This window comes from Amycolatopsis sp. NBC_01286, from assembly GCF_035982555.1.
Classification (GTDB): domain Bacteria; phylum Actinomycetota; class Actinomycetes; order Mycobacteriales; family Pseudonocardiaceae; genus Amycolatopsis.
The window spans coordinates 2,316,264-2,373,934 of sequence record NZ_CP108428.1; the positions used below are offsets into that span (position 1 = coordinate 2,316,264).

Sequence of the window (57,671 nt, forward strand, 5' to 3'; positions counted from 1 at the left end):
TCGGCGTGACGAAGAAGGGCATGCAGCTCGAGATCACCACGTTCCGCGCGGACACCTACGACCGCGTCGGCCGCAACCCCGAGGTCACCTTCGGCGACACCATCGAGGGCGACCTCCTGCGCCGCGACTTCACGGTGAACGCGATGGCCATCGAGCTCGCGTCCAAGACGTTCATCGACCCGCACGACGGGCTGCACGCGCTGGCCGAGCGGGTGCTCGACACGCCCGCGACGCCGCAGGAGTCGTTCGCCGACGACCCGCTGCGGATGCTGCGGGCCGCGCGCTTCGCCGCCCAGCTCGGCTTCACCGCCGCGCCGCGGGTGATCGACGCGATGACGTCGATGGCCGAGGAGATCGACCGGATCACCGCCGAGCGGGTGCAGGCCGAGCTGGCGAAGCTGCTGCTGGCGGCCGACCCGCAGCCGGGCCTGGAGCTGCTGGTCGACACCGGGCTGGCCGAGCGGGTGCTGCCCGAGGTGCCCGGGATGCGGCTGGCGATCGACGAGCACCACCAGCACAAGGACGTCTACCAGCACTCGCTGACCGTGCTGGCCCAGGCGATCGACCTGGAGTCCTCGCACGAACCGACGTCGGAGCCCGACCTGATCCTGCGGCTGGCGGCGCTGCTGCACGACGTCGGCAAGCCGGCGACGCGGGAGTTTCAGGCCGGCGGCGGCGTGAGCTTCCACCACCACGAGGTGGTCGGCGCGCGGATGGCCCGCAAACGTTTGCGGGCGCTGAAGTTCTCCAAGGAGATCATCGACGACGTCTCCCAGCTCGTGTTCCTCCACCTGCGGTTCCACGGCTACGGCAAGGGCGAGTGGACGGACTCGGCGGTCCGCCGGTACGTCACCGACGCCGGCCCGCTGCTGAGCCGGCTGCACAAGCTCGTCCGCGCCGACTGCACCACGCGCAACCGCAAGAAGGCGGCCGCGCTGCAGGCAACCTACGACGACCTCGAGGCCCGGATCACCGCGCTCAAGGCCAAGGAGGACCTCGACCGCGTGCGGCCGGACCTCAACGGCGAGCAGATCATGGAGCTGCTCGGCCTCCGGCCGGGGCCGGACGTCGGCAAGGCGTGGAAGTTCCTCAAGGAGCTGCGGCTGGACCGCGGGCCGCTGGAGCACGACGACGCCGTGGCGGAGTTGAAGAAGTGGGCGAGTGCGGAGGGAATCGGCAACTCCTGACCAAACTTCGGTGAATTCCGTAGAACGCTGGACCTCGGCGCCACGGATTGGGGATACTCCGGACCTCGGCTCACCGATGTGACCAGGGAGTTGTCTGCGCGATGTCCACTGAAGCGCCCGACTCGCCGAAAGCGGTGGGCGGCGGGAGCTTCTTCGTGGCGCTCCTGCGGCAGGGTGCGCCGGCCATCGCGACGGCCACCAGCGAGCTGTCGGAGGAGATCGGCGACCCGACCCCGATCCACGCGCTGAAGCGGATCTCGAAGATGGCCGGCCCGATCGACCCGGCCCAGCGCGACGGCCTGCTGCTGCGCGCCACCCGGTACGTCGTGCTCATCCCGCTCGCCTACCGGCTGCTCGCCGTGCCGGGCCAGTTCGGCGTCCACGTGATCGAGCACGGGACGACCGGGTTGCTGCCGGTCGGTGTGTTCACGCTGCTCTCGGTCGTGCTGAACGTCGTCGGCTTCCGCTGGATGCTCCGCTCGGCGCCGTTCCACGGCCGCGACGCGGGCAAGCTGCTCGCCGTCGACATCGCGTTCACCGTGCTCTCGCCGCTGGTCCTCGCGCTGACCGTGCCGCGGGAGGCGTACTTCGACGCGCTCGCGGTCAGCAGCGTCCACCTCTTCGGCGAGGCCGGGCTGCTGACGCTCGCCCTCGGCGTCCCGGCCGGCCTGGTCTTCGCGCTGATCAGCTTCCCGCTGCGGATGCTGGCCAACTGGCTGAACACCGGCCAGTTCCACGTCGACGCCGCGTTCTCGACGTACTCCGCGCTGCTCGCGCTGATGTTCCTGGCCACCGCCGGGCTGGTGCTCACCGGGCTCGGCACCCGGCTGGCGCTGGCCTACGGCACCCGCAACGGCCGGCTCGCCGAGCGCGCCCAGCAGCACCGGATGCTGCACGACACCGTGCTGCAGACCCTCGAGGCGATGGCGCTGTCCGGCACCACGAACCCGCAGGAGCGGCTGGTCGAGATCCAGCGGCTCGCCCGGGCGCAGGCGATGGAGATCCGCCAGGAGATCGAGTCGGCGGCGTCGGAACGCGCCGAGGCCGGCGCGCGGCCGCTGGGTGAGAAGCTCGCCACGCTCGCCGCCGAGATGGCGCGTGACGGGCTGCGCGCCCAGCTCGTGGTGGCCGAGCTGGACGACGACACGCTGTCCGAGGTCCGGCAGATCGCCATCCGCGACGCCGTTCGCGAGGCCCTGCGGAACACGATGAAGCACTCCGGCACCGACCGCGTCGTCGTGCGCGTCGAGGCGCGCGACGGCGGGATCGCGGTCATCACCCGCGACCACGGCACCGGCTTCAGCCCGGCCGACCGCCCGGCGGGCTTCGGCATCAGCGAGTCGATCACCGCGCGGCTGGCCGAGGTCGGCGGGACGTCCCTGGTGGAATCCAGCCCCGGCGGGGGCACTCGGGTAACGCTCTGGGTCCCCTTCTGATATCTCCTTGGCATGACCTCGATCGAGCTGCTCGCCGACGCCCTCGCCGCCTACCGCGCCGGTGACCGCGAGCAGGCCACCGACCTCGCCGGCCAAGCCGGCCGCGACGGCTCCTCACTGGCCGACGAGCTGCGGACCTACCTCGCCGGCGACGGCTCCGCGCCGGTGTACGACGCGCCGAGCGCGTTCACGGCGTTCATCCGCGGCGGCGGCAACGTGGGCCTCTACCGGGCGCTGAGCGCCGAGCTCGCGGCCCGCTACGACGCCGGGAAGCCGGAGTCGCTGCTCGACCTCGGCTGCGGTGACGGCCTGGCCGTCGTGCCCGCGCTGGAGCAGGCGACGCACGTGCCGAGCCGGATCGACCTGGTCGAGCCGTCGGCCGCGCTGCTCGAAGGCGTCCACGAGCGGGTGCCGGCGGCCCAGTGCTGGCAGTCGACCGCGCAGGAGTTCCTGGCCCGCGACGACCTCGGCTGGGACTTCGTCCAGTCGACGTTCGCGCTGCAGTCCATCGAGCCGGAGCAGCGCGCGGAGGTGCTGCGCGCGATCCAGCTGCGCGCCGGGACGCTGGTGCTCGCCGAGTTCGACGTACCGGAGTTCACCGAAGGCTCGCCGGAGCACCTGCGCTCGCTCGTCGAGCGCTACGAGCGTGGCGTCGCGGAGTACGGCGAAGACGCTTCGCTCGTTGCGCAGGGTTTCCTGCTGCCGGTGCTGCTCGGCCTGGTCGCCGGGCCGGAGCGGACGAACTGGGAGCACCCGGCCGCGGCCTGGGTCGAGCAGCTGAAGACGGCGGGCTTCACCGACGTCGGCGTCGAACCGCTCGCCGACTACTGGTGGTCGCCCGCCGTCCTGATCACGGCTTCCTGATCACACCCGGCTCAGGGAGCCCGTCTCGAGGTGCTGGGCGATCGGCCGCGGCAGCAGGTACGCGACCGCACCGCCCGGCATCCCGCTCCACGGCGCGGTGACGCCGGTCAACACGCGGATGGACCGCAGCACCCGGTACTGCCGCTTCTCCCGCTCGCGCTCGAACGCCAGCGACGTCTCGACGAACCGCGTCGCGTCGGCGTGCAGCAGGTTGCCGGTCTCGTTGCCGAACCGGACGACCTGCGTGCCCGGCGGCAGGACGATCAGGCGCTTGCCGCGGTAGAAGTTCAACGGCGGTTCGCCGCGCATCGGCAGGATCGGCCAGTCGGCGGGCTGGTCGGACTCCTCCGCCGGGCGCGCCGGCAGCATCAGAAGCACGCCGAGCAGGAACCGGGCCGCGTCACCGAGGGAGGTGAACGCCACCGGCTCGTCGGCGGGCGGCCGGGAGACCTCCCAGCCGTTCTCGGCCCGGCGCAGCGTCCAGACGCCTTCGGCCGGCACCTCGTTCGCGCCGATCCGGTAGGTCGCGGCCGGTACGCCGTGCTCGGCGAGCCGCTGCTGGAGCAGCTCCAGCGTCTCCGCGCCCTTCAGGTTCCGCACCTGCTCGCCCTGGGCGACGCGGGTGAGCGCGCGGTCGTCGGGCAGGTCCGCGGCCGTCTGCGGCGGCCGCGGGTGCCCGGCGACCTCCGCCTCCGCCGTCGCCCGGACGAGCTCGCCGACGAACGGCGGGCGGAACCCGGCCGCCCGGACGTGCTCGACCAGCTCCGGCTCCGGCGGCACCCCGTACTTGCGCAGGTAGTGCGGCACGGCGGCGGGCCAGATCCAGGTGCCGTCGGTGTGGAATGCGTTCGGCACCTCCGGCTTCGCGCCCGGCACCCCGAAGATGTCCGGCAGCGGCGTGGGCCGGTGCAGCGCGACCGGCGCCCGGAACAGGTAGTCGAGCACCCCGCGGACCTGGTCCGGCGGCACCGGTGGCCGGTTGACGACCGGGCGTTCGCCCTCGGCGTGCGAGTCGGCCGCCCTGGCGAGCCGGAAGGTCAGGTCGAGCGGGAGCCCGGCACGCGCGGTGAGCCACGACGGCAGGTGCTTCGCCGACCGCGGGAACGTCGCCAGCTCCAGCTCGTAGGCCGCGGTCGACGGCCGGCCGCCGTCGTTCGGCGGGACCCGCCACTCGGGCTCGCGGTCGGCGTCGAAGTCGAAGTCGAACTGCGAGGCCGAGTCGAGCGTGAACGTTCCCTGGAACCACGTCCCCGACTCGGGCTGGTACATCGACGCGCGCAGCCGCGCGAAGAGCCCGCCGAGGCGCGGGACGGCGGGCAGCGAGACCGAAACCGGGCCGTCCTCGTCGCCGACCGCGCGCAGCTCGATCTCGGCGTAGTCGCCGACCTGCCGGAACTGCGCGCCGACACGCGCCCAGCCGCCCGGCACCGTGTGCAGCAGCGTCCGTCCGATGGCCCGCAGCAGCGCGTTCTGGTCGCCGTCGCCCGGCTTCGGGCGCGCGTCCGGCGCTTCGGTGAAGTCCTGCCGCGCCTGCCAGATCGACTGGACGCGCTTCGCCGGCACGGTCACCGAGAAGTCGGTCAAGCCCAGCTGGGCCGCGCGCGCGGCGTCGTCGCGGACCCAGCGCAGCGTCAGCTCGGGCCGCTCGCCCGGAGCGACCTCGAAGACCTCGTCGTCGTACTCGCAGAAGGTGCGCAGCGTGAACGTCGACGGCACCTCGCTCGCCGGCACCACCCGCGCCGGACGGCCGTCCTGCTCCTTGTCGAAGCCGTCGGGTGCTTCGTCGTCCGGCAGCACGGACAGCAGCACCGTGCCGTCCGTGGTGGAGCGTTGCGCGCGGAAGGTCCCCTCACCCCACGCGGCGTACAGGCCGTCCGGGCGTTCGGCGACCTCGACCCGGTAACGCACGTTTCGTCCTCCCCTGACCCCAGTGACACCGGAAACCTAGTCGAGCGGGTACCGAGCGAACCACCGGTCTTCGTCCGGCGCATCCGCGCCGAACTCGGTGAGCGCGTCGTCCGCCAGCTCGACGATGACATCGCGCAGCTCGAGCTGGTCGAGCCAGCTCCGCCGCAGTGCTTGCTCGCCGTACATCGCGCCGACGAGGTTGCCGCAGACCGAACCGGTCGAATCGCTGTCCCCGCTGTGGTTGACGGACGCGAGCAGCGCCGTGTCGGCGTCCGTCGTGGTCAGCGCGACGTAGACGGACATCGACAGCGCCGTCTCACCGACGTTGCCCTGCCCGAGCGACTCCACCTTCTCCGGCGTCGGCGGCCCCTGCTCCGCCAACGCCAGCGCGGCGTCCAGCGCCGCGCTCTGCTCTTCGTGCGCGGGGTACTTCACCAGCTCGGCCCGCGCGGTCGCGACGGCGTCGAGGAGTGCCCTTCCGTGCAGCAGTTCGTGCACGACGACCGCGAAGCAGCCCGACGACAAGTACCCGCTCGGGTGACCGTGGGTCAGCGCCGCGCTCTCCGCGCCGAGCCGGAACACCTCGGCGAGGTCGTCCGACCAGAGCGCGATCGGCGCCGCGCGCATCACCCCGCCGCAGCCCTTCGAGTTGTTCACCGGCCGGTCCACGGTGCCGCGGACGCCGGAGCGGCCGTACGCCTCCAGCTCGCCGAAGCACGTCAGCCCCGGCGCGCGGCGGCTGAACAGCTCCTGGTGGGTGACGAGCCAGCCGTCCGGCGCCTCGACGTCGGACCGCGGCCCGCGCGCCCGGTCCCACGCGACGCCCTGGGTGTGCAGCCAGCGCTGGTAGGCCAGCTGCAGCGAGTGCCCGACGTCGGCGGAGCCGGTGTGCCGCCGCTGGGCGTGCGCGCGGATGAGCGCTTCGAGCGTGAACAGCGTCATCTGCGTGTCGTCGGTGATCCGGCCGACGCCGCCGTACGCGGGGATGAAGTCGGTGATCCCGGCCGGCCCGGCGAGCTCGCGGATCCGGTCGATCGAGTCGAACTCCGTCTTCGCGCCGAGCGCGTCGCCGATCGCGCCGGCCAGCAGGCTGCCGCGCAGCCGTGAGCGCAAGTCCGGTCCGGCCGCGTCCGGCGGAGGCTTCGGGGTGAACCGGCCGCTCGGGTACCGGCGCTCCCACCGCGCGTGCTCGGCCGTCTCCGTCTGGAGGCCGTTGCGGTTGAAGTACCAGAAGACGTCGCTCGCGACGTCGTCGAGCAGCCCGAGGTCGGGCAGCGCCGCCACCCAGGCGGCGGGCAGGCCGGGCACGCCGAGCCGGGCGCCGACCATGGCGCCGGCCAGTGCCCCGGCGACCGGGCCGGACCGCGCGGCGAGCGTGATCGCCGCTTCCGGGTCGTAGCCGCGCTTGGCCGCGGCGAACAACGCGCGGCCCAGCACCGACCGGACGCTCCGGCCGTCACCGATGCTTTCCAGCTGCGTGACGTCGTCGGCGTCACGGTCTTCGCGCAGGGCCAGCGTCGACGTTGCCAGCTCGCCGCCCAGCTCCCCCAGCCGCAGGTGCACCGGCAGCGCGAACTCCTCCCGCGTGAGCAGCGCCTGGAACAGGGCCACCAGCAGCTCGACGCCTTCGGTGACCTCCGGCCCGGCCGCGCTGCCCGTCAGCTCGCGGGCGACGTCCTTCGCGTACTGCTCGCCGTCGACGTCCGCCAGCGCCACCGCGCCGGCCGGCGTCGCGGCCAGCGCCGTGGCCAGCAGCGCGGAGAACTCCGCGGGCGCGGGGCCCGCGTGCCGGGTCGCGACGGCCAGCCAGCCGACCGGGTCCGGCTCGGGCAGCGTCGCCGGCACCTCACCGGTGGGAACGGGCGGCAGGCCGCGCAGCACGGCGTCGGTGTGGAACAGCAGGTGCCGCGTCAGACCGCCCAGCTCCAGCCGGCCCGGGCCGGCACCGCCGCCGAGCGCGTCACCGATCGCGAACCCGACGTACGCGCCGACGATCCGGTGCCACGCGAAGCGCCCGGCGAGCGTGCCCGTGGCGAAGAACTTGCCGGACGTCCACGGCACCGGCCGCGGGCCGGCGTCCTCACCGACGTGCGCGATCAGCCCGTTCGCGCCCAGGTCGGCCGGCCACTGCGGGTCCTGGCCGGCTCGGCGCCGGACGCCGTTGCGGTGCTGCCAGGCGAACCCGCGCAGGTACCGGACGCACTCCGCCGGCGTCAGCTCGACGCGGTGGTCACGGGCCTGGTCGACGGCGTAACGCAGGTGGCGGGTCAGCAGGTCCGGCGGCTCGATGCCGAACTCCCCGGCCAGCGCGGCCAGCGCCTCGGCGACCTCCGGCCCGGCTTCGGGCGCCGGCTCGTCGAGCCACGGCCGGGGGGCGGTGTCGTGCCCGGCGTCCGCCAGCTCGGCCGCGGCCAGGCTGCGGACGAGCCCGGTGCCCGGGTCGAGCGTCAGGCCGGTCCCCGGCTGGTGCCGCAGCAGCTCGCGCACGACCACCCGCCACCGCTGGGGGTAGCGGCCGGGCACCTTCGCCGACGAGCTGAAGGCGATGACCTCGTGGCCCGAGGTGCCGGGCACCGGCCGCAGCAGCGGCTCGCCGTCCGGTGTCGGCACGAGGACTTCGGTGTCGAGCAGCGCCTGCGCGAACTCGGCGCGGCTGATCCAGTTCGCGCCCAGGTAGTTCAGCAGCTTCTCGGCGTCGGTCGTCGGCTTCGGGAAGCCACGCCAGACCGGCCCCGGGGTGTAACCCTCGTTGGCGCGGCGCGGGCCGGTCGGCTCCCCGAACAGCGTGTACTGCGCCCAGCCGCGGATCGCGCGCACGGGGATGCCGAGGCCGGGGAACGCCGCTTCGTCGAACTCCGGGTCGACGTCCGGGCGCCACTCGACGAAGCCGTCGTCGATCGCCGCGGCCGCGCCGGGACGCGCGACAGCTTCCTCTTCGCTCATTCTCCCCATCCTCGCGCTAATGCCGCGGGTACCGCTCGATCCACCGGTCGCCGAGCGCGCTCAGCGCCGAGTGCCGGTCGAAGTGCCAGTAGGCGTCCGAAGCCACGTTCTCGACCAGGTAGCGCAGCTCCAGCTGGTCGACCCACTTCTGCGGCAGCCCGGGGATGCCGGTCCGCGCGCCGAGCAGGGCGCCGGCGATCGCGCCGGTGAGCGCGCTGCGGCCGGAGTGGTTGACCGCGCGCAGCAGCGCCTGCTCCGGGTAGTTCTCGAAGCCGGACAACGCCGCGAAAGCGCGTCCGAGCACCGAGAGCGTGCCCTTGCCGTCGCCGATCAGCTCCGGCATCCGCAGGTCGGGCAGGCCGTGCTCGCCGAAGAACGGCACCGACTCGGCGACCATCTCCTTGATCTCGGTCCACTCCGGACCCTGCTGGAACTGGTTGTCCGGGTTGAGGATCTCCCGGCCGAGGTTCCAGATCGGGAAGCTGAACGCGTCCTTGGTCAGCGCCTGCTCGAACAGCCAGGTCAGGTAGGTCGCGGCGGCCAGGTCGGGCTCGCCGGGGTGGGTGACGCCGGCCATCGCGCGCACGGCCTGGCGCGCGCCGCCGCTGAACCCGCTGCCGGGACCGGCCATGGTGAGCGCGGCGGGCAACGCGGGGAGCAGCGCGGCCGGGCCGGACAGCGGCGTGCCCCCGGCCCCGGTGGCGAGCTGGTGGTAGGCGTTGAGCTCGGCGTCGTCGGCGTCGCGGCGGGCGTGCAGGTCGGTGACCTGCACGAGCCAGCCGTCCGGGTGATCCAGCGGCGCGCCCTGCGTCTTCAGCCAGCGCTGCAGCGCGCCGCGGGTGACGTCGGGGAGCAGCTGCTCGGCCTCGCGGGACTCCGGCTGCTCGCGGTGCGGGCTGCGGATCACGGCCTCGGTGTAGAACAGCAGCCGCTGCGTCAGCGAGCCGATCCGGCCCGGCTGGTCGAACGCCGGGAGCAGGTCGGAGACGCCCTCGATGCCGTACTTCGCGTGGATGTCGTGGAGCGGCATCCGGTCGACCGCGGCGCCGAGCGCCTCGCCGAGTGCGAAGCCGACGAACGCGCCGGTGACGCGCTGCCAGCCGTAGCGGAATCCGTCGAGGTCCCGTTCGAAGTACTTGCCGAACGTGTCCAGCCGCGGCACCGGGCGCCCGTCGTTGTCGTACGCCGGCGCCAGGCCGTTCGCGCGCAGGTCGTTGGGCTTGCTGCGCGGCGGCTCCGGCATGGTCATCCGCTTCAGCCACGACTCGCCGAGCACGGTCTTCGCGCACTCCTCGGCGGTGAGCTCGTAGCCGCGCTTGCGGGCCCGCTCGGCCGCGGCGAGCGGCGGCTTCACCGGCGTCGGCAGTGCCATCCGCGACGCGGTGTCGGCGGCGACGCGGATCAGATCCTCCTCGGCCTCCGGGCAGCGGCCGTGGACGTCGATGCGCGGCTCGTGCCGCGGGAACCGCTTGACGATCTGGGCGAGCTCGTTGCTGGAGACGTCTTCGATGGTCGTCGGGCCGCCGTTGATCACCAGGTTAGGCGGGTGCTCGAACTCGGCCAGCGTGGCGACGTCGACCCGCCACCAGCCGTGCTCGCGCGGGGGCAGGTGCCGCGTCGAGCTGAAGACCTTGAGCTCGTTGCGCTCCTCGGCGAAGTAGAACCGGTCCGTCTTGCCCGTCTCCAGGTCGAGCGGCACGAACACCTCGCACCGGATCAGCCCGATGAGCAGCAGCTCCCGCGTCAGCCAGCCGACGCTGGCGAACGACAGCAGCGTCTCGAGCGTGTTCTCCGGCTTCGGGTAGCCACGGCGGATCGGCCCGGCCTTGTACTCCGGGTTCTCGCGCTCTTCGCCGGTCTGGTTGCCGTCGGCGTCGACCTTCACCCAGCCGGCGACGGCCTGCAGCGGCACGCCCAGCTCGCCGAGCCCGGCCTTCACGTACTCGGGGTCGACGACCTCGCGCCAGTTCTCCTGCCCGGGGAACGCCACCGGGACCGAGAGCCCGCCGGGGTGCGGGTGCGCCTGGCGCAGCTCGCCGTCCGGCTCGCGCACCACCACCGACGGCGGCGGGAAGATCTCCTTGTCCGGCCGGCCCTCGTCGAGGAACGCGATCGTGTTGTAGGGCACCGACCAGCCTTCGGGGATGCGCAGCACCTTCTCGGTGTCCACCCGCAGCCCGGCGGGACCGGAGACGTCCGGGCCGTGCACCGCGCGCAGCCACTGGCCGACCTTGGCAATCGCTTCCGCCGCTTCCACCTACTCGATCCTCTCCAGGCTTCCGTCGGACTCGTGCTCGGCGATCGTCTTCGGCAGCACGTAGGCCACCGCGCCTCCCGGCAGGTTCGCCCACGGCACCGTGATGCCGGTGATCACGTGCACGGGGCGTCTCAGCCGGTAACTCCGCTGCACCCGTTCGCGTTCGAGTGGCAGCGACGTCGTGGCGAACCGTACCTCCCCGTGGTGAACGAGGTTGCCGGGTTCCTCGCCGAAGCGCAGCACGACCGTACCCGCCACCAGCCGGGTGATGCGCTTGTTGCGGAGCAGGGTGAGGGGAGGCTCACCCGGGGCCGGGTGCACCGGCCAGTCGGCCAGCTCCCGAGCCGTTTCCAACGGTGTTTCGTGGCCGGCAGTCATCCGGGCGGGGTGCAGCAGCAACGCGCCCAGGAGCTGCTGCGCGGCGTCCTCGAGCCGGCCGAAGTGCTTCGGCTCGCGGGGCGCGCCGTCGGCGTACGCCGCGACCTCCCAGCCGTCCGGCGTGTAGTTGAGGCACCACGTGCCGTCCGCGCGGTCGCCGACGCGGTACGCCTCGGGCCACACCCCGTGTTCCCCGAGCCGTTGCACCAGGACGGTCAGCAGCTCTTCGTCGTCCAGCGACGGGTCCGGCGTGGTCTCCAGCGCCGCGACGACGTCACCGCCGGTCGTCTTGCCGTCGGTGCGCCCCGGTTTCGGCCGCGGCTTCCCCAGCAGGTCCGCCTCGGCGGTCCGCCGGACCAGCGGCTCGACGTACGGCGGCTGGAAGTGGTGGCGCCGGATGTGCGCGACCAGGTCCGGTTCGGGCGGCAGGCCGAACTCGGCGAGCAGCCGCGGCACGGCCGCGGACCAGATCCAGGTGCCGTCGGAGTGGAAACCCTCGGTCACGACGGCTTCGCGCTCCAGGTACTGCAGCACGAGCGGCGCCTCGGTGTCGGTCAGCAGCGGCCGGTCGGTCTCCGGGCCGCCGACGTCCGCGATCCGGAAGACGACGCCCAGCGGTAGCTGCGCGCGGATCCGCCACCAGTCCGGGACGTGCTCGTCGGGCCGCGGGAACTCACCGAGCTCCTCGGGGAACGCCGTCGCCTCCGGCGGGTCCGTCCACACGGGCTCGTCGTCGAGCGCGAAGTCGAAGTCGAAGGTGCCGTCGGGCGCGAGCGTGAACCGCGCCTGCAGCCAGGTCCCGCGCTCCTCGGTGTACATCCCCTGCCGCAGCCGCCCGAAGAGGTCGGCCAGCCCGTCCGGCGTCGCGGCGTTGTGCCCCTCGACCTCGACGTGCTTCCCGACCTGCCGGAAGTCCACGACGGCCGGCCGTCCGGCGTCGGCCCGGTGCTCGCGCAGGAGCTTTCCCAGCTGCACCAGGAGGGCGCGCTGCTCATCGGGCGAAAGTCGTTGTTCCACGTGAATCATTGCCTCGGGTAACGCGGCTTGGCTTCGAACGTCGGCGCCTCACCGGCCGCACGACGGGTGGCTTCGTCTTCCCACATCTTGAAGGTCCGCTTGTAGATCGACTGGACCAGTGCGGACTCCTGCGGCTCCAACCGTCGGCTCTCCCGTTTCCTCGCCTGCTCGTAGAGCCCGCCCACCGTCTCGTAAAGCGCGAAGATCGGCCCGTCGCCGGTCAGGTGGAAGTCCCGTTCACGCTCGGTCTCCTGGACGAATCGTTCTTCCTTGAAGGGACCGTCGATGTTCGATTCGGTGGTCGACCAGATGACCTCGCGGATATGGCTGCTGTCCTGGACGAAGAAGCCGCTCTGCAGGTCGAGTAGGAAGCCGACCAGGCCGCCGTCGGGCGTGGCGTCGATCCGGTAGGTCCGGGAGTAGTACTTGTAGAACATCGGGGTCTGGAAGGCCATCAGCCGCTCTCCTCGGATGTCAGTCCCCGCCGGAACGCTTCTTCGAAACGGCCTCGGACCTGCTCGGTCAACGCCGCGTCGAGCGCCGCTTCTTCGGGCGACAGGATGCCGTCGCGCCCTTCCTTCCTGCTGAAGGTCTCGAAGTCACGACGCACCTCGTAGAGCGCGTGTTCGTACGACGCCACCTCGTCGATGTGCGTCAGGTGCAACCGCAGTTCGGCGACGTGCCCGTTCGGCAGCCGCACGTTGAGCTGCAGGTCCCGGTAGCCACTGCCCTTCGGCTCGGCCAGCCGGTCGGTGAAGTCGACGATCGTCAGCTCGGGGTCGTTGCGCACCGCGTCCAGCGCGCGGTACATGTCCGCCACCCGCTCGAACTGGATCTTCGCACCGACGAGGTCGTGCAGCTTCCCGCCGTTCCAACCGTGCTTCTCGATCTTGGCCAGAGCGCGTACGTCGTCCTTGGGCTCCGGCCGGAACCCCGCGTGACCGTCGGTCTCACCCGCGATCCGCTCGGTGATGCGGTTCAGCGTGCCCTGGGTTTCGGGCCAGCGCTCGCGTTCCTCGGCGACCCATTGCCGGCAGTACTCCGGATCTCCCGCCCTGCCGAGGTCGAAACTCTCGTGCAGCCGCAACCCCCGGTCGACATCCGTGGCGATCGCCGCGACGTCGGCAGAGATCTCCGCCTGCTCCGGAGTCGGGTCGAACGGCTCGACCCCCTGGTGCTCGACGTCGTCGACCACGCTGTACCCGCGCTCGTTCACCTCGCGGACGGCGTCCTCCAGGATCGGGATCGCCTCGGGGTGCTTGAGCAGGCTGGCCAGCGTCTTCGGGTTGTCGAGCAGCGAGCGCGTCAGGTAGTCGTTGGCCGGATCGGTGAGCACCCGCACCAGATCGGGGTGCTCGCCGAGGTGGGCGCGGATGTAGTCGGCGTCCGGGTGGCCGTCGAGCGCCGCGGCGACGTCGTCGCGGGCCAGGAAACCGTCTTCGGAAATGCCGTAGCCGCCGTGGGTTTCGGTGTGCACGTGCTCGGTCTGGACGTGTTCGGTGCCCGGCGTCCCGACGTGCAGCAGCTTGATGTCCTTCGGCGGGTGCGGCAGGTGCATCAGGTCGCCGGACTGCGGGTCGATGAACGCGACGCCCTCGCGGGTGTGCACGACCATCGCGACGTGCCCGTACTCGACGCCGTTGGGGCCCTCGTACTTCACCGCGACCACGGCGTGGTGGTCCACCGGCCGTTCGCGCATCTCGCGGATGACGTCGTCGTAGCTCGCGCGATCGGAGAACGTCTCGCCGAACCGGCTCTCGATGTGCTCGAGCGTGCCGCGGGTGCCCATCTCGTGCAGCGGGATCGGCTCGGCCGTCGCGTCGCCGCCGTGCAGCCGGTCCCAGTACGCCTCGGGGCCGCGGGTGCAGTTGGAGACGTAGCCGTTCTCCAGCGCGCCCGGCTCGTGGAAGCCCGGATTGACTTCGCGCAGGTGCGGATGGCGGTCCTGGACGTAGGCCGCGCGCTCCGCCGGCGTCGCCGCGCCGGCGTGGATGGCCGGCTCGGCGGGCGGGTTGGTCGCGCGCGCCAGCGACGAGTAGTCCGGTTGTGGTGCTGTTTCGACGTGCTCAGCCGGGCTGTCGAGGACGTCGCTGACCTTCGGCTGCTCCGGCTGGTGGTGCTCCAGGACCGGCTCGTTGAGGCCGCCCAGGCGTTCGGCGATCGACTCCTGCTTGCGCCGGTCGAACTCGGCCGCGTTGTGCTCGTTCTCGGCGCGCCGCTCGGCCATCTTCCGCTGCGCGGCCTCGGGGTCGAGGTAGCGCGGGTGGCCGGGCCCGATCTCCTCGGCCTCGACGACCCACTTGCGGCGCCCCTCTGGCGTGATCTCGAGCCGCTTGTCGTGCACCAGCAGCTGCGTCCCGGGCGGCGACAGCGACTCGCGCTCACCCGGGTTCTCGGCGAGCTTCGAGATGTCGCGGACGTTGTCCGACCGGACGTGCAGCTCGACGTCGTCGCCGAACTTCGACGTCGAGAGCTCGCCGGTCTTGATGGACGCGCTGGAGAACGCGGGCTCGACGACCACCGCGCCCGGCTCGTACGGCCCGGCGACCAGCTCGGCCAGCCGCGGATCGCCGCCGACGTCGATGCCGCGGACGGTCTCGCCGGACGTCCGCGGCACCTGGCCGAGGCCGTCGACGATCGCGCGGGTGTTCTCCTGCGCGAGGTCGAACCCGGGGTGACCGGGGCCGCGGCGCAGGGCGTCGTTGACGTCGTAGGCGTACTCGCCGCGGGTGTAGCCGTGGACCGCGACGGCACCCTCGTCGGTCAGCGGCAGCCCGGCGGCGTCCCGGCGGGCGAGCGCGCGGTCGTGGACGTCCTGGTAGACGCCGTCGTCGCCGACGGCCCGGCGGATGCTCTCGTGGTCGGCCGGGGTGGCGTGGTGCTCGCCGTCGAAGAGGTAGCTCTCGTCGTGCGGCACGCGCTCGGGCGTGGGGTTGAGCCGATCCGCGATCTCCGGCGCGTGGTGTGGCGCCGCGTCTCCGCCGCCCAGCGGCATCTCGTGGATCCCGGTGGCGTCGTGCGGCAGCTCGGCCAGACGGCCGGTGACCGGATCGGCGAAGACGACACCGTGCTCGGTGTGCACGCCGGCGACCAGGTGCGTCTCGCCGCCGGCTTCGAAGGCCACGGCCGTCCGCGCGCCGACCGGACGTTCGCCCAGGTCACGGGCGACGTCGCCGAAGCCGTCCCGGCCGTGCCACTGCCCGCCGAGCTGGTCGCTGACGTGCGCGGGGCCCTGGTTCGTGCCCGGCCCGGCGACGACGTCTTCGCCGTTCATCCGCCGTTCGAAGGCGACCATCGACTCGGCGGAGTTGGTCCGGAAGCCGCCTTCGAGCGCGTCCGGGCCGTAGTGGTTGCGCGTGTTGACCGCGGCGAGCTCGGGAACGGCGTCCCGGACGAGCCGCGCGTGCTGCTGCGGGCTCTCGACGGACCCGGCGTGCAGCACGGGCGCACCACCCGGCGTGAGCGGCTCGGCGAGCCGCGACCAGCCACCGTCGGGCTCCCGCGTCGCCGGCACCCGCCGCTCGGGCGCGGGCGGCTCGGCGTCGTCCCCGCCAAGCAGCTTGAACAGGTTGCCGCTCGGCTTGAGCTCGGGGTGTTCGGCGTAGAACTTCTCGGTCTCGGCGTCGGCCTCACGCTGAAACCGCTCGTCGTCGGCCCGCTCCTGCGCCCGCCGCTCGTCGACCGCACGCTGGGCGTCGCCGTCCCCGAGGTACCGCGGATCACCGGCGGTGACCTCCTCGGCGTGCACGACCCATTGCGGCTGGTCCATGGTGCCGCCGGAGCCGTGGACGTAGTCGGGGTGCTCCGGGTGGCCCGGACCCTTCTCGATACTCGTGATCTCGAACTGCGACCCGGCCTTGAACAAAACCTCGCGTTCGCGCCCGATGCTGGCCATGGACTCGACGTCCCGGCCGGTCTTGGAGTCGATCCGCATCTCGACCTCGCCGGGAAAGATGCTCCGCGGGTGCTCGCCGTCGATCTTCGACGAGCTGAGGAACGACGGCTCGGTGATGTGCGCACCCTCGTGGAACCGCCCGAGGAAGGCCTGGACCCGCGCAGGATCGCCCTGGAAGTCGATCCGCCGAGAGACGGTGCCGACATGCGGCGGCATCTCGTTCAACCCGGAAACAAGCGCCCCGGCTTGCGGAGCGAGGTCCGCAAGCTCCGGGCTGCCGAACCGCAGGGCCCGATTGAGCGGCCCGACCATCTCGTGCCGCGTGTAGGCGTGCACGGCGAAGGCCCCGTCGTCGGACATGCCGGGATGGAACTCGTCGCGCTTGAGAAGCGCCTCGCGCCGGACCTGCTCGTGCCGCCACTCACCGGTCTCGGAGCTTTGACGCCCAGAGTCGATGAAGGTGTCCTCGATCCGCCGAACCCCAGCGGGACCATCGGTGTGAAACCGCTCATCGGTCAGGTAGGGCTCATCAGCGCGCCCCTGCTGCAGTCCCTGCACAGCCGAGTCGTCGCCGCCACTGTGCTGTTCGGCAGGCGCCTGCTCAGCGGGCGGTTGCTCAGCGGGGTGCTCTGCAGTCGGCTGCTCGGCGGAGTGTTCAGCGGGTGGTTGCTCCGCGGGGTGCTCGCCGGGCGTTTGCTCGGCGGAGTGCTCCGCGGGAGCGTGCTCAGCAGGTGCCTGCTCGGTGGGCCTTTGCTCGGAGCGTGCCTGCTCAGCGGAGCGTTCGGCGGGCGGTCGCTCCGCGGGGTGCTCGCCGGGCGGTTGTTCATCGGTGTGCTCGCCCGGCGGTTGATCCGCGGGTGCATGCTCCGCGGGCCCTTGCTCAGAGCGTGCCTGTTCGGCAACTGCCTGCTCAGCGGCATGCGATTGCTGGCCGGAGCGCTCAGTCGGTACCTGCTCGCCCGGCCGTTCCTCGGCGGTCGCCCGCTCACCACCGGGCTGCCCGGCCGCCAGTTCAGCAGGCCGTTCAGCCGCACGGTCCCGCTCGGCGGCCGACGGTTCGGCGGGGCGCTCGACCGCAGGCGCGTGCTGCTCAGCCACGCGGTCGGGAGTGGCCGATTGCTCGTCGACGGGCTGCCGGACCGCCCGCTCGGCAGGATCAGCTGCGTGGCCACGCGTGGCCGGCGCCGCCTCAGCGGCGTGTTCCCGGGCAGTCGCCTGTTCGACCGGTCGCTGAAGAGGGGTCGGTTCCGCCGGACGCGCAGGCTGAGCCGGTCCGGCGAACCGCTCCGTCGCCGGCGCGACGGGCGGTCGCGAAGCTTGGTCAGCCGGACGATGCACCGGCGGCTGCTCCGGGGCGCGATCCACCGGCCGAGGCTGCTCGAAAGCCCTGGGCGGCTGATTGTGCGGACCGCGCGGAAGATTCTCCTGCGGCGGCCCGAAGCGCGGCGGCGGCACCACACGCGGATCATGCGGCGACATCGGCGGCCGCCCACCAGGCGGCGGTGACGGCATCGAAGGCCGCCCACCCGGCCCCTGCGGCCCCCGCGGCTGGTTCGGATACCCCGCAGGACGCTGCCCACCCTGCGACGGCCACCCACCCGGCGGCATCCGCCGAGGATCATTCGGATGCGGCCCACCCTGCGACGGATGCCCCTGCGGAGGCAGCCCCCCATGAGACGGCGGCCCCGAACGCCCACCCTGCGCCGGCCCCCCACCCTGCGGACCCTGCGACGGCAGCCCACCTTGCCGCGGCAGCCCACCCGGCGTCGACGGCCCTCCATGCAACGGCTGTCCACCCTGCGGCGGCTGCCCACTGTGCGGAGCCTGTCCACCCTGCGGCGGCTGCCCACTGTGCGGAGCCTGTCCGCCCTGTTGCGGCTGCCCGCCACGCGGCGCTTGCCCACTGCGCGACGACTGCTGACCCTGCGACGACTGCTGACCCTGCGACGGCTGGCCGCCACCACTGTGCGGCGGCTGTCCGCTGTGCGGCGCTTGCCCGCCGTGCGACGGCTGTCCGCCTTGCTGCGGTTGCCCACCCTGCGGCGGCCATCCACTGTGCAGACCCTGCCCACCGTGCGGCGGCAGCCCGCTCTGCTGCGCCCGCCCGCTGTGCGGAGCCTGCTCACCGTGGGAGGTCGGCCCACCCTGGATCGGCTGTCCACCGGGGCCGGCTTGCCCCCCGTGCTGCGCCGGTCCACCCTGCGTCGGCTGCCCACCGAGCGGTGCCTGTCCACCGTGCTGCGCCTGCCCGCCCTGCGGTGGCTGTCCACCCTGCTGGACCTGCCCAGCGTGAGGCTGTTGCCCACCGTGCGGTGCCTGCCCGATCTGCTGCGGCTGCCCTCCGTGGACTGGCTGCCCAGTCTGCGGTGATTGCCCACCATGAGGCGGCTGCCCACCTGGCTGCGGCTGTCCGCCGTGCGGGGCCTGCCCGCTGTGAGGCGGCTGGCCGCCCGGCTGCGACTGCCCACCGTGCGGGGCCTGCCCACCCTGGGGCGGCCGGCCACGTTGCGGCATCGGCGGCTGACCAGCTTGACCACCCGGCGGCATCCGGCGCGGGTCCTGCGGCGGTACTCGTCGCGGCTGCTCGTGCGGGGGTTGGCCACCTCGCGGGGGCATCGGCGGCGTCGGTCCGCCTGGGCGCTGACCCGGGCTACCCGCGCGTCCGCCCGGAGCACCGCCGCTCGGCATCCCGCCAGCCTGCGGCGTGAATCCGCCAGCCGATGGGGGCGAAATCTGCTGCGGCGCTCCACCGCCCTGGAACGGCGTTGGTCCCGCGTCCGCAGCGAGTGGCTGGTCCGGGCCGCCGGTGAACCCGGCTGCGCCGACGTTGTCCGTCGGACGTCCGCCGCTCTGCCGTCCCGGCTCGGGGCCGAATGCCGGCGGGGCCATGCCATAGCCGCCGCTCGACGAGCCGCCGGACGAGCCCCCGGCCTGCGACGGGCTGCTCGGCGAGCCGCCACTGTGCGACGGGCTGCCCGACGAGCCACCGCCGTGCGACGGACTGCTCGGCGAGCCTCCGGCCTGCGACGGGCCGCCCGAGGAATCCGCACTGTGCGAACCGCCCGACGAGCTGCCGCTGTGCGAAACCCCACCCGACGAACTCGGCATTCCGCCGCCACTCATCGGGGGCGTTGATCCACCTGCGGGTGCCTGCTGCTGGGGAGCCGGACCATCCGACGCGACTCGCTGCGCCTCGGGCTGCTGCTGTGCGACGGGCTCAGCCGCCTGACGTGCAGGACCCGGCGCATCGGGCTCCGAACGGTGCGACGCGGGTTCCGGCTCCCGCTGGGAAGCAGGTGCCTCGCCTCTCGACTCAGGCTCTTGCCGCGACTCCGACGCCGCCTCGTGCCGCGACTCCGCCTCGGAAGACGCCTCACCCCGAGACTCCGGCTCAGACGACGCCTCACTCCGCGACTCGGGCTCGGACGGCACCTCGCTCCGCGTCTCCGGTTCTGACGACGACTCCGCCCGCGGCGGCTCTTCACTCCGCGACTCCGGTTCCGACGACGAACTCGGCTCCTCCGAGCCCCGCCGCGAATCCCCGGACTCGTCGGCACCACGGGACTCACCGGATTCACCCGAGCCGCTCGGCTCGCCGGATTCACCGGTGCTGCGCGAACCCCCGGACTCGCCCGATTCACCAGAGCTGCGGGACTCCCCAGAGCTGCCCGAGCCGGAATCTCCCGAGCCCGAGCCTCCGGACTCGCCGGTCCCACGAGACTCCCCGGAGCCGGAATCCCCCGACCCCGAGTCCCCGGAGCCAGAACCCGACTCCGAATCCCTCGGGCCAGAGCCAGAGCCAGAGCCAGAACCCGACTCCGAATCTCGCGAGCCGGAGCCAGATCCCGGGTCACCAGCGCCAGTCCCAGACCCAGCGCCCCCACCCCCACCAGGCTCAGCCCGCGGAATGTTCGCCTCATGCACCGAGTGCATCTGCTCCTTGGCGCCCCCAACAGCCCCACCGACGGCCCCACTCGAAGCGCCCGTCAGCAGCTGCTCCGGCGTCAACGACCCGAGATCCCCCGTCACCGCGGCCTGACCGACCGTCTGCGCGACCCCCTCGGCAGCCCCCCGCGCCCCAGCGCGCACCGCCGCATCCGCGATCTGCCCACCAGCGCTGTGCGACAACCCCTCGGTCGCTCCACGCCCGATCGCGCCGCTACCGGCTCCGACGACACCGCCGACCGCGCCCGAGATCGCCGAATCCGTGGTCTTGGACCAGTCCCAGCTCTGGCGATCGCCCTTCGCCATCTGCAGGCCTTGAATACCCGCGTCCATGCCGAGGTTGATGGCCTCGTTCTTGAGAACCTCCATGCCGATCTTCTTGAGGCCCTGCTTGAGCAGCTTCTCCAGCAGCTCCTTCGCGACCTGCTTGAACCCCTGCTGCGCCAGCTTCTCGAGCAGCTGCCGGAACAGCATCTGCACGGTCATCCGCGTCGCGATCTGGGCCGGCGCGATGCCCGCCGTCGAGCCGCCGAACGTCACCGCCGCGGCTGCGATCATCGCCGCTATCTGGGCGGCCAGCACGATCAGCGAGATGATGATCATGTACTTCGTGTACTCGACGTCCAAGGCCGTCTGGTCGCACGAGTCGCCCAGCGCCTTCGTCGCGTCGGCCAGCTGCTTGAAGTACGCCTCGTCGCCCTCGACGAACTTCTTCCACTGCTCGACGAACGCGTCGGCGCCGTCACCCGTCCAGTTGTCGCGGATCCCGGATGCCGCCTGGTTGCCCGCGTCCGACGCGGGGCCGATCGCGGAAGACGCCGTGTGCCACGCGTCCCGCAGCGCGCGCAGCTTGGTCTCGTCGCCCTCCGGCCAGCTCTCGCCGACGACGATGGGCAGCAGCCACTTGACCGCGTCGGGCATCTCCATACCCACGGGTCATTGCCCCTTGCCGAGCTGGGACGTCACGTCTTGGTCGGCGCCCGTCAGGGCCTTCATCGACTTGTCGACGTTCTGCTGCATCCCGCGCAACCCCTGCACGAGGTTGGTGAAGCCCTCGACGGCACCCTGCGCGCCCGGCACGTAGTCCTTCGCGAACTCCTTGCCGGAGTCGTCGCCGCCCCAGCACTCGCCCTGCGCGGACAGCGCGCCCTGCAACGCCTTCAGCGCGTTGTCGAGCCCGTCCGCGGCCGTGACCAGGCCGTTCGACGCGCGCAGCACCGCGTCCGGCTCCGCGGTGAAGCCGGCTCCCCCGTCCGGCATCAGTCGCCCCTCGTCATCCAGGACGACGGCGGCTCCTCGTCCTGGTCCGCGCGCGGCGGGCGGACGCGCATGGGCGCCGGCGGGGCAGCTGGCGGCTGGTCGTTGCGCAGGATCGAGCCGTCGTCCTCGAAGGATTCGGGACGCGGCGGCTCGGGAGCTTCCTCGGCGAAGTCCGGGATCGGCGGCACCAGCCCGGCCAGCGACGGCGCGCCGTCGACCAGGTCGGCGAGGTCGGGCAGACCTTCGGTGATCGGCGCCATCAGGTCCGCGATCTTCTGCTTGACCTGCAGCGATCCCTGACGCACCAGGGTCTGGACGGTGTTCGCGAGCTGCGCGGGGGTCGTGCGCTCGAACGCGTTCGGCGAGAACTCGAGCTTCGCGAGGCTGCCGCCGGCGTCGATGGTCGCGCGGACCAGGCCGTCGGGGGACGTCACGTGCGCGGTCGTCTCCGCGGCCGCGGCCTGGGCGTCACGCAGCTGCGCCGTCTGCCGCTCGAAGTTCTCCAGGAGGGTGTCCATCTGGTCCTTCATCGCGGCATTGCGTGCCTGAAGGCGCGCACGGTCGTCGCCCGCGGTGGTCACAGGAGCCCCCGGTGTCCCTCGAACCTACTAATGACTTCCCGTCACCCTAATGCCAATGGAGCAGTCATCGGAGCCGGTTCGGGCTTTTGCCTCAGCGAATCGTCCGGCGCCGGGCGAGGAGGTACCCGGCCCCGCCGACCAGGTAGCAAACGGTTGCGGCGATCAACAGGCCCGGCGACCGGCCGTCGTCCGGGATGACGAGCGCGCCCAGCGATACCGCCGCCACCTGGGTGATGTTGAAGAGCGTGTCGTAGAGCGCGAAGACGCGGCCGCGGGCTTCGTCGGCGACGTCGAGCTGGATCGACGAATCGACGGACAGCTTCAGCACCTGGCCCGCGCCGGTGATGAAGAACGACGCGAGCAGCGCGCACGGCAGCACCATCGGCAGCCCGAGCGCGGACTGCGCGATCGCCGCGACGACCAGCGCGCCGAGCACCGCGCGCACCCGTCCGGCGCGGCGGATCAGCCGGGCGGTCAGCAGGCCGGCGATGAGCAGCCCGGCCCCGGCCAGCGCGGCCATCTGCCCCAGCCCGGGCAGGCCGGCGCGCAGGAGACCGTGATCGGTGAAGTAGTTGCGCATCAGCAGCACGGTGACCAGCAGCGAGACGCCGAACGACGCCCGGTGTGCGAAGAGCGCGATGAACCCGGCGGTGACGCTCGGCGCGCGCCAGGCGTGCTTCGCGCCGTCGGCCAGCCCCCGGGCGACCGCGACGAGCGGGTTCGTCGGCTCGTCGACCACGGACGGCCCGAGCAGCCCGCGGGTGAACCCACGGGCGATGAACGCCGCGACCAGGATGCCGAGCACCGCGAACGCCGTCGTGTACGCCGAGCCGGCGTCGTCGCTGCCGAACAGGGCGCGCAAGCCGATCGCGCAGCCGCCGCCGATCACGGCGATGACCGAGCCGATCGTCGTGGCGAACGCGTTCGCCGTCACCACACTCGGCGGCGGGACGACGTGCGGCAGCGACGCCGAGAGCCCGGAGCCGATGAAGCGGGAGATCCCTTCCGCGGCCAGGGCCAGCGAAAACAGGCCTACGCCGCCGAAGCCGAACCCGACGGCGGCGGCCGAAGCGAGGATCGCCAGGCCGCGCAGGAGGTTCGCGAAGATCAGGACCTTGCGCCGGTCCCAGCGGTCGAGCAGGGCGCCCGCGAAGGGCCCGACGACGGAGTACGGCAGCAGCAACGCGGCGAACCCGCCGGCGATGGCCAGCGGGTCGGCGGCGCGTTCGGGGTTGAAGAGCACGGCTCCGGCGAGCCCGGCGCGGAAGACGCCGTCACCCCAGCTGGCGGCGAAGCGGGTGAAGAGCAGGCGCCGGAAGGCCGGGTCCTTGAGCAGCGCTTTCGGCCCTATGCGCGGGGTTGCCGTCTGGGCGCTGATCGTCACGAACCCAGAGTAGAGGGTGGCCGACGCACTGAGGTCGCCTCTCGGCGGCTATGCGCAGTGTGGCTCCAGCCGGACTGGTATTCCACAAAGGCGGTTCTTCAGTGAGCCCGGGGGACACGGAGTGCGCCGACCACTGTTTCAAACGAGGCGGGTGGGGCGATTGTTCCCGAGCCGAAGTAATTCGCCGGGCCAGAGGTGAGATCATGGGTCGCGTGCCAGCGGACGCCGAGGTTGAGCCGGGAACGCTCCTGGTCGCCGCCCCCACCATGGTCGACCCCAATTTCCGGCGGACCGTGGTGTTCGTCATCGATCACCGCGACGAGGGCACGCTCGGCGTCGTCCTGAACCGGCCGAGCGACGTCGCCGTGCACGACGTGCTGCCCAACTGGGGTGGCCACGTCGCCGAGCCGCAGTCCGTGTTCGTCGGCGGGCCGGTGGAGAAGAAGACGGCGTTGTGCCTGGCCGCGCTGCGCACCGGCGAGACCGCGGCGAGCGTGCCGGGCGTGATCGCGGTCCGCGGGCCGGTCGCGCTGGTCGACCTGGACACCGATCCCGAGGTCCTGGTGCCGAAGGTCCGCGGCGTGCGCGTGTTCGCCGGATACGCGGGCTGGGACTCGGGCCAGCTGGCGGGCGAGATCGAGCGGGACGACTGGGTGATCGTGCCCGCGTTGCCGAGCGACATCCTGGCCTCGCCGAGCGGCGACCTGTGGAGCCAGGTGCTGCGCCGCCAGGGCGTGCCGATCGCGCTGCTGGCCACCCACCCGGGTGACCTCCAGCGCAACTAGGCCTTCTTGAAGACGCCGCAGCCGCCCTCGCCGCACGCGCAGCCGCTGCAGCCGGCGGGTGCCGCCGGAGCCGGCGCGGGGACGGTCAGCGCGGCCCGGTTGCCGAGCACGCCACCGCCCACGACCAGCACGAACATCGCCACGATGCCCCCGAGCGCGGCGGCGATCAGGCCACCGGTCGACGGCATCGCGAGCCCGGCCAGCCCGGAGAGGATCGAGATCGCGCCACCGGCGGCCGTCGGCAGCCCGGCCACACGGTTCGCGAGCTTGAACGCGTCTTCGCTGCGCAACGCGGCCTGCGTGCGCACGCCGGTGCCGCCTTCGCGCGTCAGTTTTTCGCGGACGCCGAGGACACCGCCCCAGCCGACGACGACACCGAGCAGGATCGGAACCAGCGCGATAGCGAACACGGCTCAAGGATAAGCGTGACGTCCTGGCAACCTGCCGGATACCCTGATCGACTGTGCTACAGGCCATGTCACCCCGCGTACTGCCCACCGTGTTGGCCCTTGCCCTGATCGGGGGATTGGCCGCCGCGGCGCCGGCCGATGCCACCGAGAGTCACCAGCGCCCGATCCGGCTGCTCGGCGAGAAGATCGTCCCGAACTCCCTGCAGTACCAGGGGACGACGGTCGGCGGCCTGTCCAGCATCGACTACGACCCCCGGACCGGCGGCTACGCCCTGATCTGCGACGACCGGTCGGCGATCAACCCGGCCCGGTTCTACACCGCGACCTTCCCGATCACGGCGAAGGGCGTCGGCGACGTCACCTTCACCGACACGAAGCCGCTGCTGCGGCCGGACGGCACGCCGTACCCGCCGCTCACGCAGAACGACCCCGCCAAGCCGCAGAACGAGCAGACGATCGACCCCGAAGAGCTGCGCGTCGACCCGTGGACCGGCGACTACTACTGGTCGCAGGAGGGCGAGCGCACCGCGACGACGTTGATCGACCCGTCGATCCGCGAGGCGCGCCGCGACGGCAAATACGTCCGTGACCTGCCGATCCCCGCGAACGAGAAGATGACACCGACGGCCGGCCCGCGGCAGAACCTGGTGCTCGAGGGCATCACGTTCGCCGGCTTCGGCGCGTTGCTGGCCAGCGAGGTCGAGGGCCCGCTGCTGCAGGACGGCCCGGAGCCGACCACGACGTCCGGCGCGCTGTCGCGGATCACCTTGCAGGCGCGCTTCGGCCCCGTCCTGGCGCAGTACGCCTACCCGCAGGAGCCGCTCTTCGCCGCGCCGGTGCCGTCGACGGCGTTCGCGACGACCGGCGTCTCGTCGATGCTGGCCGTCGACCAGGCCGACCCGACGAAGTTCCTGATGATGGAGCGCTCGTTCGTCACCGGCGTCGGCAACAAGGTGCGCGTCTACGAAATCGACACGAAGGGCGCGACGAACGTCCTGAACGTGCCGTCACTGGGTGCGGCGAAGCACGTCACGCCGGTCAAGAAGCGCCTGCTCTTCGACGCGGCCGACCTCGGATTGTCCACTGTGGACAACATCGAGGGCATGACCTGGGGCCCGAAGCTGCCGAACGGCGAGCGCAGCCTGGTGATCGTCAGCGACAACAACTTCTCGCCCACCCAGGTCACGCAGTTCGTCGCACTGGCGGTCCCCTCCGAACGGCTTTGACCAGCAAGTTACGATGAACGTATGAACACGGCTCGGCTGCTCCTTAGCCTGCCGCGCTGACCGGGCCCCGGCCGGCGCGGCGACCCCTCATGCCCTCGAGGCTGAGGGGTCGAGTTGTTTCTGGAGTACCTCGCGACGAAGGAAGACGGCGATGACCGAGACAACAGGGACCGACGTCCCGGCGCACCGCTACACGGCCGCGCTGGCCGGTCAGATCGAGCGGCGCTGGCAGGACTTCTGGGCCGACCACGGCACGTTCCACGCGCCCAACCCCGTCGGGCCGCTGGCGGTCGAGGGGCAGCCGGTCCCCAGCGACAAGCTGTTCGTCCAGGACATGTTCCCGTACCCGTCGGGCTCCGGCCTGCACGTCGGGCACCCGCTGGGCTTCATCAGCACCGACGTCTTCGCCCGCTTCCACCGGATGATCGGGCGCAACGTGCTGCACACGATGGGCTTCGACGCGTTCGGCCTGCCGGCCGAGCAGTACGCGGTCCAGACCGGGCAGCACCCGCGCAAGACGACCGAGGAGAACATCCGGACCTACCTGCGCCAGATCCGGCGCCTGGGCCTGGGCCACGACGAACGCCGTCGCATCTCCACGATCGACCCCGAGTACTACCGCTGGACGCAGTGGATCTTCCTGCAGATCTTCAACTCCTGGTACGACGTCGAGGCGGGTGGCGCGCGGCCGATCGCCCAGCTGGAGGCCGCCTTCGCCGACGGCTCGCGCCCGACACCGGACGGCCGTGACTGGGCGTCCCTGAGCGCGGTCGAGCGCAAGACGATCATCGACGACCACCGTCTGGTCTACATCTCCGAAGCGCCGGTCAACTGGTGCCCGGGCCTGGGCACGGTGCTGTCGAACGAAGAGGTCACCGCCGACGGCCGCAGCGAGCGCGGCAACTTCCCGGTGTTCCGCCGCAACCTGCGCCAGTGGATGATGCGGATCACCTCCTACGCCGATCGCCTGGTCGACGACCTGGACCTGCTGGACTGGCCGGAGAAGGTCAAGTCCATGCAGCGGAACTGGATCGGCCGCTCGCACGGCGCCCGCGTCACCTTCAAAGCCGGCGAAGACGCCATCGAGGTCTTCACGACCCGGCCGGACACCCTGTTCGGCGCCACCTACATGGTGCTGGCGCCGGAGCACCCGCTGGTCGACAAGCTGACCGCGGCCACCTGGCCCGAAGGCGTCGACAAGCGCTGGACCGGCGACGCGGCGACGCCCGCCGACGCCATCAAGGAGTACCGCGTCGCGGCGTCGCGGAAGTCCGAGCTGGACCGGCAGGAGAACAAGGAGAAGACCGGCGTCTTCACCGGCGCGTACGCGACGAACCCGGTCAACGGCAAGCAGATCCCGGTCTTCGTCGCCGACTACGTCCTGATGGGCTACGGCACCGGCGCGATCATGGCCGTCCCGGGCCAGGACGTCCGCGACTGGGAGTTCGCCGAGAAGTTCGGGCTGGAGATCATCCGGACCGTGCAGCCGTCCGACGGTTTCGACGGCAAGGCGTTCACCGGCGACGGCCCGGCCATCAACTCGGGCTTCTTGGACGGCATGGACGTCGCCGAGGCCAAGCGGACGATCATCGAGCGCCTGGCCGAGGACGGCACCGGCGTCGGCACCGTGCAGTTCAAGCTGCGCGACTGGCTGTTCTCGCGCCAGCGCTACTGGGGCGAGCCGTTCCCGGTGGTCTACGACGAGGACGGCCAAGTGCACGCCGTCCCGGAGTCGATGCTGCCGATCGAGCTGCCCGAGGTCGCCGACTACTCGCCGGTGACGTTCGACGCCGACGACCGCGACTCGATGCCGTCGTCCCCGCTGGCCCGCGCGACCGACTGGGTCGAGGTCGAGCTGGACCTGGGTGACGGCCCGAAGACCTACCGCCGCGACATCAACACGATGCCGAACTGGGCGGGTTCGTGCTGGTACCAGCTGCGCTACGTGGACCCGACGAACGCGGAGTCGTTCTGCGCGCCGGAGAACGAGGCGTACTGGATGGGCCCGCGCGCCGCCGAGCACGGCGCGGACGACACCGGCGGCGTCGACCTGTACGTCGGCGGCGTCGAGCACGCGGTGCTGCACCTGCTGTACTCGCGGTTCTGGCACAAGGTGCTGTTCGACCTGGGCCACGTGACGTCCAAGGAGCCGTACCGGAAGCTGTTCAACCAGGGCTACATCGAGGCCTACGCCTACACCGACGCCCGCGGCGTCTACGTCGCGGCCGAGCAGGTCGAGGAGCGCGACGGCAAGTACTTCTTCGAAGGTGAGGAAGTCAGCCAGGAGTATGGCAAGATGGGCAAGAGCCTGAAGAACGTCGTCACGCCGGACGAGATGGCCGAGAACTACGGCGCCGACACGTTCCGCTTCTACGAGATGGCGATGGGCCCGCTGGCCATGTCCCGCCCGTGGGCGACCAAGGACGTCGTGGGCTCGCACCGCTTCCTGCAACGGCTGTGGCGCCTGATCGTCGACGAGGCGAGCGGCGAGCTGCGAGTGTCCACAGAGGACGCTTCGGAAGCGGACCGCAAGGTGCTGCACCGAACCGTGGCGGGTGTCCGCGAGGACTACGCGGAAATGCGCTTCAACACGGCCGGCGCCAAGCTGATCGAGCTGAACAACCACGTCACCAAGACGTACGGCGCGACCGCGTCGACACCGCGCGAGCTGGCCGAGCCGCTGGTGCTGATGCTGGCCCCGCTGGCCCCGCACATGGCGGAGGAACTGTGGCGCCGCCTGGGCCACGCGGACTCGCTGGTGCAGGGCCCGTTCCCGGTGGTGGACGAGAAGTACCTGGTCGAGGACTCGGTCGAGTACCCGATCCAGGTCAACGGCAAGGTCCGCTCCCGCATCACGGTCCCCGCGAACGCCGCACCGGACGCAGTCCAGGCGGCAGCATTGGCAGACGAGAAGGTCGCCGCCCTGGTCGGCGACGGCACGCCACGCAAGGTGATCGTGGTCCCGGGCAAGCTGGTCAACATCGTCCTGTAGGCCACGCTGGTGGCCACCCGGTTCGCTGGGTGGCCACCATCCAGCCCGAGCCCGGCCACCGTCCGTTGGGGGGCCTCGCCCGGGTCCAGCTGCGGTTGTCCGCCGTCGCCGACCGGCCGCCACCGGTCCTTCGGCAAGGTTGTCCACACCCACCGCCGAATGTGGACAACCGTTGCCGCACAACCGCTTTTCCGGCCGTCCGTCGTACCCCGCCGATAGACTGGACCTGGGGACGCCCCCCTGGGAGCGGTGGGGGGTGTCTTGGTTCCGTAGCGCGACGGCGGAAAGGTGCCAGTGCTCGCGAGGTGTTCTCGATTTGATTGAGCGGTCAAGGAAATCCGCTCGATCGAAGGAGAACCCGGCATGACCCTCGACGGCAAGGTGGCCCTGGTGACGGGCGGCAGCCGCGGCATCGGTGCGGCCACGGCACTGCGGCTCGCCGAGGACGGCGCCGACATCGCCCTGACCTACCAGCACAACACCGGGCAGGCGGCTGACGTCGTCGACAAGATCAAGGCCCTCGGCCGGCGGGCCCTGGCGATCCAGGCGGACTCGGCGGACGCCGCCGCGGTGTCGGCGGCCGTGGAAACCACGGTCGCGGAGTTCGGCCGGCTCGACGTCCTGGTGAACAACGCCGGCGTCGGCTTCGTCGGGCCGCTGTCGGACACCGCGATCGAGGACGTCGACCGCGTGCTGGCGGTGAACGTCCGCGGCGTGCTCGCGGTGACCAAGGCCGCGGCCGCCCACCTGGGCGAAGGCGGCCGCGTGATCACGATCGGCAGCTGCGTGGCCGACCGCGTACCCGGCCCGGGCATGGTCCTGTACGCGACGAGCAAAGCGGCCATGACCGGCCTGACCAAGGCCCTGGCCCGCGAACTGGGCCCGCGCGGCATCACGGTCAACCTCGTCCACCCGGGTCCGACGGACACGGACATGAACCCGGCCGACGGCCCGTACGCGGCCGACCAGCGCGCCCTGACGGCGTTCGACCGCTACGGAACGGCGGCCGAAGTGGCTTCGGCGGTGGCCTACTTCGCGGCCCCGGCCAACGCGTACGTCACGGCGTCGACCCTCTCGGTCGACGGCGGCCACGCGGCCTAGCTGCGGTCGAGCCCGATTTCCTTCGCGAGGTCGATCAGCATGGACTCGAACAGGACGTCCGGCTTGGACATCGGGATCGGGTAGTTGCCGAAGACCTCGAGCGTGACGTGCCCGTAGAGCCGGGCCCAGAACTGGATCATCAGGTACGTCACGCCGAGGTCGAGCCGCTCCGCCGGGATGTTCTGGCCGGACTCGGAAAGCACGTCGGCCAGCGACTGCTGGAACGTCATGAGGTCGTCGCGCAGCTCGTCCGGCACCCCGCTGCTGGGCGGCGTGACCAGGTCGTGCATCGCGAGCACCCGCCCGGCGGCGGCCAGGAAGATCCGCCCGAACGGCTCGTCGACCCGGCTCAGCGCACTCCCGGCCGCGGACCCGACCCCACCGGTCGGCGACGCGAAGACGAGCGTGAATTCCTTCGTGTGGGTGAGCGCCCACCGCCGGAAACCCTTGCAGATGGCGAACAGCTGCAGCATCCCGTCGTCGGGGATCTCCGCGATGTCCTCGGCCAGCTCGTCGGCCAGGTCCGCGCAGACGTCCAGCCGCAGGTTCTCGACGAGGTCATCGCGCGATTCGTAGTACCGGTACAAGGCGGGCGCGGTGATCCCCAGCTCCCGCGCGATCGCGCGCAGGGTGACCGCCTCGGGCCCCTGCTCGACCAGGAGCCTCCGGGCGGTCCGCCGGATGTCCAGTTCGGTAGCCGCACGCGCGCGACCCCTCCGCGTGGGGTGGCTCATCCGAACAGTCTAGGCGCTTACGACAACAAGTCCCGAACCAACGCGGCGGCGAAGGTTACGGAAAGGTGCAGCTCAGGCCTTCGCCTTGAGGTTCGCCGTCGTCCGAGTTCGCGCAGACGACGGCGATTGCGCGAACTCCCTGGATCGGTTCGATCGGCTTCCACCGTGCGCCTTGCCGACAGAGCACTACGCCCGCGCCTTGATGTTGGTCATCACCGTGTCGGCGACCCCCCGCCCGAGCTGACAGGCGTCCTTGCCCTGCCGAACAGCCGAATCACCCAGACTCAACGAGACCGAAAACGACAGGTCGTCCGCGACGCCGACGACGACTACGCATGTCCGGTTGTCCGTGGTTCCGACATCGACGTAGCCGACTGCGGGGTAGCCCTGAACCGGGTCGAAGTCGTCGACCCAACGGGACGCCTTCGGCTTCTCGTTCTTGTACGTCAGGCTGATTCCCTCTTGGGTCTTCGTCTCGTAGCCGACCAAAATCCCCGCGGCGTTTCCTGACGTGCTGTGCCAGTCGCACGTCGGCCCCAAGGACGTGTCCTTCGGTTTGGGATCGCTCACGTTTCCCAGAAAGCCGGTCAGCTGCTCGCTGTTGAGGGCCGAGTCGCACGGGCTGCCATCCAGCACCTTCGCAGGCAGTGGGTTGTCCACCTTCGGGGCGCCGCTGTTCGGTAGCTCCGCGCTGCTGCTGCTTGCCGGCGCAGGTTCAGCCGTGCCGGAAGTCGGGTTCTTGCCAGTGCACGATGTCAGCAACGTGGCGCCGACGGCTGCTAGCGCAATGGTCGCGGCGACACGATGACTCATTCGAGCGTCCCCTTGATCGTCTTGGTCGAATCCGCCGCTTGCTGGTCCGCGGCCTCGGTTATGCCGAGTGCCTGGTGCAAGCGGGAAATCAGCTCCGAGTAGTAGTTGAACTGGTATTGCAGATGGCCCTGGTAGTACACGCCGGTCTCGTTGACCCCGTTCGGTCCGTTCACGGCGGCCTGACTGACTGGCTCCTCAGCCGGCGGGCGTGCCTTGGACAGGTTCTCGGCGGCTCGCATTTGCTCGATGAGGGTTTCGCGTTGCGCTTCGGCCTTCTTGAGCATTGCCCGCATCTCCGAGCTGCTCATCGCGAACCCCTGCCCACCGGCCGGCCGCGACGCCCCGCTGGGCATGTCCGTCGCCCAGAAGCCGATGCCGCTGAAGATTGCTCCTCCTGGTGCCGTCATCGCGCTCCTCCTCCCAGTCCGTTGAGCGTCGCGTACAGCACGTCGACCAGTGCCGCGCGGGTGCCCGGCTGGATGCTGACCATCCGTTCTTGCCCCGGGAACGCGTACGTCAGTACTCGTCCGACTCCCGCCGCGTCCACCGCGGTGATCGGGGCGCTGCGGGCACCGCCGTTGACCGCGTAGCACTGGTGCAGCCCCGTTCGCTTCGCCGCCATCAGCCGGCGGGCCCACGGCAGTGGGTCGCGGGTGGCGTCGGACGTCGGGTCGGCCAGGTCGTACGACTCTTCGTGGCCCGAGAACCGCGACTCCGGGATCGCCACCCGCTCGATCCGGGCGGGTGGGACCGGCGGCAGCACGTCCACCAGCGACTCGGCGATCCGCGACGGCTCCACGGCGTCGATCCGGATCGTGTCGGCCTTGCGGATCAGCCGGAACGCGCGCGGGCCGTCGGCCGAGACCAGGGCCGTGCCCGACTCGTCCGCCTCGATGTCGCCCAGCCACGCCGTGAACTGCCGCGATCCGCGCGCCAGGACTTTCAGGACGTCGCGGAACTCGCGCGTCAGCGTGCCGCCGGCGGCGAGGCGAAGCGACGCGAGGACGTCGAGCACCTTCTCGTCGAGCCGCTTGCGGGTCTCGTCGCCGAGCCAGAGGTTGTCCGGGCCGAGGACCGCCGGGGGTGGGCCGTGCCGCTCCCACTCCCAGGCCGTCAGCAGCGCGGACTTGGGCAGGTAAAGCACCGTCACAGCCCGATCACCGGGGGCACGGTCCTCTCGTCGGACGCCCCGAAGATGCTCTCCGGGTCGGCTTCCACCAGGTACGACGCCCGCTGGTGCTCTTCGTCCTCGATCTTGCCGCCCTTGGCTCCCTGGCCCATGCCGCCCATCCCCGGCGAGCCCGGCTTGCCCGCCGCGCCGCCGCGGATCCCGCCGGGCGCACCTGGACGTCCTTCGCCGGGAAGCCCAGCGCCGGTGGACGCGCCGGGAGCACGGGCTCCGGTGGCGCTGCCCGTTCCCGGCGACGAGCCCGGGCCGAACCCGCCGCTGCCGCCTGGGCCGAAGCCACCGCCGGGCCCGAAACCGCCACCACCGGGGCCGAAGCCCGGGCCGAAACCGCTGCCGGGTGAAGAGGGCGAAGAAGGCTGGTAGCCCGGCGGGAACTGCGTCGACGGCGGGACGTAACCCTGCGCCCGGACGCTGTCGTCGACGCCCGGAACCTGCGTGTACGAACCCGGCGGCACGACCTGGCCCGGAGGTGGCGGCGTGACTTGACCGGGAGGAGCAGGCGGCGGTGGCTGCACGCCCGGCGGGTGGACCGCCGGTGGCGGCTGCACCTGCGCGCCGATCGGCCGGTGGTCGTCGTCGCCACCGCCGACGCGGGGGCGCTTGGCGGGCGGCTCGACCGGGTTCTTCGGGTCCTTGACCTCGAATTCGCCACCGGTGTACTCGCGCAGCTGGCCGTAGTCGATCGTCCGGCCCGCGGTGTTCGTGCTGGACTGCTGCGAGTACGAGGTGTACCGCTCGACGTTCTCCTGCGCCTTCCGGTTGTACTGGTTGATCTTGTCTTCGGTGTCGGTGTCCCACGGCGTCGCGACGTCCCAGGCGCTGCGCGTCGGCGGCTGGTCGGTGACGTCCGGGTGCAGCGAGTTCTTCAGCTGGTGGAACTGGTCGATCTGCGTCTGGGACAGCGTCGAGTTGCGGTCCAGCGTCGCCGACGCCGAGGTCGCCGACGCCGTCAGCGGCTGGAGCCGCCCCCGTGCCGCGTCCGCGGCGCCGCCGGTCCACGCGGATTCGAGGCCGGACGTCAGCTCGCGCGTCCCCTGCTCCAGCTGCAGCTGGTACTTCGACTGGTCCACGCCGGCCCGGTGCACGCTCTGCAGCGACTCGGTGCCGGGCCCGGTCAGCACGGCCTGCACCAGCTGCCCGGGTGACAACCCGGCGGCCTGCGGGTTGTCCGCGCCGGTGCCGGTCTGTGAAGCGATGTAGCCACCCGCGATCGCCCCGGGCAGCCCGCCCGCGAGCAGGCCGACGCCGGCCCCGTTCAGGACCTTGCCGAGGCCATCGGCCCCCGACTCGACGGTGTGCGCGATCTCCGACCCGACGTGCTTGGCAGCGTCGAGCATGTCGCCGAACAACCCCACCGAACTGCGCTCCCCTCGCGTTCGATCTCCCCTCTTGCGTTACGCACAATAGCGCACCGGTTACAGCTGGTGGGAGGAATCGAACTGGTCAGGGGCCCGGGTCTGCCACCGCGTCAGCGGCCGCAGCAGCCACATGCACGGAACGGCCATGCCCAGCGCGCAGAAGAAGTGCACGATCCAGGCCCCGGCCAGCGAGGGCCCGCCCCACGACCCGGCCGCGTCGGCGTCGCTCCAGAAGAGCCCGTAGGTCGCGATCCGCCCGACGAGGTACCAGACCAGCAGCGCGACCGGGAACGCCGCGGCACTGGCGCCGACACCTCCCCGCCGGGGCTCGGCGCCCAGCAAGCGCCGGGCCAGCCGTCGCCGCGCTTCAAAGCCGCCCAGGTACGCGGGGAACGCGAGGAGGGCGTAGATCGTCCGTTTCCAGTCAGAAATGCTCATGACGCCGACGCTAGGACGCGCTGAGCAGCGCAAACACCCGGTTGACCGCCCACTTGAGTAGGGAAAGCCACCTCACAAAAAGGCGGAACCGCCCGCGACTGTCGGTACCCTATGCCACACTCGGTCGCCGTACGGTTACTGACGTGAACGGGGAGGTTCGCGTGACGAATCCTGAGCAGCTTTTCGCGGCCTTCGAGGCCAAGATGGCGCAGGCGCAGCAGAAGGCCGACCGGATGCGCGCCGAGATGGCGACGGTCTCCGTCGCCGAGCGCAGCAAAGACGGCCAGATCGCCGTCAAGGTCAACCACCTCGGCAACCTCGTCGGCCTCGAGATCGGCCACGCGGTCCGCGACAAGCCCGATCTGGCCGGGGAGATCCTCCGGACCGTCCAAGTGGCGCAGAGCAGGCTCGCCGCCGCGGTCGAGTCCGGTGTGCCTTCGATCGCGGGCACCGACACGATGAACGAGCTGGTCGGCCAGTTGCACCGCGAATACCCCGAACCCAAGCCCGGCGGCTTCGTCGAAGGTGGCGGCGGTTACGGCGCTCGCGCCGACGACGGTTCCCGCTTCATCGCCGAAGAAGAACCACCGAAGCCGGCTCCGCCCGCGGTCCGCCCGCCGGCGAACGACGGCGTGGACGACGACTACTTCGGCGACGGCGACTACCTGCGCTGAGCGCAGGAAAGAGGGGGAAGGTAGACGTGGCCGGACAAACTGGCCCCGGGTTCGACGAGAACCCCGAGGCGATCGACGAGCACGCCAAGCAGATGGAAGCGACGTTCGACGTCCTCAAACAGGCCTTGGACCTCAGCCGTGACGACCCGATCGGCCCGGACGCGTTCGGGCTGATCGGCCGGCTGTGCCAGCTCAGCACCTGGTGCGGTCACCTGGCGGGCCAGGCGACGGACACGCTCGAGTCGGTGGTCGCCGGAGCCGATTACCACGTACAAGCGGTGCAGGCCTGGGCGAAGGCGCGCCGGGTGGACGAAGAATCGGCGTCGGCTCTGGTGAAGCGGGCCTCGGAGGTCAGCCGTGGCTGAAAACCCGCTCATGGCGGAAGCCAAGCGCGAGACGGACTCCGAGAAGTACGGCGCCGACAGCCTCCTCGAAGGGGCCGGAGCCCTGCAGGACTACTACGGCGGCTTCGAGAAGATCCTGCACGGCGACTGGACCGAAGGCCTGTTCAGCCTCGCGAACGCCGGCCTCGGTGCCATGGACCTGGTCAAGGACGGGAATCCCCTCGAGACGCTGGTGAGCTGGGGTTTCGGCTGGCTGATCGAGCACTTCGACTTCCTGAAGGAACCGCTCGACTGGGTCACCGGTGACCAGGACGCCCTGGATCTCGAAGGCAAGAAGTGGGAGACGATCGGCGAGCACGTCCAGAAGACCGCCGAGGAACTGACCGTCGAAGTGCGGAAGAACTGCCTCGGCTGGAAGGGCAAGGTCGCCGACCAGTACCGGGTTTACGTCCAGCAGCAGCTGGACGCGTACGCGGCGCTGTCGGACGCGGCGACGAAGGTGGCGCAGGTCATCGGGATCTGCAAAACGATCCTCGACGTGGTCCGCACGTTGATCCGTGACCTCATCACCGACACGCTCGCGAAAGTCGTCATGATCCTGCTCCGCTACCCGCCGCCCGGGTATCCCGCGGCGCTGGCCGCGGAAGGCGTGCCGTTCGCGGTGAAGCAGGGCGGGAAGATGGTCGAGGAGTGCAGCCGGCTCGCGCGGGCTTTCTCGCGGGCGAAAGAGTTTCTCGGCGCGCTCGGCGACTTCTTCCGCAGGGTCGTCTCCGCCGTCGGAACCGCGGGCAAGGAAATGTTCGACGGCTTCGCGAAAGCGGCAGCGCGGGAAACCGGCATGAAGGCGTTCGAGCAGCTGGCCACCGGACCCGGTCAATCCGCCGGGGAGTCGCAGCACGACCGTGACGCGACGTCGATCGTCCCGGAAGACCACTCGACCGCTTATCCGGTCGACAAGGTGCCTCGCTCCGGCCCGGTCACCGACGACGGCCGGCCGTTTTCCGGGCAGCCGGGCGCTCAGCGGATCTCCGGGTCGATCTAGTCGCCGTGCCCTCGACATCGGAAGAGCTCGGGACCCGGAAGGCCGCCGCATGAACATTCCCACGGTCGGCCGACCGCAGTGGGTGCGAAGCGTCGTCATCGCGGTTCTCGCCGTGCTGTTCGTGGTGGGGTCGTGGACGGGGGTGGCGTGGGCGACCGCGAGCCACGGTCCGGACCGCGGCGGCACGCCCGTCGCTCTCGCCCGCGTCAAGTCGTGTGAGCGGCTCGGGCCGATCAGCCGCGGAGGTATCGGGTTCTACTGGATCTGCGTGGCCGACGTGACTCCCGTCGGCAGCACGACCAGGTCCGTGCGGTTCGACCTGGACGAACTGACGCCGGACGACTTCGGGAAGGCCGTTCCCGTCGTGGGCTGGGAGACGGATTTCCAGCGTGATGTCGTGAAGCGGAAGATGCCGTCGTGGGTGCCGGCTCTGGTGGTCTTGCTTCTCGTCTTTTTGGGCTGGGCGGAACGTCGACGCCTCAGGCGGCTGCGGCGTCCGGTCGTGCACCACCCGGCCGACGTCCGGCTCACGGAGCCGGTCCGGGTGCCGAACCCGCCGGCTGCCGGCAGTCCCGACCGTGGTGCGTCGGTGATTTCACCCGCCGAGTGGTCTCCGCGGAGGTACTGGCGCACGGCCGGTGCCTTGGTGGCGGTGGGAGGCGTGATCGCCGCGCTCGCGCTGCCGCTCGATGATCCTGAAAGCCGCAGAGCGCTCCTCACCCTCGCGGGGTTCGGGTTCGCCGCGCCGGTCTGGTTGATCTGCTGCACACCGCGCTGGTACCGGAAGAGCTCCTACTCCGCGCAACTGATCATTTCGGCCGAAGGAATCAGCTGGAAGCGTCGCCGGCGTGAGGAGTTCTTCGCACTCGCCTGGCCGGACTTGGCCGAGGTCCGGGTCCTCACGGTCACCCACGACCCGCTGACCCTGCGCGTGGTCGATCTGCTCCCCGTCGATCCGGAGGCGCCGGACCGGCGTCCCGAACTCCGCCGCTTCTGGCAGATCGGGGCGAAACTCGGCGTGTACCGGCTGCCCGGGGAGCCCCGGACCGTTCGGGTGCCCGAGGCCTTCAGCGACGCCGCGATCGGTCAGGTGCGGGCGGCGATGGCCGTCTTTCGGCCGGATCTCTTCCGGGAGTACGCCGCGGGCGTGGCGGCGGGGGCGCCGCCGACGCCGATCACTCGGGGGGCTACGTGATCGGCGCCGGCGACCCGATGCCCTGCCCGGCTCGCGCCGGTCGGGCAACGTCATCACGTCTCCGTGCTGACGCTCCAAGAGAGCGGAGCCGGTCTGTGAAGTGACGTCCGGGGGACATGCATCCCCCGACGAGTGACAGACATCCGCTGCTCGCATGATTGTCGCACTCAGCCCCGGATAAGTTACAAAAACCTTCACTTTCTTCCGGGCCGACCCTGATGACCTGGTCGGACGGCGTTTCGTGGCAAAGTACGGAGATGAACTCCGACGTGCTCGTTGTGGGATCCGCCAACGCCGACCTCGTCGTCGCGGTGGATCGGCGGCCGGGTGGGGGTGAGACCGTGCTGGGCGGGGACACCGTGCTCTCCCCCGGCGGCAAGGGCGCCAACACAGCGGTCGCGGCGGGGCGGCTCGGGGCGGACGTCGCGCTGCTCGGCGCCGTCGGCGACGACACCTACGGCCGGCTGCTGCTCGGTTCGCTCCGCGCGGCTGGCGTCGACACCGGGCTGGTCCGGACCAGTGACCGGCCGACCGGCATCGCCTACATCACCGTCACCCCGGACGGCGAGAACTCGATCCTGGTCTCCCCGGGCGCCAACTCGAGCCTCGAACCGGCCGACGTCGAGGCCGTCTTCGACGGGGTGCGGGTCATGGTCGCCTCCCTCGAGGTGCCGCTGCCGACCGTCGAGCACGCCGTCGCGAAGGCCGCCGAACAGGGCGTCAAGGTCCTGCTGAACCTGTCGCCGGCGGCGAAGCTCTCCGCCGGGACGCTGGCCAGGCTGGACGTCCTGCTGGTCAACGAGCACGAAGCCGCCTGGCTGACCGGACCCGGCGCGGACTTCCGGCAGCTCCTCGACCTCGGGCCGCGCGCCGCCGTCGTCACGCTCGGCGCGGCCGGTGCGGTCGTCGTCGAAGCCGGTTCCACCACCGAAGTCGCGTCGCCGAAGGTCGAAGCCGTCGACAGCACCGGGGCCGGGGACGCCTTCGCCGGCGCGCTCGCGGCGTCCCTCGCCGACGGCGCCGACCTGGTCTCGGCGGCGAAGCACGCGGTGCGCGTGGCGGCGTTCAGCGTGACCCGGCACGGCGCGCAGCCGTCCTACCCGACGGCCGCTGACCTGGGGGAATGATCCTCCGGACGCCCGTGTTGCACCTCACATGGGCGATTCATTCGGCTCGGCCTGGTGGCGTGGCTACGCGGCTCACCTGAGGGCGATCGCCGAAGCGAGACGCGCGGATCACCTCGCGATCATGCCGCTCGACGAGACGCTGAAGGCGCTCGGCAGGCAGTTCGAGATCGAAGAAGGCGGCTACGACGTCCCGCTGGCGGACATCGTCGGCACCGTGGCCCGCGCCGGCGACTTCGACCGTGAGTTCCGGCCGCGCAACCGGGCGCTGCGCGAACGCTGGGAGAGCCTGACGCGGACGTCGGCCGAGCTCCCGCCGGTGCGGCTCGTGCGGCTCGAAGGCGTCACCGACATGTTCTTCGTCGACGACGGCCACCACCGCGTCGCCATCGAGCGGGCTCGCGGCGCCCGCACGATCCGCGCGCGGATCCGGCGGATCTGCACGATCGCGTGCGCGATGCGCTGCCTGACGCTCGCGGACCTGCCGTCGAAGACCGCGGAGCGGCTGTTCCTGGAGCGTGTACCGCTACCGGACGACGTCCGCTTCGGCCTGTGGCTCGACGATCCGGCCGACTGGTTCCGGCTCGCCGACTCGGCCGAGGCCTGGGGATTCCGCCGTATGCTGGCCGGACGGCCGGTGTCCAGCCGCGACGAGCTGGCCGAAGCCTGGTGGCACGAGGAGGTCCGGCCGGTACTCGAACAGGTACGCCGGCGCGGCTTGTGCCCGCCACCACGAGATATCCAGGTCTATCTGAGCTATGGTCTAGACCATGTCGTCTGAGCTTGATGCCGCCTCCGCTGCGGGACGCACGTCGGCGGGGCCTTTGTCCGGGGTCGCCGTCAGCCCCGGCCGCGCGAGTGGTCCCGTCGTCCGCGTCGCGGAGCCGCTGGGTGAGCCCGCCGCCACCCCGGCCCCGGCCGATCCGGCCGCCGAAGCCGCCCGGATCGTGCCCGCCGCCGAAGCCGTGGCCGCGCGCCTGGAGAAACAGGCCGAGACCGCGTCCGGCGAAGCGGCGACGATCCTGATCACGACCGCCGCGATGGCCGCCGACCCGGCGCTCGCCTCGCAGGCGGAACAGCTGGTCAAGACCCAGGGACTACCCGCAACGCGCGCCGTCTACCAGTCCGCCGAGGGCTTCGCCGAGGCGCTGGCCGCCGCGGGCGGGTACATGGCGGAGCGCGTCCGCGACGTCCGCGACGTGCGTGACCGGCTGATCGCCGAGCTGCTCGGCATCGCGCCGCCCGGGGTGCCCGAGCTGGCGACCCCGAGCGTGCTGGTCGCCCGCGACCTCGCGCCCGCAGACACCGCCGGCCTCGACCCGGCGAAGGTGCTCGCCCTGGTCACCGAAGAGGGCGGCCCGACCAGCCACACCGCGATCCTGGCCCGCGCGCTCGGCATCCCGGCCGTCGTCGCGGTCCGCGGCCTGCTGGCGCTGGACGCGCAGGCGCTTGCGGTCGACGGCGACACGGGTGCCGTCGAGGTCGCCGACCCCGCGGCCCCGGTCGTCACCGCGACGGTGGCCCAGCTGGCCGACTGGAACGGCACCGGCGCGACGTCCGACGGTCACCGCGTGAAGGTCTACGGCAACGTCGGCTCCCCGGCCGACGCGCAGGCCGCGGCGGACGCGGGCGCCGAGGGCGTCGGCCTGTTCCGCACCGAGTTCTGCTACCTGGACGCGCCGGCCGAGCCGTCGGTGGCCGACCAGCGCGCGGCCTACACCGCGGTGCTGTCGCCGTTCCGCGGCAAGCCCGTGATCGTCCGGACCTTGGACGCGGGCGCCGACAAGCCGCTCGCCTTCCTGTCGCCGGAGGCCGAGCCGAACCCGGCGCTCGGGGTGCGCGGACTGCGCGTGGCGTTCGACCGCCCGGAGATCCTGGACCGCCAGCTCGAAGCCATCGCGGGTGCCGCGGCGGACTCCGGCGCCGAGGTCTCGGTGATGGCGCCGATGGTCGCGACGGTCGAGGAAGCCGCCTGGTTCGCCGACCGCGTCCGCGCGGCGGGCATCACCCGGGCCGGCGTGATGATCGAAATCCCGGCGGCGGCGCTGAGCGCCCGCGAAATCCTCGAGGCCGTCGACTTCGTCTCGGTCGGCACGAACGACCTGGCGCAGTACACGTTCGCGGCGGACCGCCAGCTGGGCGCGGTCGCGAAGCTGAACGACCCGTGGCAGCCGGCGCTGCTGCGCCTGCTCAAGCTGATCGGCGACGCGGCCAAGGCCACGGGCAAACCGGCAGGAGTCTGCGGCGAAGCGGCGGCCGACCCCCGGCTGGCACTGGTCCTGGCGGGCCTCGGCCTGACGAGCCTCTCGATGAACGCCCCGGCAGTCCGCACGGTGGGCGCCGGCTTGGCGAGCGTCACGCTGGCGGAGTGCGAGGCGCTGGCGGAAGCGGCCCTGGCGACATCGAATCCGATGGCCGCGCGAGCAGCTACCCGCCCCTGACCTGCGGATCGGCCTTCGGTGCCCGGTCGCGAGGCTGGGCACCGAGGCAGATCCCCCGGAAACGGCGCGAACTCAGCCTCCGATGCAGGGCCCTGGCGAAGTCGCCACTCCGCCCGCCCGACTCACGGTGCCTGGGCGAGGTGCGACCCGGCCGAGATCCAAGACAAGCCGCCGCCGGCCGAGTGCACGAGAGAACCGGCTTGCGAGGGCCCGGCCAGGGAGCCGCTCTGGGAGAGTCCTCGTCAGGTGAGCACGGCAACGGCCACCATGCCGACCGGAGTGGCCAACGCGCCCGACAACGGAGTTCCGCTGTCGGCCTCGCACACCGTTCCCGTAGCCATGTTGGCCGTTTTGGACGGTGTGTCGGCCGTTCCGGAAGAAGTGCGGCGAACGCTTGAACCGACTCGGCCTCCGACGCGCGCCCCCCACCCTCCCCAGGGGGGGCAGCCCCACGCTCAGTCTATCGGTCATCACCGACGGTCCGGGTTTGTGCGAACCTAGGACGCGGAGTTGTCCACAACGTTCGAGGGGTGTGGACAACGACGTCCTGTGAAGGCCACTTCGGACCCCGGTCCGAGGTGGCCTTCACGGCGTTCGGACGAAAAGAAGAAAGAAGAACTGTCGATTTCGGCCCGGCTCGCTCGACGCCTAGGTGAAGGAGAAAGCCGAGTCGGGAGGTAACGGTCATGGCCACAGGTACCCGGGCCGGGCGGCGGGAGTGGGTTGGGCTGGCCGTGCTCGCGCTGCCCACCCTTCTCGTGTCGCTCGATGTCTTCGTGCTCATCCTCGCGCTGCCGAAACTCGCCGTCAGCCTGCACGCCGATGGCACCGAACAGCTGTGGATCATGGACACCTACGGCTTCATGGTCGCCGGGTTCATGGTCACCATGGGGACCCTCGGGGACCGGATCGGGCGCCGGAAGCTGCTGCTCATCGGGGCCACCGCCTTCGGGCTCGCCTCCGTCGTTGCGGCCTTCTCCACCAGTGCCGCGATGCTCATCGGGGCGCGGGCCGTGCTCGGGATCGCCGGGGCGACGCTCGCTCCCTCTACCCTCGCGCTCATCGGGACGATGTTCACCGACCCTCGGCAACGCGCGTCGGCGATCGGGATCTGGGCCGGGTGCTTCTCCGTCGGCGCGATCATCGGGCCGGTGGTCGGTGGGTTCCTGCTCGAACACTTCTGGTGGGGCTCGGTCTTCCTGCTCGGCGTCCCGGCCATGGTCCTGCTCCTGGTCATCGGCCCGAAGCTGCTGCCCGAGTACCGCGACGAGACCGCCGGCCGCCTCGATCTGCCCAGTGTCGCGTTGTCGCTCGCCGCGATCCTGCCCGCCGTCTACGGCGTCAAGGAGCTCGCTCGCGACGGCGTCCGCCCGCTGCCGGTCGCGGCCCTGGTCGCCGGGATCGCCGTCGGGTACGTCTTCGTGAAACGGCAGCGGACGCTCGACGAGCCGCTGCTCGACCTGCGGCTCTTCGCCGGGAAGGCGTTCCGCACCGCGCTCGGCGGGATGCTGCTGTTCAGCATGCTCGGCGGCACCACGATGCTGTTCGTCGCGCAGTTCTTCCAGCTCGCGTTGCACCTTTCGCCCATCGCCGCGGCGCTCGGGCTGCTGCCCGGGATGGTCACCTCGACCATCAGCTTCCTCGTCGCTCCCGTGCTGGCCCGCCGCGTGCCGACCGGCACGCTCATCGCGGGCGGGGTCGTCACCGCCGCGCTCGGCATGGTCGTGCTGGCCTTCGCGGACGCCGACCCCGTGTGGCCGGCGATCGGCTTCGCGGTGACGTCGCTGGGGGTCGGGCCGATGGTCACGCTCGGGACCGATCTCGTCGTCGGGTCCGTGCCGCCGCGCCGGGCCGGGGCCGCCGCGTCGCTCGCCCAGACCGCCAACGAGTTCGGTTACGCCCTCGGCATGGCGACCGTCGGCACCCTGGGCAACGCCATCGTCCGCGCCCACACCGAGGCCGACGGCCTCCACGCCGTCGCCGGGCTGAGCGCGGTCGCCTTCGCCGTCCTCGTCTACTTCGTCGCCCGGCACCTGCGGACCGCCCAGCCGATCGCCGCCCAGCCGGTCGCCGTCTAACGGGCGAAGGCCTCCCCCGCCCGATGCCTGGGCAGGGGAGGCCTTCTTGACGCCGGGGGCAGAGGGGCCCCGGGCTAGCCGAAGAGCCCGCGTCGCGGGTGGCGGATGACCAGCGAACCGCCGTGGACGCGGCCGCTCAGCACGTACCGCGGGTTGCCCATGCGGCCGTTGCTGTGGGTCTTGTCCTCCATCGAGCCGAACTTGACGTCGCTGATCGCGTTGACGTCGACCGCCGCGTGCTCGGGGATGACGATCTCGACCGAGCCCCACTTGGCGTCCAGCTCGATGTGCACCACCGGCGACTGGACCTGGGCCTCGGTGAAGTCCAGCTTGGTCGAGCCGTACTTGTTCCGCACGACCATCTCCGACGGCACCACCCACGGGCCGCCGCGGTGCAGGGACGAGTACTTCGCGTTGAGCTCGAAACGCTGACCGGGCACGTAACCGCCGCTGAAGCCCACCGGGGGCGCGTACGACGGGGCCGCCGCGCCGGCCGCGGCCGGGTGGTAGAGACCGGCGAGGTCGGCCAGCACGGTGTTCAGCTCGCCCCGCGTCTTCGACGCGAGCGCGCGGTCCGTGCGCTCGGTGAACTCGTCCAGGTCGATCATCCCGCGGCCGATGGCCTTTTGGAGCACCCCGACGACGTGCTCGCGCTCGTCGTCGGACACCCGAAGATCGCGCTCGCTCAACGGCTTGGTCTCGGTAGCCGGCTGTACCGTCGTGGTCTCTTCCTCGCCCATGTCCACGATGGTAGAACCGGATTCCTCCAGGGAGATCGGGGGAAAACCCTGAACGGACCCGTACTTCGCGGTGCCGCGCTCGGCGCGGCGCTCTTCGTGCTGGCCGGGTGCACCGGCGACGAGCCCGCCCCGCCGCCGGCTCCGGCGCCGACCAGCGCGCCGCCGACCTCCGCGGCTGCCCTGCCGGAGGGCCTCCACGGCGTGGCCGCCTCCGGCGGGATCGGCGTCACCGCGCTGCTCCCCACCACCGGCCCGACCCTCTTCGACGCCGACCGCGGGCCCGCGGGCACTCCGCCCGGTTACCCCGGCGATGGCGCCGGGATGAGCGTCGTGCGCGTCGGGAAGTCCGCCGTCCTGACCGCCCACCACGACAACGACCTGTTCGACGTCTTCGTCTACACCGGTCCGGCGAGCCCGCCGCGGTCGCTCGGCCGCGCCTGGTCGGTGGCGCCCGGCGTCGACGACGCGAGCGTGTGGGTGATCCGGCAGGACGCGCCGGACAGCTGCCGGCTCCAGCACGTGCGGCTCGACGGCGGCGAGGTCGGCCACGGCCAGTCCGCCAGCTGCCACACCCAGGTCCGCGCCGAGACGAAGAACGGCCTCCTGATCACCATCAACGCCGACGGCGCCGAGTCGACGGACGCGCTCATCGAGCCGGCGACCGGCCGCACGGTGCAGCAGGCGCCGCGCATCCTCGCCGTCGCCGGGGACCGGATGCTGCTCGACGGCCTGACCGATCTCACCCTGGTCGACCTGCGCGACAACAGCCGCAAGAAGCTCAGCCGGCCGACGATCGGGCCCGCGCCCACGGTGGTGCCCTCCCGCGAAGGCGCTTTGTTCGCCGCCGACTTCGCCGTCCACTCCTACCGGGCCACCAACACGCAGCTGCGTGACGTCTGGCTGCTCCGCCCGGACTCGCTGAGCTGGGAACACGCGCCGGGGATGCCGTTCGTCACCGAGCACCTCAACGACGGCGGCGGGATGGACTGGAGTGACTCGGGTGATCTGGTGCTCGCCGACGGCGTCCTCGCCGCGTGGCACCCGGGCGAGCCGGCCTGGCGGCTGGGCAAGGCCGCGCTGCCCGCGGGCGACTGGGGCGGCATCACCGTCCTGCCGTGACTACTCCTCGTCGAGGCCGTGCTCGATCGCGTACCGGGCCAGCTCGACGCGGTTGTGCAGCTGCAGCTTCCGCAGCGTCGACTGCACGTGGTTCTCGACGGTCCGGTGCGACAGCACGAGCCGCTCGGCGATCTGGCGCGCGGTGAGCCCCTTCGCGACCAGGCGCAGGACGTCGGTCTCGCGCTCGGTCAGCCGCGGCGGCTCGGCCCCTTCGGCCGGGGCGTCGGCCATCCGCCGGTACTCGCCGAGCACCAGGCCGGCCAGGCCCGCGGTGAACACCGGGTCGCCGACGGCGGTCCGGCGCACGGCGTCGACCAGCTCGGCCGCGGACGCCGACTTCACCAGATAACCGGACGCGCCGGCCTTCACCGCCTCGAGGACGTCCTTGTGCTCCCCGCTCGCCGAGAGCACCAGCACCCGCGTCGACGGCAGGGCCGCCGTGATCTCGCGGGTGGCGTCGACGCCGGAGGTGGTGCCGAGGTTGAGGTCCATCAGCACGACGTCCGGCCGCACGGTCCGCGCGATCCGCAGCGCGGCGTCGGCGTCCGGGGCGGTCGCCCGCACGTCGAAGCCGTGTTCGGTGAGGTCGCGGGCCACCCCGTCCCGCCAGATCGGGTGGTCGTCGACCACCATCACCGAAATCCGTGGTTCGCTCATGACGCGCTCCTGGTGCTCGGCACCCTGACCTCCCACTCCGTGCCCCGGCCGGGACCGGTGTCGAGGGCCGCGCTCCCGCCGAGGTCGCGCACCCGGCCCCGGATGGATTCCACCACGCCGAGGTGCCCGTTCGCGGCCGCTCGCTCGAGAACGCCGTCCGGAATGCCCGGTCCGTCGTCGCGGACGCTCACCACCACCTCGGTGCCGAGGTCCTCCAGCAGCACCCACGCGTGCGCGCCCGCACCCGCGTGCTTCTCGACGTTGGCCAGCGCTTCCCTGGTGACGGCGACGAGCTCGTCCGTGACGTGCGCGGGCAGCTCGACGTCGTCGGCCGGGGTCGAGACCTGCACCGACGGCGTCGCGAGCAGCTGCAACGCCGTGCGCAGGCTCGTCGTCCCGGTCTCGCTCGGCTTCAGCGGTTCCGTCGTCACCAGCGACCGCAGCGCGATCTCCTGCTCGCCCGCCAGCCGGGCCAGCTCGGCCGCCTCGCCGCCGACCTCGTTGCCGCGCTTGCGGACGCGGGCCAGGACCTGCAGCACGCTGTCGTGGATCGACCGGGCCAGCCGCTCGCGTTCGGCGGTCGCCGCTTCCTTCCGCAGCGCCTGCGCCAGGCGGGTCGCGGCCTGCCGGCTCAGCGTCGCCGCCATCCCGACCAGCAGCCCGGCGGCGGCGAGCAGGACGCCGTCCCGCGCGACGTCGAGGTCGAACTTCTCGCGCGCGAGCCCGGTCGCCACCCCGACGACCAGGCCGGCGAGCACGCCGCCGACCGCGCCGAACCGCGCGCCCGCGGCCACCGGCGGCACCGCCGCCCACACCGTCGTGATGAGCGGGACGCTCAGCGCGAACTGCGCGTCGCTCAGCACAAAAGGTGAGGTGAGCAGCAGCCCGGTGCCGACCACGACGTCGGCGACGACCAGCCACGGTGGGCGCGTCCGCTCGCGCAGGTACAGCAGGCTGATCACGACCGACCAGACCGCCATCGCGCCCAGCAGCGTCCAGGCCAGCCACTCACGCCGGTACTGCTCGTGCTGCACGACGACCGTGCCGCAGGCGAACGCCCAGGTGAGCACGCGGAACGCGTTCACGCCGCGCCACAGCGGCGTGATCGGGTCCGGCGTCCGCGCGGTGGTCATTCCTTCTTGTCGTCCTTGTTCACGGCCGTCGCCGCGCGGGCGTTCTTCTCTTCGTCTTCTTCGTCGTCCTCACCGATCGTCGGCACCTCCGCGTCGGGGGTGCCGGGTTCGGCGTCGTTCGGCTGCGCAGCCTGGTCCTTGAGGACGTCGACCTCGGCCGGGTCCGGGTTCCGCTCGTGCAGCAGCGACCGGACGCCGGCGTTCAGCACGGCCAGCAGCGGCACGGCCAGCAGCGCGCCGGCGATCCCGCCCGCGACCAGGCCGGCGGTGATGGCCAGGACCACGGCCAGCGGGTGCAGCTTCACCGCCCGCCCGAGCAGCAGCGGCTGCAGGATGTGGCTCTCCAGCTGCATCACGCCGATCACGATGCCGAGCACGATGACCGCGCCGATGGGGCCGTTCGTCACCAGCGCGATCAGCACGGCGACACCACCGGTCAGCACGGCGCCGATGATCGGGATGAACGCGCCGATGAAGACCAGCGTCGCCAGCGGGATCACCAGCGGCACACCCATGATCCACAGGCCGACGCCGATGCCGACCGCGTCGACCACGGCGACCGCGGCCGTCGCGCGGACGTAGCTGACCAGCGAGGCGAACCCGCGGCGCCCGGCGACGTCGACCCGGTTGCGGACCCGGCCCGGCACGACGCGGACCAGGAACGTCCAGATGCCGTCGCCGCCGCTGAGGAAGAAGATCGTGATGAACAGCGTCAGCAGGAAGCCGGTGAGGATCTCGCCGACGGTGCTCGCCGTGGTCAGCGCCGTCGTGGTGATGGACGCCTGGTTGTTCTGGATGAAGCCGATCGCCTGGTTGATGAAGTCCTGGATCTGCTCCTGCCGCAGGTGCGGCGGGCCGTTCAGCAGCCAGTTCTTGATCTGGTCGAGGCTCGCGTTCAGCTGTTGCTGCAGCTGCGGCAGGCCGGAGGAGAACTGCGTGATGACGAACGTCAGCAGCCCGCCCAGCACGGCCAGCCCGGCGATCACCACGATCGCGGTCGCCAGCCCGCGGGGGAACTTCAACGCCACCAGCTTCTGCACCGCCGGCGCCAGCAGCGCGGAAACCAAGAGGGCGATGGACAGCGGGATGACGACCACCGAGAGGTAGCCGATCACCCACACCACCGCGTACAGCGCGGCGACGATCACGATGAACCGCCACGCGAGCGCGGCGCTGATGCGCAGCCCCCGGGGGATCAGTCCCGTGATGTCCTCGTGCTCCGGCAGGAACGGGTCTTCTCCTCGCGCGTGGCTCACCGCCACACCGTACTGGCTGAGACGTCCGATTCGCCGGACTGCCAGCCGTGATCACTGATCGTCAGAACGGAATACACCGTGTGTTCTTCACACGATGGGGGCATCAAGTCGTTTCGAGGGTGCGCGTCACGCCGTGTGTTTGGTTAGGTCGCTACCGCAACGTTATGTGGCAACGGGTCGAGTGCGTCAGGAGACGACGAGTGGCGAACACCGCGACGAACGAGGGGCAGGGCGCCAAGCGCTCACGCCGTCTCGTGTCGCGTGCGCTGCTCGTCCTCGGTGGCGCCGTCGCCGGCACCGCCGCCGCGTGGCTCGTCTCCGGCGGCACCGCGTCCGCCGACACCGTCGAGGTGGGCACCACCCCGATCGCCGAAGCCGCCACCGGCAGCCTCGGCGACGTGAACGAAGGCGCGGCGAACGCGGCGACCGACGTCTCGGCTTCGAGCTGCCACCAGAACGCCACGGCGTGGAGCAAGCCGTGCGCCCGCACCCTCGAGCACGAGGTCTCCGAGCGCGTCAGCGACTCGGTCTCGGACCTGGCCGAGGACGCCGTGGTCAGCCCGGCGCACCGCACCCTGGGCGCGGTCGAGCACATCGCCCGCAAGCCGCAGGACACCCGCGAGGTCCTCGAACAGACCTTCACCCCCGAGCCGGCGCACGATGTGCTGCAGCTGCTCGACCCCGCCGGCCAGGGCAACCTGGTTCCGCTCCCCCAGCTCCCGGGCCTCGCGCCGGTCGAGCAGCAGGAGCCGGTGACCGAGGAAATCGGTCAGGCCACGGACTCGGTCGCCGTCTCGGCCGTCCAGCTCCCCGCCGTGTTGCGAGCAGCGCTCGCGATGCCGACGGGTGTCCAGCAGAACGACGTCACCGGTGCCGCGGGCGAGTCCCGCGACTCGCACCGTGATCTGCCGTCGTCGCCGCTGGTCCCGGTGCAGCTTCCGGCCGCACCGTCTGTTCCCACCGCCCCGGGTGGCAGCTCTGCCCCCGGTGGTCACCTCGACGGCTTGAACTTCGGCGTCCCCTCGTGGGTCTCCTCGGCCGTCAGCGATGCCGCCGCCAGCGCTTACCGCGGCGGCCTGCGGCACACGCCGCGCACCCCGGGCACGCAGCCCGGTGTCACTCCTGACTGAAACACCTCCCTCCACGGGTAGCTGACGCGCCCAAGTCCGTCTTCATCTGACGGCGCAGCGTCCGCACGAATCCCCGTGGCACGGCGGTGCGCTTTGTTGCGCCCGCAAGAAGTTCCTTCCCTCCCGGTGCGGCTCGGACTCCATTTCGACATTCGACGAGCGCACCCCCATAAGCCCGTAAGGGAACCCGAAATAAAGGAGAAACACCCCATGCAGACGTGGGCAAAGCGCGGCCTCCAGACCGCGCTGGTCACGGGTGGTTTGCTGATGCTGGGCACCGGCATCGCCTCGGCTGACGAGAACGTCAACCCCGACTCCCCGGCCTCCCCGCTCGACCTGAACGTGACGGCTCCGATCTCGGAAGCCAACAACGCGGTCGGCACCCCGTTCGGCCAGCTGGACCTGCCCGCCGGGCAGACGGAGCTGAGCACCAAGCCGGCCACCAAGGCCGCGAACGAAGCGGTCAAGCAGCTCGACGAAGCGAGCCCGATCAGCCAGAGCACCCTCGGCGGTGCGACCAAGGCTGACGGCGCGGGCGCCTTCACCCCGGGTCACCGCAACCTCAAGGGCAACAAGGTCGCCGGCGACGTCGTCGTGCCGATCCAGATCGTGGACAACGCGGTCGGCGTCATCGGCGACGCGCAGGTCGACGGCACGGACCACTCGCAGACCTGGAGCCACAACCAGGACGTCGCGACCGACGGCTCCAAGTCCGGCCTCGCCGGCAACGCCGTCGTCCTCGACTGGGCGCTCCCGGTCCAGATCGCCGGCAACTCCGGCGGCGTGGCGGGCGGCAGTGGCGCGGTGCACGGCGGCTCGGCCAGCCAGAGCACCAGCGAGACCGGCAACATCGACACCGACGGCACCGGCTCCGGCCTGTCCGGCAACGTGGTGGCCGGCCAGTTCGCCACCCCGGTCCAGGTGACCGGCAACGCCGTGTCCTACCTCCTCGGCAACGCGTACAGCCAGTACGACGCCGACAGCGACGCCACCTCGGGTGGCTCCATCAAGTCCGCCGGTGACGGTGGCTCGGGCTCGGGCAACATCATCGGTGCGCCGATCGCCCTGCCGGTGAAGTTCAACGGCAACGCCGGTGGCGTGTGGGGCTCGGACGCGGACACGCTGTCGAACTCCTCCGCCGACGCCAAGGCCGGGGACACCCGCGAAGGCTCGCTGGGCATCCCGACCTACGAAGAGACGAGCGGCAACGACTCGTTCCTCGACGGCAACGCGGGCGCGGTTTCGCTCTCGCCGGTCGCCAACGTGGCGGGTGTCGCGGCGTCGTGGATCGGCAACGCGGCCACCGGCAACGCGACCGCGGGTCGCGACGGTGAAGAGACCCAGGGCGGCAGCTCCTCCAGCACTGTCGACTCGGGTGGCTTCGTCAAGACGGCCGGCGACGGCTCGGCGGCGGGCGGCAACGTCCTGAACCCGTCGATCGCGCTCCCGGTCGAGGCGTTCGGCATCGGTGGCACGTACATCGGCAACTCGCACGCCAGCCACGACAACACCACCGACGTCAACGCCGGCAACGGGTCCTACACCAAGGGCAACGACGGCTTCCTCGGCGGCAACATCGTCAACACCCAGACCGCGGGCGCGCCCGAGGTGTACGGCATCGGCGCCAGCCACATCGGCAACGCGACCGGGCAGTCCACCGAGGACAAGACGGTCACCGCCGGGGCGTACGACGGCTCGCAGGGCGACGACTCGTCCGGCTCGGGCAACGTCGTCCAGGTGCCGGTCGCCGTCCCCGCCGAGGTCTTCGGCATCGGCGGCTCGTTCATCGGCCAGGGCTCCGGCTCGGCGGAGGAGACCAAGGTCGTCTCCGGCGGCGGCGGTGGCAGCACCAAGGACGACAACGGCTTCCTGAGCTCCAACCTGGGCACCGTCCCGGCGTCGCTCCCGGTGCAGGTCGCCAACATCGGTGGCGCCTTCATCGGCCAGGGCCACGGCAAGGGCTCGACCGACACGACGTCCAACGCGGGCGGCGACGTCAAGGCGAACGGCCCCGCGGGTGCGGGCGCCGGCAACATCGTCGAGGCCCCGGTCTCCCTGCCGGTGCTGGCCGCCGGCTCGGGTGCCGCCCTCGGCGGCATCGGCACCGGTGAGAACGACAACATCACCGACTCGTCGGCGGGTGGCGACGCCCTCACCGACGGGCAGGACGGCGCGATCGCCGGCAACATCGTCAAGGCCCCGATCGCGGGTGCCGCGCAGCTGTTCAGCGACGGCGTCGCGGGTGCGGCCCTGGGCCACGGCACCGGCACGAACGACACCGTGTCCACCGCGGGCGGCGACGCCACGACCAACGGTGACCGCGGCGCGATCGCCGGCGACATCGTCGGTGCGGACGCGCTGCCGGTCGTGCAGATCTTCGGCGACGCGGTGAGCGCGGCGGGGGTCTCCAGCGGCAACGGCATGAACACCACCACCGTCACCAACGCGGGCGAAGACACCACCTCCGGTGTCGAAGGTGCCATCGCGGGCGACATCCTGGACATCCCGGTGACGGCGATCCCCCAGGTGTTCGGTGACGGCGTGGCCGTGGGTGGCGTCGCGCACGCCATCGGCGACAACTCGCTGACCACGGAGAACGGCGGCGAGCCGGTCACCGATGGTTACGGGTCGAGCCTGTCGGGCTTCGACTTCTACCACGACGCCGTGGTGCCGGTGCAGATCTTCGGGGTCCCCCTGGAGCTGATCGGCAACGCGACCGCCGACGCGACCGACATGACCAGCGTCGACGGTGACGACGCGGCCGCGGCCGACGCCATCTCCAACCCGGTCGAGGGTTCGGAGCTGGGCGCCGGCGAGCTGCCGTCGCTGACCGGTCTGGCCAGTGGCCTGCCGACCGCCGGGCTGCCCACCCAGGGCCTGCCCGCGCTGCCGACGGCCATCCCGACCCAGCGCGCCGACGTGCCGGTGAGCGGCCCGATGTCCGGGCTGCCCCACCTGCCGACCCCGGGCCTGCCCACCGCGGGTGGCCTCCCCGGCCTGAGCAGCCTGTCGGCGCTGGGCGGTGCCCTGCCCGGGCACGGCACCGAGCGTGCGGACCTGCCGACCGGTGGCCTGCCGGTGCACGTCCCGGCCCTCGGCGGCGGCCTGCTGCCCACCCTCCCGGCCGTCCCGGCCCTGGGTGGCGGCGTCCCGACGCTGCCCGTCGCGCTCCCGGTGACCCCGGCCCTGCCGGCGAACCCGCAGCTGCCCGCCGCCCCGACGACGCTGCCGGCCGCGCCGGCCGCGCTGCCGGTCAACGCGAAGCTGCCCGTGCTCGACGGTGCGGCCCCGGCCGCGCAGGTCCCGGCCATGTCGGGCCTGGACTCCACCAGCCTCCTCTCGAAGCTGCTGGGTTTCGTCAAGCGCAAGTAGTTCTGATTTCGCGCCAGTAGTACCTGAATAGACTCTCCCTCCCTGGAGACGACGAGCCCCAGGAGCCAGCGCCGGCTCCTGGGGCTCGTTCGCGTCCCGGGTCAGGAGAACTGGAGAGATCGCTTCGCCAGGCCGTGCCAGAACCCGTCGATCACCGTGCGCCCTTCGGCCGAACTGGCGCCGAGCGAGACGAACAGCGGCGCGAAGTGCTCGATCCGCGGGTGCGCGAGAGCGGCCGCGGGCGCCTTGTGCCGGAAGTCGAGCAGCGTGTCGACGTCGCCGCTGCGCAGCACCTCGTCACCCCAGTGGTCGAACTCGGCCGACCACGCCGGCGGCGTCCCGTCGGTCGAGCGGGCCATGCCGCTCAGGTTGTGCGTGAAGAATCCGCTGCCGATGATCAGCACGCCTTCGTCGCGCAACGGCGTCAGCTTGCGGCCGAGGTCGTAGAGCTCCTGCGGGTCTAGCGACGGCATCGAAACCTGCAGCACCGGGATGTCGGCGTCCGGGTACATCTCGACGAGCGGCACGTAGGCGCCGTGGTCGAGACCGCGGTCGGGCGCGTCGTGGACCGGCGTCTCGGCCGCGCGAAGCAGCTTCTTCACCTTCGCCGCGAGCTCCGGCGCGCCGGGCGACGCGTACTTCACCTGGTAGTAGCGGTCCGGGAAGCCCCAGAAGTCGTAGACCAGCGGCACGGTCGTCGTGGCCGAGAGGGTCAGCGGCGCTTCTTCCCAGTGCGCCGAGACGACCAGGATCGCGGTGGGTTTCGGCAGGCCGGCGGACCAGCCGGCGAGCTGACGGGTCCACGTGGCGTCGTCGGCGAGCGGCGGCGCACCGTGGCTGAGGTAGAGGACCGGGCTGCGGGTCATCGACGGCTCCAGTGCTTGAAAGTTCAACTACTAGAGTACCTGACGCCGCCGTGGTCGTGGTTATTCCTCAGGCGGCTTCGAGGTTCGCCGCGCAGCGCTCGAGGGTGCGGATCGTCGTGCGGTAGTCGTCGTCGCTGACGCCGTCGGTCACCGCCGTGCGGAACGCCTTGACGCGCGCTTCGACGCGGGCGTGCGTTTCGCGGCCTTCGCCGGTGAGCTCGCCGGTGTCGGCGACCCAGCCACGCTCGCGCAGGTCGGCGACCTGGGCGGACGTCGAGCCGAACGGTGCCATGACGACGTCGATCTCCGCCTGCGTGCGGGCGCCGAGGGCGATCGTGTTGAGGACCTGCCACTGCCGGCGGGTCAGCGACTCCGCGTCGAGGGCCCGGGCCATGGAAGTTTCGAGGAGCTCGTGGACGTGGCGAAGCCACCAGCCGAGGGGTTTCATGGATACTCCGAATGTTGTCGGACAACTACATGTAAAAGTACATGCAGTTTGGGAGTGGAGCAACCATGACGGACGCGGTGGCCGAGGTCGAGCGCGCGATGATCGCGATCCGCCGCAGCCAGCAGCGGCGGGCGCTGAGCCGGATCGCCAAGGAGCGCGGCCGCGGCGGGCACGACCCGGTGCACGAGCTGCTCGACGTCGTCGAGGAGCTCGCCGAGCGCGGCGAGGCCGGCACGGTGACGGCGCTGAGCACGGCGATGGGCGTCGACCAGCCGCGCGCGAGCCGGCTGGTCGCGCGCGCGGTCGAGCAGGGACTTCTCCGGCGCGAAGCCGACCAGCACGACGGACGGCGTGCGGTGCTCGTGCCGACGGAGGCCGGTCAGGCCCACCTCGACGAGCTGCACACCTTCCGCCGCGCGGTGTTCGCCGAGGTCATGGCCGGCTGGCCGGCCGACGACCGCGAGAACTTCGGCCGGCTGCTGACGGCGTTCGTCCGCGGGTACGGCGAACTCGGCCGCTAGTCGTGGGACAGGTCGACGAAGCGGCTGTAGTGCAGCTGGTGTGCGACGACGATCGTCGCGGTCGGGCCGGCACGGTGCTTCGCGATGATCAGGTCGGCCTCGCCGGCGCGCGGGTCGTCCCGCTCCCAGGCGTCCGGCCGGTTGACCAGGATGACGAGGTCGGCGTCCTGCTCCAGTGAGCCGGACTCACGCAGGTCGGACAGCATCGGGCGCTTGTCGGTCCGCTGCTCGGGACCACGGTTCAGCTGGCTGATCGCGATCACCGGGACCTCGATCTCCTTCGCCAGCAGCTTCATCTGCCGCGAGAACTCCGAGACTTCCTGCTGCCGCGACTCGACGCGCTTGCCGGACGTCATCAGCTGCAGGTAGTCGAGGACCACGAGCTTGAGGTCGTGCCGCTGCTTGAGCCGGCGGGCCTTCGCGCGGATCTCCATCATCGTCATGTTCGGCGAGTCGTCGACGAACAGCGGTGCTTCGGAGACCTCGCTCATCCGGCGGGCCAGGCGCGTCCAGTCGTCGTCGGACATCTTGCCACCACGCATGTCGGCGAGGCGGATCTTCGCCTCGGCCGAGAGCATGCGCATGACGATCTCGGTCCGGCTCATCTCCAGCGAGAAGATGACGCTGGTCAGGCCGTGGCGGATGGACGCCGAGCGCGCGAAGTCCAGCCCCAGCGTCGACTTGCCGACGCCGGGGCGGGCCGCGACGATGATCATCTGGCCCGGGTGCAGGCCGTTCGTCAGCTCGTCGAAGTCGGTGAAGCCGGTCGGGATGCCCTGGGACTGCCCGCCGCGGGACGCGATCGCGTCGATCTCGTCCATCGTCGGCTGCAGCAGCTCTTCCAGCGCGACGTAGTCCTCGCTGGTCCGGCGTTCGGTGACGTCGTAGATCGCGGCCTGGGCGCGGTCGACGACCTCGTCGATGTTCGCGCCGTCCGCGGCCGCCGCGCCGTAGCCGTACTGCACGATCCGGGTGCCCGCCTCGACCAGCCGGCGCAGCACCGCCTTCTCCGCGACGATCTCCGCGTAGAAACCGGCGTTCGCCGCCGTCGGCACCGTCGCGATCAGGGTGTGCAGGTACGGCGCGCCGCCGATGCGGCCCAGCTCGCCCCGGCGCTCCAGCTCGGCGGAGATGGTGATGGGGTCGGCGGGCTCGCCACGGCCGTAGAGGTCGAGGATGCAGTCGTAGATCGCCTGGTGCGCCGGGCGGTAGAAGTCGTCGGGGCCGAGGGCCTCGATGACGTCGGCGACGGCGTCCTTGGACAGCAGCATGCCGCCGAGCACGGACTGCTCGGCCGTGATGTCCTGCGGCGGCTGGCGGTCGAACCCGCCACCGGAGCCGGGGTCGCTCGGACCCGGGTCGTTCTCCGCATACATCGGACCGCGGTCGTCGGTCAGCGCCACCGCTCCGGACACCTCCTCGTCATCATGCGAACACCCGTTCGATTATGCCGGAACTTCACTCTCGAAGCACGTGGCGCGAGCCGCGCCACCAGTCCTCTTCCGCCGTGTCCACCGATGATCGGCGAAGACGGGTCACGAGTGTCCGACCGCCACGCCGGACACCACCGTGAGTACCGGCTCGGCGGGGACGCTATGTCCCCCGGAAGGCCGAAAGCAATTCAGGGTGGGGACCCATCTGTGGACAACCTGTGGATGAATGGGGGCAACCAGTCACAGGTGCCGCGATAGCTGTGGACAAGTTGGGGACAAGGGTGATCGGCATCCGCGAATCCCCAGGTCAGGGCCTGTGAGTAAGGTGTGGAGAACTTCCGCAAAACTCGTGCGGCGTGTCGTGTGAAACCCGTCGCTCGGCGTGTCGTGGACCAGCTCAGGCCCATTGACCCCCACAGCCTGTGGATGAAAACTACGGACGGTAGAGGCGTAACCCGGTGGGCTGAACGGCCGTCGCGTCACGCCGCGGTGAGCCGGGCCTGTGCGCTGCGTAACCGATCGGCGAGAACGCGCTGGTCGGCCGGGGTGAAGGCGATCCGGCTCTCCCCACGCCCCGGAATCTCCTCGGTCAGCCAGCGGCCTTCCGAGGTATCGATGTAGTTCACCGGCCGTTCGATGCGATGCCACGATCCGGTACGGCTGCGGGCCGCGACGTACAGGCTGCCGCTCCCCATTCGGCGTAGCGCGAGGATCCGCCGGAGCTCGTCGGCCTCCTGCGAGCCGTCGGCCGGCCGGTCGTTGCGCATCAGCGCGAAGCCGTCGTCGTCGCGGCGGCCGCCGCCGCCCTCGAGCTGGCTCTTCGGCACCGCGAGCGGCGTCCCGCGGCCCGGCGCGAGCTTCGGGATCTGGCCGAGGAAGTCGTCCAGCACCTCACCGGGCCGGGTCGACTCCAGCACGACGACGTCCAGCTGCTCGTGCTTGGCCAGCACGAACGCCTCGCCGCCGGCGCTCCCGGCCAGCAGCCGGTAGCTGACCGCCTTGCCCTGGAAACCGCCGTCCACCCAGCCGTAGTACTCCAGCTGCGGCCGCGCGACGGCTTCGATCGTCGCGACGAACCCCGGGTGCATGCCGCGCGGCCCGAACAGCCCCGCCTTGGTGAGCTCGGCGTTGACGCGCTCGTCTTCGGCGCGCTGGGCCTCGTCGCTGTACCAGGTCGGCGTCTCGGCCAGCACCGTGTGCGGCTCCCCGCCACGGCGCCGGATCAGGTTGATCACGGTGCCGGTCGAAAGGGTGACCTGCCTGTCCAGCACCGCTCTTCCCCCTAGTGAAGATCAGCTTTGATGAACCCGGAAAGCCGGGCGCGCCCATCTTGGCACGCGCCCGGTGGCCCCGCGTGCGTTACTCGCCGATGACCGGCGGCGCGGTCAGCTCGTCGGTGCCGAAGATGTCGTTCGGGTCGTCGCCGAGCAGGTACTTCGACGTGCGTTCCTCGTCGCCGCCGCCCTGGCCCTTCGCGCCGTGGCCCATGCCGCCCATGCCACCCATCCCGGTGGAGCCGCCGCGCCCGGCCGCCGCGCCGCCCGCGCCCATCGCGCCGCCGGCTCCGGCACCCATGCCGCCGCGGCCGGCGCCGGACGCGCCCGCGCCGCCCGGCATCGCCGCGCCGGTCGAGCTGCCGGGCCCGAAGCCGCCGCTGCCGCCCGGCCCGAAGCCCGCCGTCGGGTCGCCGATCCCGCCGACCCCGCTGGAGCCGCCCGGTCCGAAACCGCCGGCACCGCCGCCCGAGAAGCTCGGCGAGCTACCCGGCCCGAACCCCGGCATGCCGGGCACGTCCGAAGGCGAGAAGCCCGACGAGTGCGTGCCGTCGGAGTTGAAGTTCGGCGGGGTGTAGTTCCCCGTCGGGATCTTGGACGGGTCGTAGTTCCCGCCGGGGACCTGCGACGGGTCGAAGCCCGGCACCTTGGACGGGTCGTAGCTCCCGCCCGGCACCTTCGACGGGTCGAAGCTGCCGCCGGGGACGTTCGGGCTGCCGAACG

46 protein-coding genes and 1 pseudogene (2 of these 47 cut by a window edge) are annotated in these 57,671 nt (G+C 71.6%); 21 read left to right on the forward strand and 26 right to left on the reverse strand.

What is annotated here, in order from left to right:
- The 3 genes from OG570_RS11280 to OG570_RS11290 all read left to right on the forward strand — a co-directional run.
- Positions 1 to 1,187, forward strand: the 3' portion of a protein-coding gene (locus OG570_RS11280; protein WP_326956457.1) for a CCA tRNA nucleotidyltransferase. Its footprint begins 256 nt before the window's first position; 1,187 of the gene's 1,443 nt are visible here — the last part of the coding sequence; its start codon lies beyond the left edge, outside the window; the stop codon is at positions 1,185 to 1,187.
- Positions 1,188 to 1,288: 101 nt separating this feature from the next.
- Positions 1,289 to 2,623 carry a sensor histidine kinase gene (locus tag OG570_RS11285; RefSeq protein ID WP_247059618.1) on the forward strand — a complete coding sequence of 445 codons (1,335 nt, stop codon included), beginning with the start codon at positions 1,289 to 1,291 and terminating at the stop codon, positions 2,621 to 2,623.
- Between the two features lie 12 nt (positions 2,624 to 2,635).
- On the forward strand, positions 2,636 to 3,487 hold the full coding sequence (locus tag OG570_RS11290; RefSeq protein ID WP_326945416.1) for a class I SAM-dependent methyltransferase: 852 nt from the start codon (positions 2,636 to 2,638) through the stop codon (positions 3,485 to 3,487).
- Here the strand turns inward: OG570_RS11290 and OG570_RS11295 are convergent, their stop codons facing one another.
- From OG570_RS11295 to OG570_RS11320, 6 genes are read right to left on the reverse strand one after another with little or no spacing between them, the layout of a single operon-like run.
- Positions 3,488 to 5,395 carry a TNT domain-containing protein gene (locus tag OG570_RS11295; RefSeq protein WP_326956458.1) on the reverse strand — a complete coding sequence of 636 codons (1,908 nt, stop codon included), beginning with the start codon at positions 5,393 to 5,395 and terminating at the stop codon, positions 3,488 to 3,490. It abuts the gene before it with no gap.
- A gap of 36 nt (positions 5,396 to 5,431) precedes the next feature.
- A complete protein-coding gene (locus OG570_RS11300; protein ID WP_326956459.1) occupies positions 5,432 to 8,338 on the reverse strand; it encodes an ADP-ribosylglycohydrolase family protein in 2,907 nt (968 codons plus the stop codon).
- Between the two features lie 16 nt (positions 8,339 to 8,354).
- Complete coding sequence (locus OG570_RS11305) at positions 8,355 to 10,595, reverse strand: ADP-ribosylglycohydrolase family protein (protein WP_326956460.1); 2,241 nt, start codon at positions 10,593 to 10,595, stop codon at positions 8,355 to 8,357.
- On the reverse strand, positions 10,596 to 11,999 hold the full coding sequence (locus tag OG570_RS11310; protein ID WP_326956461.1) for a TNT domain-containing protein: 1,404 nt from the start codon (positions 11,997 to 11,999) through the stop codon (positions 10,596 to 10,598).
- Complete coding sequence (locus tag OG570_RS11315) at positions 11,996 to 12,445, reverse strand: hypothetical protein (protein WP_326945409.1); 450 nt, start codon at positions 12,443 to 12,445, stop codon at positions 11,996 to 11,998. The genes OG570_RS11310 and OG570_RS11315 overlap by 4 nt, the downstream gene beginning before the upstream one ends.
- On the reverse strand, positions 12,445 to 16,245 hold the full coding sequence (locus OG570_RS11320) for a toxin glutamine deamidase domain-containing protein (RefSeq protein WP_326956462.1): 3,801 nt from the start codon (positions 16,243 to 16,245) through the stop codon (positions 12,445 to 12,447). The genes OG570_RS11315 and OG570_RS11320 overlap by 1 nt, the downstream gene beginning before the upstream one ends.
- 138 nt (positions 16,246 to 16,383) lie before the next feature.
- Between OG570_RS11320 and OG570_RS11325 the strand changes: the two genes are divergently transcribed.
- Together OG570_RS11325 and OG570_RS11330 are read left to right on the forward strand one after the other, a co-directional pair.
- Positions 16,384 to 17,391, forward strand: coding sequence for a hypothetical protein (locus OG570_RS11325; protein WP_326956463.1), 1,008 nt, complete (start codon positions 16,384 to 16,386; stop codon positions 17,389 to 17,391).
- Between the two features lie 273 nt (positions 17,392 to 17,664).
- Positions 17,665 to 18,255, forward strand: a complete 591-nt coding sequence (locus OG570_RS11330) for a hypothetical protein (RefSeq protein WP_326956464.1) — start codon at positions 17,665 to 17,667, stop codon at positions 18,253 to 18,255.
- Positions 18,256 to 20,325: 2,070 nt separating this feature from the next.
- Here the strand turns inward: OG570_RS11330 and OG570_RS48260 are convergent.
- The 4 genes and pseudogenes from OG570_RS48260 to OG570_RS11345 form a co-directional block, all read right to left on the reverse strand.
- Positions 20,326 to 20,757: pseudogene (locus OG570_RS48260) on the reverse strand (WXG100 family type VII secretion target); the annotation flags it as partial.
- A gap of 9 nt (positions 20,758 to 20,766) precedes the next feature.
- Positions 20,767 to 21,090, reverse strand: a complete 324-nt coding sequence (locus OG570_RS11335; protein ID WP_326956465.1) for a WXG100 family type VII secretion target — start codon at positions 21,088 to 21,090, stop codon at positions 20,767 to 20,769.
- The gene (locus OG570_RS11340; protein ID WP_326956466.1) at positions 21,090 to 21,620 is read right to left on the reverse strand and encodes a YbaB/EbfC family nucleoid-associated protein; all 531 of its coding nucleotides are present in this window, start codon (positions 21,618 to 21,620) and stop codon (positions 21,090 to 21,092) included. Before OG570_RS11340 ends, OG570_RS11335 begins: the two co-directional genes overlap by 1 nt.
- A 142-nt stretch (positions 21,621 to 21,762) precedes the next feature.
- The gene (locus tag OG570_RS11345) at positions 21,763 to 23,055 is read right to left on the reverse strand and encodes an MFS transporter (RefSeq protein ID WP_326956467.1); all 1,293 of its coding nucleotides are present in this window, start codon (positions 23,053 to 23,055) and stop codon (positions 21,763 to 21,765) included.
- A gap of 203 nt (positions 23,056 to 23,258) precedes the next feature.
- On the opposite strand from OG570_RS11345, the gene OG570_RS11350 reads away from it, so the two are divergent.
- A complete protein-coding gene (locus OG570_RS11350; RefSeq protein ID WP_247059601.1) occupies positions 23,259 to 23,840 on the forward strand; it encodes a YqgE/AlgH family protein in 582 nt (193 codons plus the stop codon).
- Here the strand turns inward: OG570_RS11350 and OG570_RS11355 are convergent.
- Entirely contained in the window at positions 23,837 to 24,250 is a 414-nt protein-coding gene (locus OG570_RS11355; protein WP_326945401.1) for an SdpI family protein, read from the reverse strand. The two genes, OG570_RS11350 and OG570_RS11355, sit on opposite strands and share 4 nt — an antisense overlap.
- Before the next feature lie 65 nt (positions 24,251 to 24,315).
- Here OG570_RS11355 and OG570_RS11360 point away from each other — a divergent pair, with 65 nt between their 5' ends.
- From OG570_RS11360 to OG570_RS11370, 3 genes are all read left to right on the forward strand, one after another.
- Entirely contained in the window at positions 24,316 to 25,476 is a 1,161-nt protein-coding gene (locus OG570_RS11360; protein ID WP_326956468.1) for an esterase-like activity of phytase family protein, read from the forward strand.
- Between the two features lie 151 nt (positions 25,477 to 25,627).
- Positions 25,628 to 28,468 carry a leucine--tRNA ligase gene (leuS, locus tag OG570_RS11365; RefSeq protein ID WP_326956469.1) on the forward strand — a complete coding sequence of 947 codons (2,841 nt, stop codon included), beginning with the start codon at positions 25,628 to 25,630 and terminating at the stop codon, positions 28,466 to 28,468.
- 363 nt (positions 28,469 to 28,831) lie between these two features.
- Entirely contained in the window at positions 28,832 to 29,569 is a 738-nt protein-coding gene (locus OG570_RS11370; RefSeq protein ID WP_326956470.1) for an SDR family oxidoreductase, read from the forward strand.
- Here OG570_RS11370 and OG570_RS11375 read toward each other — a convergent pair.
- The 6 genes from OG570_RS11375 to OG570_RS11400 all read right to left on the reverse strand — a co-directional run bounded on the left by OG570_RS11375 (position 29,566) and on the right by OG570_RS11400 (position 34,101).
- Positions 29,566 to 30,303, reverse strand: a complete 738-nt coding sequence (locus OG570_RS11375) for a TetR/AcrR family transcriptional regulator (protein ID WP_326945397.1) — start codon at positions 30,301 to 30,303, stop codon at positions 29,566 to 29,568. The two genes, OG570_RS11370 and OG570_RS11375, sit on opposite strands and share 4 nt — an antisense overlap.
- A 186-nt stretch (positions 30,304 to 30,489) precedes the next feature.
- Entirely contained in the window at positions 30,490 to 31,116 is a 627-nt protein-coding gene (locus tag OG570_RS11380; protein ID WP_326945396.1) for a DUF3558 domain-containing protein, read from the reverse strand.
- A complete protein-coding gene (locus OG570_RS11385) occupies positions 31,113 to 31,523 on the reverse strand; it encodes a hypothetical protein (protein WP_326945395.1) in 411 nt (136 codons plus the stop codon). Before OG570_RS11385 ends, OG570_RS11380 begins: the two co-directional genes overlap by 4 nt.
- Positions 31,520 to 32,266, reverse strand: a complete 747-nt coding sequence (locus tag OG570_RS11390) for an ESX secretion-associated protein EspG (protein ID WP_326956471.1) — start codon at positions 32,264 to 32,266, stop codon at positions 31,520 to 31,522. The genes OG570_RS11385 and OG570_RS11390 overlap by 4 nt, the downstream gene beginning before the upstream one ends.
- On the reverse strand, positions 32,263 to 33,660 hold the full coding sequence (locus OG570_RS11395) for a hypothetical protein (protein WP_326956472.1): 1,398 nt from the start codon (positions 33,658 to 33,660) through the stop codon (positions 32,263 to 32,265). The genes OG570_RS11390 and OG570_RS11395 overlap by 4 nt, the downstream gene beginning before the upstream one ends.
- Positions 33,661 to 33,720: 60 nt before the next feature.
- The gene (locus tag OG570_RS11400; protein ID WP_326956473.1) at positions 33,721 to 34,101 is read right to left on the reverse strand and encodes a hypothetical protein; all 381 of its coding nucleotides are present in this window, start codon (positions 34,099 to 34,101) and stop codon (positions 33,721 to 33,723) included.
- Between the two features lie 161 nt (positions 34,102 to 34,262).
- On the opposite strand from OG570_RS11400, the gene OG570_RS11405 reads away from it, so the two are divergent.
- The 8 genes from OG570_RS11405 (at position 34,263) to OG570_RS11440 (ending at position 42,999) form a co-directional block, all read left to right on the forward strand.
- The gene (locus OG570_RS11405) at positions 34,263 to 34,775 is read left to right on the forward strand and encodes a YbaB/EbfC family nucleoid-associated protein (protein WP_326956474.1); all 513 of its coding nucleotides are present in this window, start codon (positions 34,263 to 34,265) and stop codon (positions 34,773 to 34,775) included.
- 26 nt (positions 34,776 to 34,801) lie between these two features.
- On the forward strand, positions 34,802 to 35,140 hold the full coding sequence (locus OG570_RS11410; protein ID WP_326956475.1) for a hypothetical protein: 339 nt from the start codon (positions 34,802 to 34,804) through the stop codon (positions 35,138 to 35,140).
- Positions 35,133 to 36,161, forward strand: coding sequence for a hypothetical protein (locus tag OG570_RS11415; RefSeq protein WP_326956476.1), 1,029 nt, complete (start codon positions 35,133 to 35,135; stop codon positions 36,159 to 36,161). The genes OG570_RS11410 and OG570_RS11415 overlap by 8 nt, the downstream gene beginning before the upstream one ends.
- Positions 36,162 to 36,210: 49 nt before the next feature.
- Positions 36,211 to 37,356, forward strand: a complete 1,146-nt coding sequence (locus tag OG570_RS11420) for a DUF6346 domain-containing protein (RefSeq protein WP_326959978.1) — start codon at positions 36,211 to 36,213, stop codon at positions 37,354 to 37,356.
- 257 nt (positions 37,357 to 37,613) lie between these two features.
- Positions 37,614 to 38,483, forward strand: coding sequence for a ribokinase (locus OG570_RS11425; protein WP_326956477.1), 870 nt, complete (start codon positions 37,614 to 37,616; stop codon positions 38,481 to 38,483).
- Between the two features lie 121 nt (positions 38,484 to 38,604).
- On the forward strand, positions 38,605 to 39,261 hold the full coding sequence (locus tag OG570_RS11430) for a hypothetical protein (protein ID WP_326956478.1): 657 nt from the start codon (positions 38,605 to 38,607) through the stop codon (positions 39,259 to 39,261).
- Entirely contained in the window at positions 39,251 to 40,921 is a 1,671-nt protein-coding gene (gene ptsP, locus OG570_RS11435) for a phosphoenolpyruvate--protein phosphotransferase (protein ID WP_326956479.1), read from the forward strand. The genes OG570_RS11430 and ptsP overlap by 11 nt, the downstream gene beginning before the upstream one ends.
- Positions 40,922 to 41,607: 686 nt before the next feature.
- Positions 41,608 to 42,999: an MFS transporter gene (locus OG570_RS11440; protein WP_326956480.1), complete on the forward strand. Its 1,392-nt coding sequence runs from the start codon at positions 41,608 to 41,610 to the stop codon at positions 42,997 to 42,999.
- Between the two features lie 74 nt (positions 43,000 to 43,073).
- On the opposite strand, the gene OG570_RS11445 is transcribed toward OG570_RS11440, so the two are convergent.
- Complete coding sequence (locus OG570_RS11445) at positions 43,074 to 43,739, reverse strand: DUF1707 SHOCT-like domain-containing protein (RefSeq protein WP_326945384.1); 666 nt, start codon at positions 43,737 to 43,739, stop codon at positions 43,074 to 43,076.
- 96 nt (positions 43,740 to 43,835) lie between these two features.
- Between OG570_RS11445 and OG570_RS11450 the strand changes: the two genes are divergently transcribed.
- Positions 43,836 to 44,858 carry a hypothetical protein gene (locus OG570_RS11450; RefSeq protein ID WP_326956481.1) on the forward strand — a complete coding sequence of 341 codons (1,023 nt, stop codon included), beginning with the start codon at positions 43,836 to 43,838 and terminating at the stop codon, positions 44,856 to 44,858.
- On the opposite strand, the gene OG570_RS11455 is transcribed toward OG570_RS11450, so the two are convergent.
- Genes OG570_RS11455 through OG570_RS11465 form a run of 3 tightly spaced genes read right to left on the reverse strand, consistent with a single transcriptional unit; the run spans position 44,859 to position 47,904 of the window.
- Positions 44,859 to 45,515: a response regulator gene (locus tag OG570_RS11455; RefSeq protein WP_247059576.1), complete on the reverse strand. Its 657-nt coding sequence runs from the start codon at positions 45,513 to 45,515 to the stop codon at positions 44,859 to 44,861.
- A complete protein-coding gene (gene macS / locus OG570_RS11460; protein ID WP_326945382.1) occupies positions 45,512 to 46,648 on the reverse strand; it encodes a MacS family sensor histidine kinase in 1,137 nt (378 codons plus the stop codon). The genes OG570_RS11455 and macS overlap by 4 nt, the downstream gene beginning before the upstream one ends.
- Positions 46,645 to 47,904 carry an AI-2E family transporter gene (locus tag OG570_RS11465; protein ID WP_247059573.1) on the reverse strand — a complete coding sequence of 420 codons (1,260 nt, stop codon included), beginning with the start codon at positions 47,902 to 47,904 and terminating at the stop codon, positions 46,645 to 46,647. Before OG570_RS11465 ends, macS begins: the two co-directional genes overlap by 4 nt.
- 200 nt (positions 47,905 to 48,104) lie before the next feature.
- On the opposite strand from OG570_RS11465, the gene OG570_RS11470 reads away from it, so the two are divergent.
- Together OG570_RS11470 and OG570_RS11475 are read left to right on the forward strand one after the other, a co-directional pair.
- Positions 48,105 to 49,034 (forward strand): hypothetical protein, encoded by a 930-nt coding sequence (locus OG570_RS11470; RefSeq protein ID WP_326956482.1) that lies wholly within the window; start codon positions 48,105 to 48,107, stop codon positions 49,032 to 49,034.
- A 210-nt stretch (positions 49,035 to 49,244) separates the two neighbouring features.
- Positions 49,245 to 52,406, forward strand: coding sequence for a beta strand repeat-containing protein (locus tag OG570_RS11475; RefSeq protein WP_326956483.1), 3,162 nt, complete (start codon positions 49,245 to 49,247; stop codon positions 52,404 to 52,406).
- Between the two features lie 101 nt (positions 52,407 to 52,507).
- Here OG570_RS11475 and OG570_RS11480 read toward each other — a convergent pair whose 3' ends face one another.
- Together OG570_RS11480 and OG570_RS11485 are read right to left on the reverse strand one after the other, a co-directional pair.
- Complete coding sequence (locus tag OG570_RS11480; protein WP_326956484.1) at positions 52,508 to 53,272, reverse strand: dioxygenase family protein; 765 nt, start codon at positions 53,270 to 53,272, stop codon at positions 52,508 to 52,510.
- Positions 53,273 to 53,339: 67 nt separating this feature from the next.
- Positions 53,340 to 53,720, reverse strand: coding sequence for a MarR family winged helix-turn-helix transcriptional regulator (locus tag OG570_RS11485; protein ID WP_326956485.1), 381 nt, complete (start codon positions 53,718 to 53,720; stop codon positions 53,340 to 53,342).
- Between the two features lie 65 nt (positions 53,721 to 53,785).
- Between OG570_RS11485 and OG570_RS11490 the strand changes: the two genes are divergently transcribed.
- Positions 53,786 to 54,241, forward strand: a complete 456-nt coding sequence (locus tag OG570_RS11490; protein ID WP_247059568.1) for a MarR family winged helix-turn-helix transcriptional regulator — start codon at positions 53,786 to 53,788, stop codon at positions 54,239 to 54,241.
- Here OG570_RS11490 and dnaB read toward each other — a convergent pair.
- The 3 genes from dnaB to OG570_RS11505 form a co-directional block, all read right to left on the reverse strand.
- Positions 54,238 to 55,644: a replicative DNA helicase gene (gene dnaB, locus OG570_RS11495; RefSeq protein WP_247059567.1), complete on the reverse strand. Its 1,407-nt coding sequence runs from the start codon at positions 55,642 to 55,644 to the stop codon at positions 54,238 to 54,240. The two genes, OG570_RS11490 and dnaB, sit on opposite strands and share 4 nt — an antisense overlap.
- Positions 55,645 to 56,153: 509 nt before the next feature.
- Entirely contained in the window at positions 56,154 to 56,945 is a 792-nt protein-coding gene (locus OG570_RS11500; RefSeq protein WP_326956486.1) for an ESX secretion-associated protein EspG, read from the reverse strand.
- Between the two features lie 88 nt (positions 56,946 to 57,033).
- Positions 57,034 to 57,671, reverse strand: partial view of a hypothetical protein gene (locus OG570_RS11505; protein ID WP_326956487.1) — the end only. 760 nt of this gene lie beyond the right edge of the window; only the last 638 of its 1,398 coding nucleotides appear in the window; its start codon lies beyond the right edge, outside the window; the stop codon is at positions 57,034 to 57,036.

Coding starts and splice junctions, on each gene's coding strand:
- OG570_RS11330 (WP_326956464.1), top strand. CDS start 17,665: ATGCAACGGCTGTCCACCCTGCGGCGGCTGCCCACTGTGCGGAGCCTG.
- OG570_RS11400 (WP_326956473.1), bottom strand. CDS start 34,101: ATGAGCATTTCTGACTGGAAACGGACGATCTACGCCCTCCTCGCGTTC.
- OG570_RS11285 (WP_247059618.1), top strand. CDS start 1,289: ATGTCCACTGAAGCGCCCGACTCGCCGAAAGCGGTGGGCGGCGGGAGC.
- OG570_RS11310 (WP_326956461.1), bottom strand. CDS start 11,999: ATGATTCACGTGGAACAACGACTTTCGCCCGATGAGCAGCGCGCCCTC.
- OG570_RS11380 (WP_326945396.1), bottom strand. CDS start 31,116: ATGAGTCATCGTGTCGCCGCGACCATTGCGCTAGCAGCCGTCGGCGCC.
- OG570_RS11440 (WP_326956480.1), top strand. CDS start 41,608: ATGGCCACAGGTACCCGGGCCGGGCGGCGGGAGTGGGTTGGGCTGGCC.
- OG570_RS11430 (WP_326956478.1), top strand. CDS start 38,605: ATGCCGCTCGACGAGACGCTGAAGGCGCTCGGCAGGCAGTTCGAGATC.
- OG570_RS11300 (WP_326956459.1), bottom strand. CDS start 8,338: ATGAGCGAAGAGGAAGCTGTCGCGCGTCCCGGCGCGGCCGCGGCGATC.
- OG570_RS11490 (WP_247059568.1), top strand. CDS start 53,786: ATGACGGACGCGGTGGCCGAGGTCGAGCGCGCGATGATCGCGATCCGC.
- OG570_RS11340 (WP_326956466.1), bottom strand. CDS start 21,620: ATGAAGGACCAGATGGACACCCTCCTGGAGAACTTCGAGCGGCAGACG.
- OG570_RS11315 (WP_326945409.1), bottom strand. CDS start 12,445: ATGGCCTTCCAGACCCCGATGTTCTACAAGTACTACTCCCGGACCTAC.
- leuS (WP_326956469.1), top strand. CDS start 25,628: ATGACCGAGACAACAGGGACCGACGTCCCGGCGCACCGCTACACGGCC.
- OG570_RS11455 (WP_247059576.1), bottom strand. CDS start 45,515: ATGAGCGAACCACGGATTTCGGTGATGGTGGTCGACGACCACCCGATC.
- OG570_RS11370 (WP_326956470.1), top strand. CDS start 28,832: ATGACCCTCGACGGCAAGGTGGCCCTGGTGACGGGCGGCAGCCGCGGC.
- OG570_RS11385 (WP_326945395.1), bottom strand. CDS start 31,523: ATGACGGCACCAGGAGGAGCAATCTTCAGCGGCATCGGCTTCTGGGCG.
- macS (WP_326945382.1), bottom strand. CDS start 46,648: ATGACCACCGCGCGGACGCCGGACCCGATCACGCCGCTGTGGCGCGGC.
- OG570_RS11350 (WP_247059601.1), top strand. CDS start 23,259: ATGGGTCGCGTGCCAGCGGACGCCGAGGTTGAGCCGGGAACGCTCCTG.
- OG570_RS11320 (WP_326956462.1), bottom strand. CDS start 16,245: ATGTCCGACGACGGGGCCTTCGCCGTGCACGCCTACACGCGGCACGAG.
- OG570_RS11425 (WP_326956477.1), top strand. CDS start 37,614: ATGAACTCCGACGTGCTCGTTGTGGGATCCGCCAACGCCGACCTCGTC.
- OG570_RS11445 (WP_326945384.1), bottom strand. CDS start 43,739: ATGGGCGAGGAAGAGACCACGACGGTACAGCCGGCTACCGAGACCAAG.
- OG570_RS11420 (WP_326959978.1), top strand. CDS start 36,211: ATGAACATTCCCACGGTCGGCCGACCGCAGTGGGTGCGAAGCGTCGTC.
- ptsP (WP_326956479.1), top strand. CDS start 39,251: ATGTCGTCTGAGCTTGATGCCGCCTCCGCTGCGGGACGCACGTCGGCG.
- OG570_RS11360 (WP_326956468.1), top strand. CDS start 24,316: ATGTCACCCCGCGTACTGCCCACCGTGTTGGCCCTTGCCCTGATCGGG.
- OG570_RS11480 (WP_326956484.1), bottom strand. CDS start 53,272: ATGACCCGCAGCCCGGTCCTCTACCTCAGCCACGGTGCGCCGCCGCTC.
- OG570_RS11375 (WP_326945397.1), bottom strand. CDS start 30,303: ATGAGCCACCCCACGCGGAGGGGTCGCGCGCGTGCGGCTACCGAACTG.
- OG570_RS11335 (WP_326956465.1), bottom strand. CDS start 21,090: ATGCCGGACGGGGGAGCCGGCTTCACCGCGGAGCCGGACGCGGTGCTG.
- OG570_RS11290 (WP_326945416.1), top strand. CDS start 2,636: ATGACCTCGATCGAGCTGCTCGCCGACGCCCTCGCCGCCTACCGCGCC.
- OG570_RS11475 (WP_326956483.1), top strand. CDS start 49,245: ATGCAGACGTGGGCAAAGCGCGGCCTCCAGACCGCGCTGGTCACGGGT.
- OG570_RS11485 (WP_326956485.1), bottom strand. CDS start 53,720: ATGAAACCCCTCGGCTGGTGGCTTCGCCACGTCCACGAGCTCCTCGAA.